The sequence below is a fragment of the Sulfurisphaera sp. genome, from assembly GCF_059755235.1.
Window position 1 is genome coordinate 1 of the sequence record NZ_DBPRYF010000028.1, and the last position, 54,983, is coordinate 54,983.

A 54,983-nucleotide genomic window follows, 5' to 3' on the forward strand; every position below is an offset into this window, starting at 1 on the left:
TCTTTAGTTAAATTAAATCAGCAAGCTATGTTTTTAAATTTAACTAGTAAAGAAATTTATTATAATCAACTAGAGAGCAATTATGTTCCAGTACTTCAAGCTTATTTATCCTCTTATCCCCAAAAGGATGATTTCAAAGCAATGGAGTTAATGACCAGAAACACCCCAGTGGCTTATGAAATCTCAGGAGTAATTGGAGTAATAGCTTTGGCTGATGGCATACAAGGAGTTGTTGGTGTGGCAAGCGGTTATTATAGAGATAAATTAATAGAAAGATTAGCATCGTCTCCTTTGAAGGACTACGAGTGGGTTGTTTCACTGATGATTTATGAAGTTATAATTACAATAATTTCGACAGTTGCAGTTTTAATACTAGGAATAATCTTAGGGTTTTTACCTCTTCTGACCTTATCATTTATTGGAGTTTTAGCCTTAGGAACTTTGATGTTCTCTGGACTTGGAACAATAATTTTTGGTGTGTCTCCTAAAGATAAAATAGCAATATCAAATACGGTAGCTACAGTCGTAGTATTCCCATTAATGTTCATCAGCAACGCTTTCTTTTATCCTAACGAGTTCCCTGCATTCTTTAGACCCTTTGTAGATTATCAACCAGTGTCGATAGTGAATGATATAATCAGAGATTTATTGATTTATAATGAGGTACCCAATCCGTTGTATTTTGTAACGATCATAGTTCTTACTTTAATCTTTATAGCTATAGGAGGTAGACTACTTAAACTTAGAGAATAAAATAGTTAAATTGACCAGTCTGGTTTTGTTCTTGTAAGGAAAGCAATCACACCATTCTTTGCGTCTGCAGTTTGAACTTGTTCTGATAGCCTATTGAACGCATATTTGAGTTCTTCCTCGTATTTTTTATAAATTAAACTTCTCATTTGAGTCAGTGACGATGGAGCCATCTGCTTTAGTCCTTGAATTAATCTGTTGTTAGCCTCATCGAAATTATCTGAAACTTCATAAACCAATCCTACTTCTTTAGCTTCTTCAGCTATTAATTCCTTACCAAGGAGTGCCATTTCCCTTACTGTTTTCCATCCCAAAATTTCCTTACCCACGGTAACTAGGACCGGAGGAAAGACACCTATTTTGCCGCCTGGGGCAGCAAATTTAGCTGTTTCAGATGCTATAACGAAATCACATCCCAACAAAAGTTCTAGTGATGCACCATAAGCAATTCCTTCTACGTTTGCTATAATAGGTTTCGGGAAATTAAATAGAGTCCTAAACATCTCATTCATTGTAGAGAAGAAGTTTATTGCATGCTCTCTATCTTCCGTAGCCCTTCTAAGCTCTTTGATATCTGCTCCTGCACCGAAATTTCCTTTTCCTCTTAATATGACAAACCGTATTTGTCTTTCTTTTTCCAATGCTCTGAGGGTGTCAATAAATTTGTGCATAAATTTCATGTCTACTAAATTGTATTTTCCTTCCTCTTCACTCTTTATTGTTATTTTTATTACGGACTCCTCTTCTTGAAGTAAGAGCTGAGACATTGTTAATGAATAACCTTAGAGAATTAAAAATCTTGAGCGAGAGCCATTTTCTCCATATTTCTTATTTTACTAAAAACTTTGTAAAAAAGAAACAAATATATAAACATACTTAAAGATTTCTTTTAATTAGTCATAAACATATTTATTAGATTTATAAAGATACATTTAAGTCAGATAAAGTAAAAAATGACAGATTTGGTTTAGGTGAGAAAGATGAGCGCAACAGATATTATAAGAGGATTAGGGAGAGCATTAGTATTAGGGCTTTATTTTGGTACAAATTTTGTATTAGGAAAAGTATCAAATTTACTGACCTCCTCCCCGCACTAAAGCGCGACGATTCCTTTAGTGCGTTTCATAGGTTTGGTGGTACATCTTTTTCCGTTCACCACCAGGCTGGGTCTCCAGCCTATTACCCCTATCCCCTTCCGAGGACTCGAGGTTATGGATTTTCTCAAAATGTTGAAAGCACCTACTATATCAGCATTAAATACTTTGTTTAACTTGAGACACTTGAAGAGCCCTCTAACTATTCTTTTTCCACAAGAGTCACCGTGGATTGGACAAGTTGTTGAGGTATACGCCTCATCTACTTCTTCAACTTTCATCCCATACTCTTCAGCTACCTCTGTCAATCTCTCAATCACATAGCTGTAGCTCCAAACGTTAGAGACGTTAAAGTTTCCCTTTTGCTGAGCAATATACTTAGGATAACCTACGTAGATTGTTGAAACACCGATGCTGTAGAGCCACTCAACAACCCTTCTGACTTGAGTGTCTATATAACTCTTAGCCTGTCTTCTTCCCCTTTCATACAGCAGTCTAAGTTTACGCGTTGTTTTAACACCTTGTTTGTTTATTTTGCTCTGGTATTCAGAAACCTTTTCTTTGACATAATGCATAATTGACTTTAACGTTTTACCATTTATTAATGTCGATATCCCGTTTTCAACATATACAGCCATTAGGTTATTAACACCTAGGTCTATTCCTGCCCTCAAATTACCTTTTGGTGTTTGTGGAACTTTTCTCCAAACTCCTCTAACAGCTTTTTCTTCAACTTCAAAAGAGATATAAGCATACCACGTCTTGGTATCCGAGTCATAGTGAATCTCTAACGACCCTTGCTTTCCCTTCAAATGAACTAAACCAGAATATTCTACTTCTATCCTGCCAATAGCCCCCAACCACTTAATAATGATTTTATTTTTCATTATCTCGTATTGGTCATTTCTTATCACAACCCATAGTTTCCTGCTTTTCCCTCTCTTTTTATAACCGGGAGGGTTTACTTTCTTTATGAAACTTGGTAATCCTCCTTCTTTCTTTTCCTTCAGCTCTCTGAAAAAACCACTCCAAGCTTGATTGTTCTTATTGAGGATCTGCTGAGCTGTGACAATACCTATTAGCTTCTTATACTTCTCTTGAAACTCTTTATACGTTGATTTTAGATCAACTTTCTGCTTTCCGAAAAACTGCATCCTTCTAACGTAATTAACCTCATTCCACAGTTTAGATGACAAATTACACAGAGCTTTTAACTTAGCTTCAGTATCCTTATCGGGAACTAGTTTTACAACGCTAGTCCTCTTCATTCCTCAACCACTGCTCCTCAACATATTTCTTAATTATATCAGCAGTTACATTGCCTTCTGTAGCCACAAAATAGTCTCTACTCCACAGTTTGCCATGCTTAAGTTGAGGGAACTTCTGCAGGATTTTCCTAGCGCTCTTACCCTTAAGATACTTTACTACATAGGCTGGGGCTAGCCGTGGAGGACATAGAACAAAAACATGGACATGGTCTGGCATAACGTTTACAGCTAGATTTTCGCACCCTAGTTCGGTGACGATTTCGTTTATGATTCCTTTAGTATATTCGGCAATCTCGTCAACAAGTACATCTTTGTATATTGGAATCCACACAAAATGGTAGGCACACCAGTACTTAGCATATCTTGTGCTTCTAATTCCCATCTTCGCTTGAGAGTTGCCCACCACAGTTAGTCCCTAGAATATATTATATGGTTCTGAATTTATAAGTTTTCATCCCTGCCCTAAAGGGCAAGGCTTTCTTTTTTGTAAAAGGTGCGAAAGTTCAGTGGAATGTATTGACTGGACTGACTGTGATGTCATTTGCTGTATCAGTATTTGGAGGAGTAATGGATATATCTAATTCCGTAATAGCTTTCGATGCTATTGTACACGAGTCAATGTATATAGTAGCTCACTTCCATGCATTTATATTATGGTCAATTGTTCCAGCAGGCTTCGCTGCACTCTATTTGATGTTACCAATAATGACAAAAAGGATGTGATACTCTGCAAAGATGGCATGGGTTCACTTTTGGGGATATTTGGTAGGCGTAACAATGGTTGTAATGAGTTATGACTATCTAGGTATAACTGGGCTGATAAGAAAAACAGAAATTTATCCACTAGCATCAACATTTATTACCGGACAAATTATTGCTACTGCTGGTGCAGTGATTGCAGATTTAGCGACAGTTGTATGGTTGATTAATGTAGTTTTAACACTAGTAAAAGGAAGAGTAATGGAGACAGAAGGACTAAGCTTAGGTCAATTAACTACATCTGTAGCAATGGCATTGAACGGTAATGATGACTTCGTATCTACGGGATTTATGAAGGGAATTAATTTCGTAAAGACGGAGGTATCTCACTTAGCAACTGATGTGAAAAAGAAAACATAAATATAAAAAACTCGATCCCTTCTTCTTAAGTTAAGATACTATACTCTTTTCCCCTATTTCTTTTAATATTTCATTATGTTCCGGGAATCTTTTCTCTTTATACCTAGAAAATATAAGATTGCCATCTAGGTATACATCGAATATTCCGTTTTTACCTTGTTCCAGGGTGACTTGAACATCTTCAAAATATGTTAAAATATCCCTAGTAAGGTTTAAAGCCCTATCCATATAACCACACGGCCTGCAATAAACTATTTTTACTGAATGCATGAAGATACATATTATTTGTTTCTTAAAATACTTTCTTATCTTAAGGTTTCAAAAGTTAGATAAAAGGAGTTTATAAAGTGGTTTTCCTATATTTTTTATAAAACTATATTATAAGATTGAAATGAGTGTAAGAAGTGAAATAGAATGAAAATAGTTGTAACATATGATAAAGAGTTTAATCTAAAACCACTAGATGAAGCAGAGATTATAGGATTGATAGATGAGGAAAAGAAAGAAGTTGAGCAATATGAAAACCCTGGTGTAGGAAGCAAAGAGATGACTATGGATGCAATATTTAGCTTAAGTCCAGACGCGATAGTTGTAAGTAAAGGCTTCTTATGCCCAGGCTCATACATGATGTCTTATGGTAGAATAAAGTATATACCAACTCAATATACAAATTTGAATGACGTATTAAATCATTTAGAAGATTTAAAAAAGAATATTAAAGACGAATTAGAAGAAGATATGTACGCAGAAGAGCACATGCATCATCATATGCATTTCTAACTCTGTAGCTCTTCTAACCATTTTTCCCATATTTTGCCATTCTCATCCATACCGCTGGTTACTTCATAGTTCATACCAAGCCACCCAGCCATTCCTCCTACCATATAATACACTTTTTTACCTTTCCATAAATCTGGCATTCCGTAAGTTGCATATCTAGCTCTATTTCCATGTTCACAAATTACTGCTACTTCTTTATGTGGTATTTTACTTAATAAAACGTCTAAATAATCTAATGGGACTAATAAGGCACCCGGTATGTGATGGTCCTCATACTCCATAGGTGTCCTTATGTCTAATAAAAGTACTTGGTTCCTTCTCCAGAGTTTTCTTACTACTGAGGGAAATGCATCAACTATATGTGGGTAATAAGGAGATGTGTACTGTTCAATTACTTCCATTTCTAATCTATCTTTAACTCTGTTAATGAAGCTTAAATTTTTTTCTTCCGAAAGAATATAACTCAATAAATTTGTTTTCTACAAAAGTAACATATATTAAACTATATTATGTTTTTTAAGAATTATCATTATATACTTTATAGTTTAATTATTATTTTTATTAAATTATATACATAACCACTAAATATTAAAGTAATTGCATATAGTGTAATATTTAAATATTTCATAATCCATGAATATATTAAGGGATATCCTATGAGTCAACTCAAGATATATAAAGAACTAGATTTAACAAGTTCTTCTTGTGCAGGTCCGATAGGAGAACTATCCAGTGTACTAGAAGAGATAAGGCAGGGGGAAGCAATAAAGAGAAAAGGAAAAATCTTATACAGTAGCAAATAACGATACAATACAGATAGTTGACCCATTAGATAATCCCGGATCACAAGTTCAAGTAGATGTAGTAATTTCTAACTCACTAAATGACTTATTCACAAAAGGCGCTTTTCAAGATTTAACTATAATACTGGTTGCTGATGCTCCAAATGAGGAGCTAAAAGCAAAGATCTTATCAAATTATGAAAATTACGCCAGGAAATATAACATGGAACTAAAGAGCGAGATACAACTATCAGTAGGCACTTTAATGATGGGAGCTACAGTTATAGGCAAGAGCGATCACGAATTACCAACTTTCTACGATAAAGTAGACGAGGATATGGTAATAGTCACAAGCAGATTCTTTGGGGAGTTAACCCCAATAAATGTGCATCTTTGGGCTCTCGCTGTGCCCGAACTTGTTGAGACGTTAGAAAGCAGAGGAATAAAGTTTTCTAAAGTTGAAGAAGTTAAAAGCAAGGCATTAGAAATCATGAGAAGACCAAATATCCATGTAGCTAAGGTCATCTATTCATACTCGCCGGAGTTTGGAAAGCCATTTGATAAGGACTCCCATATTGTGATTGCTACCGATGTCACAGGACCAGGAATCTTTGTCATAAAAGAGTTTGCAGAAAAAGCGGACGTAGATGTAGAACTTACTAACATCCCTGTAATTGATAGAGATCTTTGTGAGTTTGCTGCAGAGAATTTCATTATACCAAATTCGACTATTGGTACTAACGGAGCTATTGTAATGTTTGTGAGCAAAAAGATTGCAGATGACCTTATCGATGATTTAAGGAAAGCAGGAGAAACGCCAGAAGTTGTCGGTTACGTTAAGGGTAAGGGAAACGGAACAATACATGCACCTAAGGAGGTGATGAAATTAATTAGAAGAGATAATGTAGTTAAACAATTTAAGATCAAGAACTGATTTTTTTGCAGTATATTAGAGTTAATAAATCTTAGTTTGACGGCAAACTTTATTTTCTCTCCCACTAAATACGATTTATGCGTATCGGATTAGCTGGTTTAGGAGTAATGGGTTATAGGATAGGGGCAAACTTAGCAAAGGCAGGAAAGCTAGATCTTGTTTATAATAGAACTACATCAAAGGCAGAACAGTTCAGCAAAGAGTACAATGTAAAGTACACTACAGATCCTAAAGAATTACTTAATTCGGTTGACTTGCTGATAACTATGTTAGCTGATGATAACGCAGTATCATCATTTCTTATGCCACTTACTCAATATTCTAAAGGGAAAATTATCGTAGATATGTCAACGATCTCCCCATCAACATCTATCACCATAGCAAATGAAGTTATGAAATATGGAGGAATAATGTATGATGCTCCTGTTATTGGCACTTCAATTTTTGTTGAGCAAAAGAAAATCACTGTACTACTAGGTGGTCCAGAGTCTCACGTAAACACTGTTAGCGATATTTTAAAGGAGACAGCCTCAACAATACTTTACATGGGCCCAAATGGGAAGGGTCTATATGCTAAGTTGGTTAATAATCTAATGGTAGGAGTTTATGTGGCTGCTTTGGCTGAGGCTTATAATTTCGGAGTTTCGGCAGGATTAAAGCCCGAAGACGTAAATAAGGTGCTAGCACTTTACGGTAGTGCTAAATCCCCAACTGCTGAGCTAAAAGTCCCAAAGATGATAAATTCTGACTATTCTACCCAATTTGCAACAAAGCTCATGAGGAAGGACCTTGAAATTATAACAAAAGAAACACAAAATATGCATGTAATTAATCCATTATCATCTCTAGCGTTACAGTTCTACCGCTTTGCAGAAAGCTTAGGTTACTCAGAATCTGATTATGCTTCTGTGCTTGAGGTTTATAAGAAAGCTTCCTCTTCAAGTAAAAGATAAAATATCTTCTTTCCCAGTAAGTTTTTTCCTCCCTCTAAATCCTTCTTCAGTATAATGCCAATACTGAATATCTTTTTCATCCATTTTCCAGCAAAAATACGCTGGTCTATTGTTTATAACTGCAGGAAAATCTACTAGTCCCATGTCTGGATCTCTAAGTATTATCCCTTTTTCAGTTATTTCTTTTACTATTCTGTCTATTTGTAAAGTATACTGAATCAGTGCTTCCTTGTCTCCTTTCATTAGAGCTTCTTCTGTAAGGTACTTTATTTTTTTCATTGCCATTAATCGGTTTTTGAGCCAAGGTATCAGTTGTCTTGCTGTATTAAGATCAAAGTATGAGTATTCCATTGTTTTATATTTCGTTATTGTAAGTAAAAAACTTAGCATAGACAGATGTCTAACCCCCTCTATGGCCAAGGTATTTAAAATTGGCGGTCAATATATGACATGACCCAAAATGATATACAGAGAAATAGACTTAGATGAATATTTAACCTTGATGGCCATAGGATTTTATTAATGAGGTTAGCTGAGCAATATATCAAAAACGCTTTATCCCTAGAGATATTGCAAACTAACGATTCAAGCAAAGTTGCAAAAGTATGGGAAAATACAATAAAGGCTATGTTTGTTTTAGCGATAAAAATAAATACTTCTAATTACTAATGCAAACTTGGCGAATAACGTAGAAAAAGCTGTATGAAACTCCTCATGATGATGCGCAATGCGTGGAGGGAGGAGTTGACAGCTACAAATGGGAGGCTCATGGCGTTGGGCTCGACTGAGCCCCATGCGGTGTGGTTAAAGCTAATGATATCACACCTAGGGCTAACCCAGACCACGGATCTAAAAGTGTGCAAAAGTAATTAGAAATGACATAGTCTGGGAAACGCTATTGTTGCTTATGCACAAGAAAAAAGTGGCAAGGATGTTTTGGCATATGCTTTAGCATTTTCTTCCTCAATTCAAGATTTTAAATCAAGCAATTATTTGCCGATTATTAAAGAGACTCTCAAAGTAGCTGAAAAAGTTGGTATTGAAGACCCAGAAGTCAAGGAATTATATGAAAGAGTTAAAGCTCAGATAATTTAAATCTCTTCATAACTCCGTGGGTTCTGACTTCATCACCACTGACCTTTTTCATTAGTTAAAATGATTGTTTTACTCTTTGTCTCACTAATCCACTTTTTAACTAAATTCTTTTCTTCTTCATTTAAGTGGACTTCCGGCTCTTCTATTATTATTAACTCTTTTTCAGTACCCCTCGTTAAAAATATCTTCAATGCCAACAAGCTAAGGATGTTGGATGTAGCGTTATACAGTGTGCCGTCATCTACATAAACACTGTTACTTTCATTATTTATCCATATTTTGTGTCCTTCTATTTCTTCTGAAAAACCTTGAGGCAGTAACATTGAATTTATGAACTCCGCTGCAATGCCGAAAGCTTTTGGTATTCCGGGGGCTCCTTCGTATTGGTAAACAAGAAACTTTGAAAAGGCAAATAAAAGCCCTGACCTAGATGAAGGCACTATATATGGTTTTATCCTATCCGTCCTAGAATAGTAAAAAGAGTCAACTAGGAAGTTACCTTGAATACCCGAAGGTACTTGATCAGGTTTTTCCTTAACTATAACGTTTGCTGAAAGTTGCATGTTGTTTAGACTTCCAGAGAGCTGAATGGCACCAAGATCTAGTTCAAACTTTCCTTTAAAGTAAGTTGTTGAAATCTCTAAATCTGATTTAAGCAACTGGAGAAACGTCCTCTCATAAGTCTGTCTCCAACTTTCAAGGGGATCTCCTCCCTTTATATAGCCATATAACCTTGGTACATTATGACTGCTTTTCAATACGTAATAGAGTATCCTACCGACGTAATATTTCTCTTCTCCTTGGTCATCTAATACTATCTTTTTTTCCGTTAGATTGAGTATTTTTTCTTTGCCGTTAACAGTTATTTTTGCAATCATTACTAAGGGGTAGCTTTATAGGTATATATGTTTCATATTGAATATGGCTTCAGTAGATAGGTACGAAGTATTCCTCGATTTTGATTTTAAGAACTTGAAATATAAGGGCAACGAGAAGATAACTGTAACTACCGAAGATGAGTTGACACTAGATAATGTTGGTTTATCTATTATCTCAGTGAAGGCAAATGGGAAAACTTTGCCTTTTGAATCATTAGAAAATCAAGTTAAGATAAAGACTGGAAAATTTGAGGGAGTAGTAGAGGTAGAATTCGAAGGAAAGGTTAAGGAAAGAGGACTAGTTGGCATTTATAAGGCGCCTTATGACGGAGGTTATATAATTACAACTCAATTTGAGTCTGTTCACGCTAGAGAGTTTATACCTTGCATAGACCACCCAGCTTATAAAGCAAAATTCAAGATTTCTGTTAGAGTAGATAAAGACCTTGATGTAATATCTAATATGCCAATAGAGGAGGTTAGAGATGAAGGAGAAAAGAAGGTTGTTGTATTCCAAGAAACGCCTAAAATGTCGACTTATCTCCTTTACTTAGGTATTGGAAAGTTTGAAGAAATAAAAGATAAACTCGGTAACACCGAGATTATTGTTGCAACAGTCCCTGGTAAAATAAGTAAAGGTAAATTTGCATTAGAAGTAGCGAAAAAGAGCATTGAGTTTTATGAGAACTATTTTGGGATTAAATATCAGTTACCAAAGGAACATTTAATCGCTGTGCCAGAGTTTGCTTTTGGTGCTATGGAAAATTGGGGTGCTATTACATTTAGGGAAACCGCTTTATTGGCTGATGAGTCTTCGTCTGTTTCCCAAAAAATGCGTGTCGCATCAGTTATTGCTCACGAGTTAGCTCATCAGTGGTTTGGAGATCTAGTAACTATGAAATGGTGGGACGACCTATGGTTAAATGAGAGCTTTGCAACTTTCATGAGCCATAAAGCTATCGCAGAACTTTACAAGGAATGGGATTTCTGGGGATCTTTCGTTAATAGTGAGACCTCTGGTGCAATGTTCAGAGATTCACTAACTACGACTCACCCAATAGAAGCTCATGTAACTTCTCCAGATGAAATTGAACAACTCTTTGATGATATTAGCTATGGCAAAGGAGCAAGCATTTTGAGGATGATAGAGGCATATTTAGGTCAAGAAGAATTCAGAAGAGGAATTCAACTTTACCTTAATACATACAAGTTCGGAAATGCCTCTGGTAATGATTTTTGGGAAAACCTTGAGAAAGGATCTGGCAAACCTGTTGCTGATCTAGTTAAAGATTGGATCACAAAAGACGGTTATCCAGAAGTCTATGTTTCAGTAAATGGAAGTAAAATAAACTTGAGGCAAGAAAGGTTCCACTTAAAAGGAAAGGAAAAGAAGACCTTATATAAAATACCAATGACAATTGAGGTTAATGGTAGAAAGTTTTCTTACTTGATGGATAAGGAAAGCGACACAATAGAAACTGGTAGTGATATCAAAACCTTGAAGGTCAATATAGATAGAACTGGCTTTTACAGGGTTCATTACGACAATTTGTCTTACGTATTTTCAGCAAACCTTTCACACTTAGACAAATGGGGGTTATTAAATGATTATTTCAACTTCTTTATATCTAGCAGGATAAGTTATTCTGAGTACGAGAGTGTGGTAAAACATTTCATGCACGATAATAACTACTTGGTTGTAAATGAGATAACTGGTGAGCTCTACTACTTGTGGAGAGTAAATAAGGACAAGTATAAGTTGGTCTATGATTTACTAAACTATCAGGTGAAGAACTTTGCAAAAAGAACGGATGAACTCTCACGTATGACATATGGATACTTACTGAGTACCTACGCGTTTGTGGATGACAAATTTGCCTCTGGCCTTTCAGTAGCTTTCGATAAGTATGACTCCTTGGATCCAAACATAAAAGAGGCAGTAGCAATTGCTTATGCAGTAACCTATAACGAGAAAGCCTACGATGATTTGATTGCAAAGTATAGGAAAGAGAAGTTCGATGAGGAAAAGACTAGGTTACTTTACGCTTTACTAAGCTTTAGAGAGCCCTATCTAGTTGTAAATACTATGAGCCTAGCTCTTACTGGGGAAATAAAGAGGCAAGATATAGCAAGAATACTACCATTTGCTTCATATAACCCATATAGTCGTTTTGCTTTGTGGAAATGGATAAAGACCCACATGGAATTCCTAAGAAGTATCTACTCTGGTACAGCAATATTAGCTAGATCTTTAAGAAGTGCAATACCATTCCTAGCTTTAAGTAACCCAGAAGTAGAAGAATACTTCAAAACTAACAAGTTCCCAGAGATGGATTTAGAGGTAAAGAGCGCATTAGAGATATTAGAAGCTTTAAGAAGAATCGCCTAAAGTTTTAAAAATTTCTTTTATTTTTTCTTCATTCAACTCGTCAAAGAAAGTAACTTCTTCTAAGTTTTCTTTCTTACACAATCTTAGTGGTGTAACTATTCCTTTACCGTCTACTATAACTGCTGTGAAGCCTACCTTCTTATCAACCTTTACATAAAGATTTTTCTCTATTTCTTTTCTTATACCCTCAAGCTCAGTCTCTCTTTGTCTCACTAGCGTTTTAAGCACATTTGACTGATTGACAAAGTTGTGTACGCTCTTTCCCATAAAATATATCAGAATCCCAGAAATTAACACTGCGGGAATTAAGGGGACCCAAAACATATTTTTTAAGAAAAATGCGCCAACACCTAAGGTTCCCCCAATTATTGCCACTGGAATTATTATTTCAAGATATTTATACATTCTTTCCTTTCTTTCATTATTTTCAATTTCTTTAAAATAATTTTTCATCTCGTCGAGTCCGTATGAGTTTTTCTTGCTCTCTAACCAGTCAGCCCAGTTTGTATCCTTCGTTATTACGTTGACTTTTATACCTTTAGAAGCCTTACCTAAAAGTAATTCAGCTATCTCATCGCTTAACTCTTTCGTTATAACAGTTATCACTCTTTCACCAGAATTAATTACCTCCTTAATCTTGTTAAAGAGTTCCTCAGCCTTGATTAATTGCATTTTTCCACCTTATAGTATTGCAATACCCGGGCTAAATGGCAAGGCAATGTCTTTCTTCCCCATTATGTTAGGAGCACTTTCATCATCAGATGAATAAACTACTATTTCAGCAACATTCAACTTGTTCATTAGAAATCTAATGTTTTGTATTATTATTTCTTTTTCGTCTATATCATAATTAATCAGCAGATCTTTAATAGAGGGTGGTAAAGTGTTAGCAATTTCATAAACTTTCTTGGCTATTCTTTCTTCAACTCCGTTATCTGTCATAAATTCTCTCAAACTTTTTCTTTCCTTTACCGACGATATAGCTTTCTTAAGCAGTTTCTTTAGGTCTTCATCATCATTAACATAGATTACGAGCTTTTCAGCTTCTTTTCCTACTTCAGAAGAAAGTTTATTTACAACTTCAATTATATTTCTTAAATATTCAATTTTTAAGAGTGCTTCTCCATTATATTCTACTTCATCCACACTTGGGAACTTCTCATTCACTATTAATGTGAGATTGAATTTATGCCACAGATCTTCAGCTAAATGCGGTACAATTGGTGATATCAGTCTAAGCCAAATAGATAAAATCTTCCTTATCACATCACTATTTATCTTGGAGTTTGTCAATTCTATATAGTCACGTAATGTTTCATAAATGGTGTAAAATCCTACTAAATAAACAGTATGAAAATCTAGCCTGTTGTAAGCATTATCTATCTCCTCTATATATCTTCTAAACAGAGACATCAGCCATAGGTCAGCATCTCTTTTCTCTTTAACTCCTTCGACTTCTAACAGCTTTGAAGATAAATCATATATTTTTCTTAACTGCTCTATTATACTTTTTGCAACATTAGAATTAAACTCAATGTCTTCTGAAATTGAGGAAGTTGAAGTTAATGCGACTCTTACAGTCTCTACTCCATATTCATTTATCGCCTTATTCAATGGATAAATGTTTCCAAAGCTTTTACTCATCTTCTTTCCTCCAACTCTTATGAAGCCATTAGTAACAATCTGTTTCGGAAGCATTTTCTCTCCAAAGATGGCGACATGATGGAAAATGTAATATGCTAAGTGGTTCTGAATTAGATCCCTACCACTATGCCTAGAATCAACTGGATACCAATATGTGAATTCATTTCTTATATCCTCTAATTGTTCTTTTGGAATACTTAATTCTTTAGATACTTCTTCAGAAGTACCTCTACCCAGTAAAACATAGTCCCAGAACTTATCATTAAGAAGAGAGATAGGATACTTATTTAACTTATGTATAATTGTGTAAAACGCCGTATAAATTGTAGAATCACTTAAGCTATCAATAATCTCTTTCTCGTCCCAAGGTAACCTAACACCTAAACCCCTTGACCTACTAAATGCCCTAGGCTGTAAGTTAAATGAGACTTTTTCTATTTCTTTTTTAGCATCTTGAGGAACGAAATTAATTTTACCTAATGACCTAAGTACTGACGTTTTCCATAGCGGATTTGAATAGTCAATAAACCATTGCCCTTTAACCATTTTGACAACAATTTCAGCACCACATCTGCAATAGACGGGACCGTTACTTATATCATAAATCGTTATCCTTGAGTTTAACATATTAAGTAATTCCCTTGTTCTTTCACGTGCCTCTTTAACACTCTTTCCAGCTATTTTATCTCTTACAAATTCTTTCATGAAAGTAGGAACTAAGTCAACAATGTCTTCCCTCATTTCACCTCTATGATATTCTATTCTGTAAACAGTGTCTATGTAGTCTTTTAATTCAGCAGGATTCTTAGTCTGAGCTATTTCAACTGCATGCACACCAGGTAAATCTCCTAGTTCTTCGTCATCAGTAGCGATAACTGGGATTAGCTCAAATTCCTCATTTAATTCAGTGAGTGCAAGGTAGTGTAAAGGTTCATGAGATGGGACAGCCATTACTACTCCAGTTCCTATTTTAGGTTCAACATATTTACTTCCTAGCACTTTCATCTCTTTTTCTGTAATAGGGTTCTTAGCTGTTAAAGTTGTAAACTCCTTACCTTTTCTTTCCTCCTCTTTTTCAATTTCAAGTTGATACTTTAATTTTTCAAAGGCTATCTTAGATATGACAATTCTCCTTCCTACCTTGTCTTTAGCTATTACATAATCTGCGTCTGGATTCAAAAGAATTGCAACTGCTCCAAATATTGTCTCTGGTCTAGGAGTAGCAGCTACAAAGTAAAGATCCTTAGAAGGGAAGTAAATTGCATCTAAGTCAGTTATTTCTGGCTCTACATCGCCTTTAGTGTCATGCATTCCTACTGGGAATTCATCTCTAGGACAATAAGGCACTGGAGAGTCCTCTCGTTTTATATAACCTAAATCCATAAGCCTTTTGTATTGCCATTGGACAAACTTCTCAAAAATTGGATCAACTGTGGTGAATTCCCTTCTCCAGTCCACACTTAAGCCAAGCCTTTTTACTGTAACTTTCATATCATTTTTGAAATATTCAGCTAAATATGTAGGATCAGAGAACTTTTCTACTTCTTCTTGTGGTATTCCGTAAACGTTAACAAATGTAGATATTATATCTTCATCTTTTCTCTTGATTGATTCTGAAATAGAGAGTATTGGTGTTCCAGTAAACTGGAAGGCAAATGGAAACAATACGTTATATCCTTTCATTCTTAGATATCTTGCGTAAATATCTGCAGTTATGTAAGTTCTTCCATGACCTATATGCAATGGACTATTTGTGTAGGGAAAAGCTACAGTTATCATTCTTTTTTCTTTTTGTTGATCTGGGTTTGCTTCGAAAACTTTGGCTTTCTCCCATTCTTTTTGCCATTTCTCAGCAATTTCGTTAATGAAACTAAAGAAACTCACATTTACTATTAATAAAAACTGATATATTAAGGTATTACTTCAGTAGAATCATCTGTAGGATCATAATACAAATCACTAAGTTTAATTATGCCTTGTTGTATTAACTCCTTAACTTCTGGTACAATTGAGAGAACATTTCTTAGATACTCCTTTGTGACATCATCTACAGCTTTGAATCCTTCTTCCCCCCAGTATTTTTCTTTAATTGTATAAAGACATCTTCCTCCACAATAGTCCTTATATTCACAACTTCTGCACTCTTCTGGTAGAGGTTCATCCAAAAGTCTGAATGAATCTAAAGTTCCTAGTTCTGCCCATTTTTCTCTAACAGCAATAGGGCAAGAGAGAACTCTGCCATCTGGAGTTACTGAAATACTGTCATAACCAGCGCCACAAGCAACTCCCCTATATTTCTTAAAGAAGTGTGCACTTAAAACACCTAGTATTGGGACTATCTTGACTACTTTACCTTGTCTGAGCTGTGACATAAAATAGTCTATAAGCTTCTTAACTCCGGGTAAATAAGAGCGGTAAGCCCAATCCTCAAAGTTCCATCTTTCGCTCCATATTACATTTAACTGCCAGTGAACCTTATCAAAAACCCCTAGGGAAAGCAAATGCATTACCTCTTCATATATGTCTGAGTCCTCCGTTACAGCCATCCTTGCAATAGTTTCAACTCCAATTTCTTTTAAGTACTTTGCATTTTTTACAACAACCTTGTATATTCCTCTCCCGCGGTGCTTATCAGTTATTTCTTCTCTTCCATCAATAGAAAGAAGAGCTACGTTCATCCTCTTCCAATATCTTTCTGGCAAAAGCCTGACACCAGTAGCATTAGTCTGTACCCCCCATCTCTTTGCTTTTACATTATCCATTACCTCCATTATGAATTTAGGGTTTAGAAGTGGTTCTCCTCCATAAAAGATAACTGTAGCATTAGGATCTCTTTCTATTGCATTTTTTAGCTTTTTTACATCGTAATTCACTTTCCATGGCACAATTTCTTTCGGAAAAGATCCTCCGCAGTAATCGCATGTTAGATTGCATTTACCAGTAGTAAGGACTAGCCAAAGCATTCTATATCACTTTCAAGAATTCTTTCATCCATTTAATCCCGTAATAGTAATCTTCTGCTATGATGTTTTCGTTAAACGAGTGTATGTTGGACCCGTAATAATCTACTCCAACACCATCAGCTATTTGATTCAACTTTAGGTATCTAGCTACCATTTCCATAGGTCCAGTACCCGGGCTATTAGGTAAGACTACTGGGTCTTGGTTATACACGGTTTTTGCAGACTTAATTAACGCTTGCCCAATTTCACTGTTTATTGAAGTCCTATAGGGCTTAACTCTTCCGTAGACGACTACCTCCACGTCATAAGGCGATATATACTCCTTGAGGAGCTTCAGCACTTCGTCAGGGTCCTGATCTGGCACTAATCTGAAGTCTATCTTAACAAATGCATAAGAGGGAATTACTGTTTTTGACCCTTCTCCGGTATAACCTGCGTTGATGCCGTCAATGTTACATGTTGGTTCGGAAACAAGCTTGACCAATGCATCTTCTACGTTTATTTTTTGTCCTATAGCTTCTTCAAGATACTTTTTGTCAATGTTAAGATATTTCTTTTCTTCCTCAGTTAACCATTTTACCTTATCATAGAAACCTGGTAAAAGGACTTTTCCATCTTCTGTCCTTAGGGAACGTAAAATATAAACTAAATCCCAAGTGGGATTTTTAGCTATTGGAGCATACATTGAATGCAAATCTTTAGAAGTTCTTTTTCTTAGTTCAACATATAAGAGACCTTTCACTCCTAGGACAATTTGGGGAGCATTGTTGGGAGCTCTCCCAGACCCTTCCCACAACACATACTCTGCCTTAAATTTTCCTGCATAGTCTTTCAGAAATTCTTCCATGTTAGGGCTTCCAATCTCCTCCTCTCCCTCATATAGGAATTTTATATTAACGTGAAGTTTGTCTTCTTTCATATATTCAATAATTGCTTGCAATCTAGCCATCAGCGTACCTTTGTCGTCACCAACACCTCTTGCATAGATTTTGTTGTCCTTTACTGTTGGCGTAAACGGGTCAGTATTCCATTTATCTAAAGGTTCTACCGGCTGTACATCATAGTGGTTGTAGACTAGCAATGTCTTGCTTGCTCCAACGTTTATTTCTCCATAAACATAAGGGTTTTTTGATTTATGTCTTATCAACTCTGCATTTATTCCGTGATCTTTCATGTAATCAACTAAGTACTTTGCCCCTTCTTCTCCTCTCCCTTTTGCAGAGGTTGTGTCAATCTTTAAAAATTCAAAAAGGTCTTGTAAGTAATCCATAAGGGTTTTTAATGAATACTAGTAAATTAATTTATGCTTAAGTATGTCGAGTATACAAGGCATTCAATGGCAGAGCCATTGCTTAGCGTTAACATATACAAAAAGGTGGAGGATGGGAAAGTAATCTCTGTCTTCAAGATCTTGGTGTATAAAAATATGAGTATTACTGTTTTTGAGACAGATAAACTAGATGGTGGAGAAGTTATAGAGATGACGTCAGAAAAACTAGATTCTGTAGTTAAGATTATTAACAAGTACTATGATGAAAGAGTAGATGATATAACGATTTTCGGAGAGCAAAAGTTTGTAGATGAATTGGTAGATAAATTAAATAATGAAGAATAAAATGAGATGAAGATAAAAAGGAACTGATTGATGAGGAACCATTCATGCACTGATTCTATCCAAAAATGAATTTTCCCCATTTTCCTTGGAGTATCACACCTATTATAAGGAATATTATTGCTAAAGGCACTGCAATATAAGGTATTAGTTGCCATCCAGGTAAAGTAGCTAATTGCTCTGAAAACCATATCGTTATTACTAAGAATAATGTCAAAGATCCTACTGTTATAAGCCACGTACCTATTCCCCATTTCTTGGATTCCATAAACAGATATATCTTTGCTTAAAATTTAAGTTTGTTTATTTAAAACCTTAGATATTAACACATACATTTCTTTGTCTTTTTCTTCTATTCTTTTTAGGCTCCACGGTAAAAGTCCTTTGCTCTTTACACCTCTAACAACTGACTTTAACCATGAGTCGTAAACTTTTCCACCACCTTTTTTACTATAGAATTCTTCTAATCTTTTTACTGCTTCATCTTCAGATACTCCTTTAACATTTACCAAATATCGGCTTCCCACATATAAGATGAACCTTTTCCTAGCATCATCTAGTCCTTCATCTAAGACTTTCTCAACCCAATCATAATTTAGTTTCCTAGGCTTTGGTGGGAAAAACCCCTCTACCTCAAAGAGGAATTCTCCTTTCTCGTTATATACTTTAGAGGTCTTACCGTCAAACTCAACATATCCTGCTGGAGTGTCATCTGGATAGTGTAAAATTATTCTCATCTAATTTTTAATGGTTCTCCAGTAATTTTTAACCTTACTGCACAGAAAGAGCATATATCTCTACCTTTGCTCGTAGGTCTTCCACATATTTTGCAGTGACCTATCTCTTCTTCTTTAATATATTTGTCTTTTAGTGCTGGCTGTATTTTGTTTACAAAATTCTCTACTAACATTAACATATATCCGGGTATCGATTCTTCTAGTTCTTCTAACTTTCTTCTTATTGTATCTTGTGTTACCCCTCCTACTCTTGAAGTGTGTGGACATGAATCATAGAGAAAAGGAATTCCTTTTACAATTGCGTAAGTTAGTATTTCTTTCTCATAAATTAAGAATAGGGGTTTGACTTTCTTTACCTTATATCCCTTTTCCGGTAAAGAGACGACATCTAACCTTGATAGGTCATTAACATCCCCACTGAAATATCCCGACATTATGAACTGAGCCATATCATTTAGATTGTGACCAGTAACTATAGTATCTGCTCCTTCTTCTTCTGCTACCTGCGTTAAAGTATATCTTTTTACTAAGCCACATGTACTGCAAACTGGTCTCCTTACTTTAACCTTGGCTTCATCAATTGTAAAACCGTATCTTTCGTTAATTTTAACAACGCGATAATTAACACCTAGCATTTCGAAGTTTTTTACAGCAAACTCTGTGCTCTTGCTAGAGTAAGACTTACCCATATCTATGCCTAGGTCTATGTTAATTCCTATAAGTTCTAATCCATATTTATCTGCATACCTTTTCATTAAATGTAACAGACTAGTACTGTCTTTTCCACCAGACACAGCAACAGCAACTTTTCTTGACCCTTCAAACATCTTATACTTCTCTACTACTCTTTCAAATCTGTTTTCAAACCATTCTATAAAATGATCTTTACAGAGCGAGATGTTAGCATAAGGTATTTTAATAACAGCCTTATTATCACACTTCTTACATTTCATATAATTTAATAATACTTTGCTCCTCTTAAATAAGTGATGGAGATTTTAGCAGAATTACATCCGAAGACAAAGATAGATAAAATTGAGAAAGAGATTAAAGAACTAGAACCTTTTGATGGCTTTGATTTACCCGATTCACCTCTAGGTTATCCTTCAGTATTACCTTCATCAGTTGCAGTAATTATTAAAAATGTATATGCTGGGAAAAGAGTGATAGCAAATCAAAGGCTGTTAGACGTTAATGAACTTTATGTAGCCTCTTTGTCTTTAACGTCCAAATTGATAGGTTTTGATATAGCATTTACTATAGGCGATAAGCCAAGATTAGGTAAAGAAATTGGATACTTAACGTCTGAGCAGGCAATTCTCCTTTCTAAGAGTTATAACAAAAACCTTAAGGCAGGTCTCTTTGTAAGTATGAAGAAAAGTAGAGAGGACATAGTCAAGAGGTTGAACTTTGAGCCTGCAGACTTCTTTCTTTTATTAAGGCTAGAAAGTGAAGATCAGCTAGAAGGATTACAAACACATAAGTTGATTCCTTATGTGATCGTGAGAACGGAGAAGAACAAAGAGATAGCTTCTACGTTGTCTCAGCCGGTTTTTGATGAAAATAAGGTTATTGATTTTATTTATAAGCTGGAGGATAAAGGAGTTCAAGGTGTGCTTTTGTCATCTCTGGGGGACACAGAAGCTTTAGTAAGGATAATAAGAAAATATTGACAGATGATGAAATAAAAAAGAAAACGGATCTATGAAGAACGGTGTAGGGTCTGATTCATTTCTCTTTTAATTGGTTATTTATATATTCAACAACACAAGGTAAGAACTCTTCTACCTTGTCTCTTACAACTAGATCAGCCATTTCGTCAAGCGGTGTTTCCTCAGCGTTTATGATAATCAACTTTCCCCCGTGTTCCTTAACGGTCAATGGGATCATGTTTGCTGGGTAAACTGTTAAGGAACTACCTATTGCTAAAACCATATCGCTTTCCTTTGCTATACTCAACGCTTCAGAAATGTTGTAAACTGGCTCACCAAAAAGGACTACATCGGGTCTTATAATTCCACCGCACTCGCATCTAGGTGGTAGTTCTCCATTATCTATTTTTTCTAGGACTATTTTGCTCTCATAAGTCCTTAAGCACTTCACACAGTAACTTTTTCTCATAGTTCCGTGGAGTTCTATCACATTTTTAGACCCGGCTAGCTGATGAAGTCCATCAATATTTTGTGTTATAACAAACTTGAGCAAACCCATTTTCTCAAGTTCAGCTAAAGCATAATGCGCTTTGTTTGGCAGAGCAGTAAAAAGTCCTCTCATTCTCACAGAGTAAAACTCCCAAAAACCTTTAGGATCTTTATTAAAATACTCAATTGAAGCTAATTCTGGTGAGTACTTCTTCCATAATCCATTAGGTCCTCTAAAGTCTGGGATACCAGAAGCAGTACTTATTCCTGCACCGGTAAAAGCTATTGGAAGAGTTGAGGTTAATAACATATCACCAACTTTATCACATTCCATGTATAAAGTATATTGAGAACAAAAATAAAAATGATGAATTTGCCGAGTCCTGAACGATGAGGACTAAAAATTAGCTGACATAACAAATTGTTGTTCCTTCATGTTCAATTTTATCACAATCAATTTTACTTATTCCAACAAACTTACTAAGCTCCTTCTTAAGGTCTGGAGTGATATAAGTAACTCTATAAGCAGTTAACATATACCAGAAGTCTCTTTGTGAAACTATTATCAGGTTAGGTTTTAATTCCTTTAACGAGTTTAGTTCTTCCTCTACATTCTTGTTCGAACCTACTATTCTATATTCTTTCGTTACAACTTCTCCGTCAACTTCACGGACTGTTAACCATCTACGTAAATTGTAAGCAAAGCATTGTTTTCTAACAAGACCCTTGTGTCTTGCCCTTCTAACTCAATATTGTACTTTTTTAAATATGTTTCCCATCTATCTAACTTTCGTCCTCTTAATTTATTATTTATTATTGAATGCAAACTAAAAGACTGAAGAACGTCTAGTGATGTGATTAAGATAAAATCGGGGTCTCTGAAGATCATAGACCCTTTGCATTGGGTTTGTCTAAGCTCTCCTTCACATATATAAGAATATTCTGGTAAAGGAGGGACTACAATCTCTTCAATTTTTCTTGTAATTAATTTTGCCACATGATTAATTCAGTCTCATACTTATTATGCTTTTATAGAACTTTACAATTACTAACTTATTTGAATATTTTTCACAAATCTTTCCTCTTTATAAAGAAATATAAATTTATCAATTGCAATAGCTACAATGCAGACTAATCAGATAGAACGTTATACATTATAAAAGTATAAAGCTTTTAAACAGTTTAAGTGTTTTTATTTTTGAGCTAACTATGAATAAGTATTACTTAGCAATATTTTTAGCACTAGTAGTAGATATAATTCTATATTCAGTATTCCCAATATTTAACAAAGCGGAGCCTACACTAGATGGATTGCCATTTTTCTACGTATACCAAACAATAATGCTAGCAGTTACCACGTTAATTTATCTTGTTGTGGCTTTTATAAAAGGGTGAGGGGGAAATGGCAACTGGATTAAATATTGACGGAGTAACAGTAGCAGTTTTCCTAGTGTTATTTGCTATTTTCGCTTTCTTAGGATTTTATGGAAGTAAATGGAGAAAGGGAGATCTAAGTAAGCTAGATGAATGGGGTCTCGGCGGTAGGAGATTAGGCTGGGTTCTGATATGGTTCTTACTAGGGGCTGATCTATTTACTGCTTACACTTTCATTGCAGTACCTTCAGCCTACCTTGCTAAAGGCTCTCTCTTCTTCTATGCGGTACCCTATGTAGCATGGGGTTTTGGACTAGCAATGCTTACAATGCCTAGGTTGTGGACTGTAGCAAAAAACAAAGGGTATATAACTGCTGCTGACTATGTAAAAGACAGATTCAACAGTAGGCCATTATCAATAGCAGTTGCATTAACTGGAGCAGTAGCAGAATTACCATATATTGCTTTACAGATAGTTGGAATGCAGGCAGTTTTAGGAGTGTTATTGCTTGGTCTTGGAGTGTCAAGCAAGACAGATAGTGAGATTGCTCTAATACTTGCATTTATTGTATTAGCGGCTTTCACATTTACTTCTGGTCTTAGAGGAGCTGCATTAAGTGGTGTATATAAAGACATACTGGTATGGATTACAGTCATAGCAACTATAGCAGTAGTTCTAACACACTATGGAAACTTCGCTACAGCTTTAGCCAACGCTCACGCTGTAAAGCCTAAGGTGGACTATTTAACCTTGCCACCTCAACTTTACTTAGCATATTGGAGCTATGCTTTAGGAAGCACATTTGCTCTATATCTATATCCTCACGCAATAAATGGGTCTTTATCGTCTCAAGATAGAGAAAAACTGAAACTTGGTACAGCTTTGTTGCCAGTTTACGGTATTGGTCTAGCCTTAATTACCTTATTTGGCTTACTTATCTTTAATGTTAAAAGTGCATTAAATGTAGTATTATCTACCGGTAACGGTGCATTTACAGTTCCAGCCTTAGTTGCAGCTACTACTCCAGATTGGTTTGTTGGTCTTGCATTTTTAGCAATATTTATTGGTGGTCTAGTTCCAGCAGCAATAATGTCCATAGGAGTAGCAAACTTATTTACTAGAAACGTAATTGAAGAATTCACTAAGCTCTCTCCCACGAATGAGGCTAGGTTAGCCAAGATTTTGTCAATGTTATTCAAGTTTATTGCGTTGGCTTTTGTCTTTATAGTCCCAGCTACATATGCTATACAGTTACAGCTATTAGGAGGCATAATAATTACTCAAACTCTTCCAGCAGTTTTCTTGTCATTATTCACCAACAAGCTGGAGAAAAACTCAACATTAGCAGGATGGGTTGCTGGTATAATAAGCGGTGTAGGTCTAGTTGTTTATGTTAACTTCTATGTAAATCACTCCACATCGTTAACAACATCACTATTTGCAACACCATTTGGTTCCATCTATATAAACTTGATAGCTCTAGGGATCAATTTGCTCGTAACAGTAATTGGTTCTTTAGTTGCATATTTGGCTGGCTGGAGACCATATACCACACTTAATGCGAAAGATTTTGAAGAAGTTAAACCTCCAGAGATAAGCAAACAAGAAAAGTAACTTTTTTTTTAAAAAAACTTCTTTTTATATATTATCAAGAATATCAAATAACATTATATCTTGTATCATCGCTGTTTCTATCATTGAGAGTGTAAGCATTAAGGGTAACAAATCGGCGTACTCTTGTGGTATCTCTCCTCCTTGTAATATGTATTGTAGTTGGTTTGCTTTTTCTTTTAATCTCTCATATGCCTCTGAAGCTTTTTCTAAGCCAGTTGGTGTTAATTCGTAAACTGTTTTTTTGAAAATCAACCCTTTTTGAGCTCTCTTAACTAACTTCTCATTTTCAAGCACTCTAAGTGTTGCTTGAACGTAATCTTGTTCCTCTTGTATTGCGTTAGCAATCTCTTCTACAGTAGCGCTTCTTTTATCATAAAGGTATGATAATACTTTATCTCTTAAATTCATATGAATTCTTTCTTCTTTAAACTTAAAAAGATTATTTCAAAACAGTGAATAATCTGTCAGAGACCTAAAATTGGTATCAGTAAAACAACTTACCACACTAATTATCTTAGTGTCTTTTCGTTCTTTGTTACATGTAAAGAAAAAATTATTTTTGCAAAACCACATAGTTTGACTCTTCCTTCACTACTTTCAAGTCTTTCAATATTTCTGGTACTCTAGGTTTTTTGCCGTCTTCACCAAGTAACACTACATTTTCAAAATTGTCCCTCACTTGCGAAAGTATCTTATTTACAAATTCTTCATTGTAAATTGCTCTTATCGCCTCAAACTTGTAATAGTTTCCTTCATCAAAGTAGTTTTTATAGTACTCCTTCCACAAATCTACGATCTTTCCATCTCTCTTAGCTAAAGAGGTAAATAGAGGAATTACAGCCACTTCACCCTTTAAGCTGTTAGTGAACGTCAGCCCTTTAAAATAGGAATCAACGACTTCAAAGAACTTATTCATGTAATAAGTTGCTACCTCTTCAACGTAAACTTTATCTTTATCATATTTTGCATGGAATTCTGAATAGACATAATTATATGCATCAATTATTTCTTTTCTTCTATCTCTTACAATGTCAAAATATTTGGCATTGTTAATTCTTACTGCCATCCCTACAACCGTTACATCCTTTTCTTCTAACTTTAGTCCTGGCTTTAGGTCAGCTAAAGGTTGTGCTCCAATTCCATAAATTACTCCCTCCTCAGTGGTTGCAGAGTGAAACACTATTCTATAGTGATCTAAAAACTCAACGTTAGGATACCATTGCTTGTACTGATTATATCCTTCCTGTTTTATCTGCTCTATAGTCTCGTAAATTTTCTCAAAAGCATCTTCATAACTATCAAACTTTCCGTTTAGTTCGCCATAGGGAATAAAAATGGGTTCTCCAAAACGTGGTGTTAAATATTTTAATCCATAATACTTTGCAACATCAGGCAAATTTACGTCCATGACAGTCTTTAACGCAAGTTTCATTTTCTCTGGTAAATGATCTATATGATATATTTTTTCTTTTGATTTTCCAAATAAAGGCATCAACTTTATATTAAACTGCTTAAAAATAAAATTGCTTGTGTTATGTCTTCTAGCGCTCCCGATATAATTTACCTCACGTTACTGGAACTATCCATTTTATTAACTGCTGCCGAAGCAGTTAGAGTCCTCATAGAGAGGTATTACTTACCGGCACTAATCGGCGAACTTTTAGTTGGGATAATTCTTAGTCCTTATGCCTTAGGTGGAATTATAAACTCTTTATTTGATGTAGACCTCTTTCAAACAAACTCTTACTTATATCTCTTTTCGGAGTTCTCTGTCATTCTCCTTATTTTCGCCTCCGGTCTCTCACATGGTTTCAAAAGCCTAAAATCTGCTGGTCCGTTAGGCTTTTTGGCAGCAACATTCGGTGCTCTTATTCCAGTCATTATAGTTTATTTCACTTTTCTAATAGTTTATCCTTCACAAATTGCTATGCTAATGGGTGCTGCTAGTGCTGCAACTAGTTTAGCTGCAAGCGCATCAATAGTTGAGGAATTTAAACTCTATAAGAAGAATTTCGCTAGGATAATGATTTCTGCTGCAGCCCTAGATGACGTTGTATCTTTGATCATTCTTTCAACTATACTGCAAATAGAAAGCGTAAAAGTCATTTCATTTTTAGAAGTAACATATAATGTTGCTATAATGATTATCTCTTGGGTGATAATTCTCTTCCTTTCTGTCTTTATAATTCCAAGAGTTATATCTCATGTTAGAGATGAGTTGGTAAATCAATTCTCCTTGTTTATCCTTTTCCTCCTTGTCTTTCTTATGCTTTTAATTGGTTTTTCCCCGATAATAGCTTCCTTCATTGCGGGTCTGGCTATAGCAGAAAGTGTTAAGTCCTCTAAGATTTCTTCCTTTACTTCTGCACTTTTAGCAGTATTTGGCCCGATTTTTTTCATTTATGTAGGCTTAGAGACTCCTATTTCAACATTTACTAATATAAATGACTTACTCTTAGGCTTACTCTTGACGTTTTTAAGTTCAATAGGTAAAATTGCAGGGATTTTCCCCTTTGTATTCATTTATACAAAAAGCGTTAAAGAGTCATTTTTAGCCTCAATTGGAATGATTCCTAGAGGAGAATTGGGACTAGTTATTGCAACTCTAGGATTATCGTCTTCAATCTTTACGGTTCATGAATTCTCCCAAGTTGTAATAATGGCACTCGTTACTACTATAGTTGGCGGTATTTTATTTACTTATCTTGTTAAAAAATGGATCATTGGAGTCGAGAAACAGTAGTCTTTTTGGTGTTTTAAGTTAAAATACTACGAGATAAGACGAACCATGCAACGAAGTGAACTATGCTATAAGTGCATGATTAAGTAGATGTATTCCCACTAGTGTTGGGGATGAAAGCTAATGACTCACAGTCATTGAGAAGAAGTTATGGGCAATATAGAAGCCCATAAAGGATATCTTATATCATATCGAACTGCGAAAACACATCTTCTATCGACAAACAGAATCATCAGCTTAAAGGAATCTCCTCATCAATCAGACACGGTCGCACACATCACATAAACTTTATTATCACGTACGGGTATTAAAGCGTAATGATTGCATGCACTAGAGATTGTTATGATACTTGTATATTTGATGAAAAATATAAACCGTTGAATGTCTTCCCTGTAAATGGCTTTACTTGTTCAAGAGGTCTCGCAGATCTTAAAAGAAATGATAAAAACAGAGTGAACTCAGCTTACATAGAGGGAAAAGAGGTTTCTGGCGAAGAGGCCATTCGTCTTACTGTGAAAAAACTGAAAGAAGTAAAGAAAGAAGAAGTAATTCACATAGACTATGACGGAAATCAAGGTCTTTTAACTTGGTATTATCCTTCAAGGTTTTGGAACGCTATAAACTCTGCTTCTACTGATTACTCTATTTGTTCTGCAGAAGGGCATGAAGCCATTAAACTTCATTACGGTAGTTCATTTGGTGCTCTTCCAGAGGACTTTTCAAAATACAGTGCAGTTGTATTTTGGGGATCTGAAGCTGCGTTTTCTTTCATACATGGATGGAAGCTGTTAGCAAACAAGTACAAGATAACGATCGACGTTAGGCTGAGTGAGACAGCAAAAAGAAGTGAGAAAGCGTATGTGGTGAATCCAGGTTCAGATGCTTTTTTAGCAATTGGAATAATTAAAACTCTCCTTTATGAAGGACTTTATGAAACTTCTCTGATAGACGACATAGAAGCCTTAAGAGAATATGTAAACAAATATGATATGTCTTTGATAGAGAGTGTTACTGGGCTTAAGGAAGATGAAATAGAGGAGTTAGCTGAGCTCTATTACTATTACAAACCTCTTACTATCATAGGTTTTGCCCTAGGTAGAACAATAAACGGCGGTGACGGTATCTCACTTATCTCTCTGATCCCTGCTCTTCTAGGGATTAAAAGGGGTTTCTATTATTCTAACAGTCAAGGATGGGGTATCGACTTTTCATATCTTCGCGGTCTCCATATTTCAAAGCCTAGTAGAATTGTGGGAATGGCAGAGGTAGGAAAAGAGGTTGAAGAAGGGAAAATCAAGTTTATCTTTAGCTGGAACGCCAACCCTATTCACTCATTACCTGGTGCTGATAAAATCAAGGATGCTGTCGAAGAAGGAAGAGTATTCCTAGTCTCTCACACACCTTTTTGGGACGAAACAAGCAAAATAGCAAGTGTTGTAATACCAGCTCCTACATTCCTAGAGAAATATGACGTAGTATATGGTTATTGGCACAACTATCTTGTTTACAATGAACCTATAGCAAAGAAGAGAGGGGTTAGTGAGGTAGAATTAGTAAAAATGCTAGGGAAAGAATACGGCATTTCTTCTCATCCTTTAATTGAGGAAGACGAATGGCATGCTGTAGACGTTGCTCTAAGAGGTACTGGGGTTTCTTTATCGGAGTTAAAGGAAAAGAAAATTGTAAAGATTAACAAAGTTGTAAACACGGAAAAAGTAAAAGTGAAACCCTTACCAGATATCAAAGTTCCTCCAAAGGGGAAATACCTTGTTTTTTCATCCCATCCGAATCATACTAACTCTCAATTTAAGGAGATTTATCCGCAACTCCCTATCGCTTATACCAAGGATCTTGAGGGGATCGGGTACATCGAAAATAAAAACGGTAAAGTTAAGGTGATTTTTAAGAAGGACGAGAGACTAAAGGACAACATAGTCTTTATGTTCAAGAGTTCTCTTATAGATCTTGATGGTAAACCCATAAATGCGTTAATTGGGAGTGAGAAAGGGAAGTATGGTGGCACTCCTTTACTTAACGGGAATACAGTTAAAATCTATTTATTGAAATAAATGTTATACTCATGCTAATTATTATTATGTAATACCAAAAATAAAAGGAAAATCTTAATTAACTAGATATAGCAGAACATTACTTGACCAGAAATGGTAACAGTAAAGTTCAAGTACAAAGGAGAAGAGAAACAAGTAGATGTTTCAAAGATAAAGAAAGTATGGAAAGTTGGAAAAATGATATCATTCACATATGACGACAATGGCAAGACTGGTAGAGGAGCAGTAAGCGAAAAAGATGCTCCAAAAGAATTAATACAAATGTTAGAAAAATCAGGAAAGAAATAAGATAAACTAGCTAGTTTTATATCTTAAGTTATTTTTTCTTCCCCTATTGCTTCTCCTTTTTCGCTTTTCATTAAACATCTAAATAGTTCTCCCTCTCCTCTCAACATCACTGTGTGACCTGGGTTTTCCCCAGCTTTGAGCTTTACCTCAAATAGTCTTCCTTCTCTAGATAACGTCAGGTTTACCTCATCTTTTACCGAGAGCGATTGTCTTTTTATTCCGTCAATGGCTACTATCTCATCACCAATGTTCAATCCAGCTTTGTCTGCTGGAGAATCATCTTCTACAAATGTTATTATATTTCCATCAACTCTTATTCCGTAATATGGTTTTCCTTTATCTACAAAGTCTACTTTTAGGTATTTATTTAGGAGGTCGAAAATGGGTGGATTTCTTTTGAAGATTAAATCATCTAAAAAGGCCACGCCTAAGTCTTCAGCAATTCTCTTAACATCGTCATATGTGTATCCCTTAATTTTGTATAATTCTTTAAAGAAGTCCACAATATTCTTCTTACACTTACTCATCTCTCTTATCCTAAAGTCCATTAACAGACCTACTACAAATCCAGCATCATAATAAGATATTCCAATGTTAGGGAAGTTCTCATCTCTTTTGTATAACTTCACCCATGTTAATTTAGAGGATTCAGCTAAACTCATCCTTCTTATTCCGGGGAAAGTTAGGTTTCTTAAGATATTTGCAATCGATTTAAGACCTTCATTGACTGATATTGTACCACTTTCTATCAAAGAGAGAAACGCCATATAGTCTGTTAGACCTTCAGCAACCCACAATAACTCGGTATAGCTTTCATGCTCATAATCTATCCTCAAATCCTTTGGTTTAATCCTCTTAATATTCCACCTATGAAAATACTCATGTGCAAATAACCAGAGTAAATCTTTTCGTTCCCAGTTAACTACTATGGCAGATGAATCTTTATGTTCAATCCCTCCAAAGTTCTTATCACTTCTTCTGAAAAAGAAAATATAATTAGGTAAAGTGTCACCTAGAAAAGAATCAACAGTAAGTAGGACTTTTCTCAGCTTGTCTACTTCAGTAAAATCGTCTATGGTGGAAATTGAGTGGAAATCATCTATCTTGATCATCTTTAAATTGGGAGAGGATTGAATAGGTGAATCTGCAAACTCATCATAATTATCTGCGCAGAACCATTCTCCTTCCTTTCTAAGAGTTGTGTGGACTTCCCATGAGGTATTTATCTTTACACAGTATTTTTCTTCTAGATCTTGAAAGGGGAATAGAGATACTGGGTTGATAAATAGATAGTTGGAAAGGGAAATTATCTCTCTTTGGTCTTTTGAATTAGCGTAATAGAGGTAACGAAACCTTTCTTTTACCCAGAACTTGTTTTTTGAAATCGGATAACCACCTTCATAAAAAATAACGTTCTTTTCCGGCTCTCTTATAAAATACGAGCCTGGAACCCATGTAGGAAATGTGATCACTCCCTCTTTTCCTTCTCCCTCAACATCTATGTATCTGTGTCTCGGAGTTACAATAAACCTCATAACTTTCATTATTTAGTTAATAGTTTTAAGCTATATATGAGATAGTACTACTTTTACTAAGAATGTTAAAATGAGATAAAGTATGATTTAGAAGAGTTACTAACAAAGTGTCTTATTAAGCAAGAGAATAGTAGCTGAGAATATAAGGAACTGCTTTTTAAGCTTAAATATATATACTATTTTAGGAGAAAAATGCCACAATATTTAATCGAAGGAGCTGATTTACAGTATTTGAAAGTTACTTTAGGCCCCGGAGAGATGATCTATGCTGACGCAGGGCATATGATTTCTAAACATGCAACGGTTCAAATGCAAACTAAAATGAGAGGAGGACTTTTTGGGGCTATAAAAAGAGCATTAACTGGAGGTTCATTTTTTGTAACGGAATTTTATGGTCCCGGGGAAGTTTATCTCTCTGGAATATTTCCAGGTAAGATAGTACAAGTTCCTCTACAAGGAAATGGAATTTTAGCAGAAGCTCATTCGTTTTTGGCTGCAGATGTTGGTGTAAACTATGACGCACAATTAGCTAAACTGACTGCAGGATGGTTAGGAGGAGAAGGACTCTTTTTAGCCAGATTTCACGGATTCGGCAATCTCTTTTTGCATTCTTACGGTGAGGTAATAGTTAAAGACTTAGCTCCCGGGGAAATACTTCAAGTCGAAGCGTCTCACTTGATGGCTTTTCAAGAAGGCATGCAATATGATGTTCAGCTAGTTGGAGGATTAAGATCAATATTTTTCTCCCACGAGGGACTTTTCTTCGTAACTATACAAGGCCCTGGTAGAGTTTGGTTACACACATTAACTGCAGAACAGCTAGCCTCTGCTCTAATACCATATTTGCCCCAAGGACAGCAAGGTGGAATACAACTACCGTTTTGATTTATATGATATAAAATGATAGTAAGGTAGCTTAAAGGTTTTAATCGTCATTCTAGCTAGATTTTTAACTATTAAAATGTAGAAAATATGACAAACTAGGCTTTTAATTCTTCTCTTTCTATCTTTATCTAGCAATGAAAATTGCAATTATCGGCGTAGGGAAAATAGGTTATGCTATCTTAAGGGGAGTGAAAAGCCTTAACGTTGAAGTTATAGGAACTGGGAGGAGTGAAACAACGTTGGAAAAGATAAAGAAAGAGGGGACAGAGGCAACTAATGATAATGATTACGCTGTGAGGAAAAGTGACATTGTAATACTAGCGGTAAAACCTCAACATTTTCATTCAGTCTTAAGGGAGGTTAGTAAAAATGCATGGGACGGGAAAAAAAGTCGTTTCTGTAATGGCTGGAGTGAGGATTTCCACCTTGAGAAGATTAGCAAATACCAAAGTCTATAGAGCAATGCCCAATATAAATGCAATAGTAGGAAAAGCTACAACTGCTCTATCTGAAGAAAAGGATGAAGAAATAGAAAAAATCTTCAAAACCATTGGAAATGTGTATTGGGTCTCTGAAGAGCTATTAGACGCTTGGACTGCAATTATTGGTAGTGGACCCGCGTTTATAGCAGAGATAATTGATGCTTTTGCATTAGGTGCAGTGGCTTGCGGAATGCCAAGGGATTTAGCTTATGAATCTATCCTTGATATGGTCGAAGGCACTGTAGCTACACTTAGAAAGGAGAAGACACACCCAGTCCTTTTAAGAGACCAAGTAACCACTCCTGCAGGGACAACAATAAGGGGGCTCATGGTTATGGAGAGCGAAGGAATAAAGTCTGCGATAATAAAGACTGTTGAAGCTGCATATCAGCGTTCTTCGTCAATAGGGAAGGAAATTGATAAGACTTTTGACTCCTCATGACTTATTTTATGTGACGCATGGATTGGAAAATCTGCTCTTTAGGTGTCTTATAAAAATTTATTAGTTAATAAAACAAGTATTACCTTATGATATTTATCACGTCACTTTTGGATAAAAGAATGAGTGATCATGGTGTTAATGCAAGAGATGTATTAGATGAGATACTTCCCAAGCTTCTTGATTCTGCTCACATGTTTAGGAGCAAGGGAAGGATATACTCCACAGTAGTAACAAACAAGTATATATGGACTATGAAGGTTAACCTTGAAATATTCTCGGTAGAGCTCTGTAAATATAAATATAAGTACTGGGAACTTCCTGAGCTCAGCCTTGAAAAGGTTGAGTGTTATAAGCTTCTGGGAGAAGTCCTTGAGTACGTGAAGGAGAAGATATACTCAGTTATCGCTCCTAGCTACATCTCTTAACCTTTCATCCCCTTTGATTTTTTTAATAAACGAATAAACACTCTTAGGAACTAACTCACTCCATCCTTCATTACCTTCTAACATTAGTTTTCTTATTTTAGTTGCACTATACATATCTCTGTTAAACATTGGTGGGAGGTCAACTAAATAACCTGCCTCTTTGGCTGTAGTGACTACTAGAGGATTTCCGCTTACCACTACATCGAACTTAGGGGAATATTGCTCTACACTCCTTATCCAGATTTTCCCAGTAAAGGAGTCTAAAATAGGGAAAATGATCAATCTCCTGAAGTCAGCGTTAAACTCTTTTAAACCGTTTTTCAGCATTTCAATCCTTTCTCCAGCGGTAAATGGATTATAAATACTGTGACTGTCTTTTCCGCTACCTACGATAACAATAACCTCATCATATTTTGAAAGTAATAATTCGATAACTGCCAAGTGACCTAAATGGAATGGTTGAAATCTCCCAGGGAATACCGCTCTCATTTCTTTTCCCACGTCTTATAAGCTAATTCTACGTACTTATTAGGATTCATTATATCGTAAGGGTCAATTAAGTCCTTAATACCTTTCATTATTTTCAGCACGTCTTCCCCATTGTGCTTTACTATTTGTTCACCTAGCAGTTTCGCTTTTTGGACCCCTATTCCATGCTCACCGGATATTGATCCACCTAAATCTATCGCGATCCTAGCAACTTCCTCAAATATGGTTTCAGCGATAGAAGGATCATCTATCATAATGTTTGGGTGTAAATTCCCATCTCCTATATGAGAAATTACCGGCATCCTTATATTATATTTTCTTTCAACTTCTTTTAATCTCTTTATAGCGTCAACAAGCTTTGAGACCGGTACTACAATATCTTCTACGAACATGTACTTACTTTCAGCCCTTAATGCTATTGCACTCTGTGCCCTTATAGAGTAGATCTTTTCTGCTTCTTCTCCTTCTGTAATTTTATATTCCCTTCCCTCCAAGACTGACTTCAGATCCTCAAGGTAATCTTCCTCGATAGAGATTATTAGAGTCCCTCCTTCACTTTCTTTTAGATCAGCATTTAGGTTCTTGTTTAAAGCCTTTATTACATCTAAGTCAATATACTCAGCAATCTCTGGCAGTATTTTTCTCTTTCTCAATTCTCTTATAACTTCCGCAGTATCTTCTAGGCTATTCATATATGCAAGAAATGTGTATATCTTTCTTTTTGGCAAAGGTGTTATTCTTAGCCAAATTTCTGTTATTATTCCGAGGGTTCCTTCACTACCTACAAATAAATGTACTAGATCATATCCTCCTCGGTTTTTTCTAAAGGGTTCCCCTATTTGTACCGATTTTCCGTTAGGCAACACAACTTTTAGTGATAGTACCCAATCTCTGAAAGTACCATATTTTACTCCTCTCATCCCACCAGAAGAGTTTGCTGTTGCTCCTCCTACAGTGCAGAGGAAGAAGCTTGCAGGGTCTGGTGGGAAGAAAAATCCTTTCTCCTCTAGCTTCTCGTTGAGGAATTCAAGGTTAACCCCCGGCTGAACTCTAGCATACCAATCGATATCATTTATTTCAAGAATCTTGTTCATGTACTTGCTCATATCAACTAGGATACATCCATCACACATTAAATGCCCGGATAAACTTGTTCCTGCTCCCCAAGTTACTATTGGTGTTTTAGTTTCTCTAGCGTAATTAACAATTTTGATTACTTCCTCTTCATCTTTTGGAAAGGCAATGATTTTTGGTTTTATTTTAAATCCTACGAAATCTTCTCTTTCCCCCTCAGAAATTTCAATACCTTCTAGCACAATTAACTATTACTGCGAGATGTAATAACTCTTTTTATGTTTTTTACGAAACTCTCTAATTCAACCTTATCAGGTTTTCTTTCATAAAAATTAAGTGCTGATGAAAGAATTGTAGAAAGACCTACTTTTTCTGCTACTCTTTCTGTATACGTCGGTGTCCATCCCTTATTTTCGGCATTTTTAGCTTCCTCAAGATTTTTTGAAAGAGCTATAGTTCTCACTAGTAATTCAGTAGCTTTATAGATTTTGTTTACGGCTTCATCATATTCTCCTTTTTCTATTAGCTCACAAGACCTACTTAAAAGAATTTCAACTAGCTCACGGTAAACTTTTGGTTTTAATGAGCTGTCAAGGTTAAAATAGTCAAAGAGCAATTCAACAATATCAGCCTCGTCTATATTCTTCCTAAGCAACTCGTTTACAATTAAGGGAGGCAATTTCATAAAAATAGAGTGAAAAAGTGAAAATAAAAGAATTATCCAAAAATTACCAATGAAAGCTTCGTCCTTTAGAGCAGAAAGAAGACAGAGAGTACTAATAGGTCAAAAACTATGTTTTAGCTGTTCCGAGTGAAAACCAGTGCTTTAAGTTTTTCAAATTCTTAGTGAAGCATGGTAAGGTACATTAAACGCGGAATTGACTAAGAGTTTACTGTATATTTTCTTCAATAAGATGTATTGTTTTCCGAAAGATAATGTCACTTTTACACCTTCTCTTCCCTTATCAAATCTAAGTAATCCACCATCATCTCCTCCTTCCATTACACATAAAACTCCTTGTGAGTAGTAATCTCTGTCTAGATGGAGAAAATCTGTTACTGCATTTTCCGCAGAGATCATTGCACTCCTTGCAGTTTTAGCTTGGATCATGCCCTTTGCTAAGTCTCCTAGAGCATAAATTCTCTCGTCATATTTGAAACTTGGTAACTTCACTGGAACAAAACCTGAGTCATCGGTCATTCCAGCTTTCTTTACTACCTCTGGAGCGGAAAGTGTGGGTAAAACTGATATAATATCTGCTTCAACTTCTTCATTATTACTTAAAATTACTTTGCTTTTTCTTATCTCTTTAACAGAAACACCTTTTATTAGTTTGATCCCTCTCTTTTTCTCAAAATATTCATTTGCTTTCTGAGGAACATAATCTACTGGTAAAATTCCAAACACTCCCTTGGGGCTTTGAGTAGCCAAATAAACTTCTCCTTTCTTACTCCTCAATAGGTATTCTGCAATCAATGCAACTTGATATGAAGGCCCTTCTATCGGACTATTTTTAGCATTTCCCACAAACACTTTTGCTCCTTCCTTAGCTTCTTCTAGAGCTTTCTTCAAGCCTCTTTTAGTTTTTAATGAACTTTTATTAATTTCACTTACTCTCAATCACTTTCCTCAATAACAATCACTTTAACTTTCTTTCCGTGAAGCTTTTGCAACTTCTCTTGGTACTCTTTTGGTGGATATACTATGTACCTTTTCATCGCTCTTACCACTCTCCCTTCAAATACATATATAGTTCTCATAATCTATTATTTATACAAAAGTTTATAAGTTTGTATGCTAAATAAAAGATTGTGGAAACCACACAACCGATGAACCCGTTTATCCCCTCAAATGAGGGGATGGGTGAGAAGTATAGATTAGCGTTAAGAGCTGAAGCAGAGACGAAAGACAGAGAGGAGTTGCTGTGGGAACTAGTGGAGTATCGCTACAATATGCAAAAGATGGTAGATGAGTTATGGAGCTTAAAAGATGTGCCCGGAAAGAGCCAATTACACGCAATGTTTTATGACAGATTGACGGAAGAGAAAGGTTATAGAGCTCATGTAACAAAGAGCATGTACCTCAGAGCAGGAAAAATTGTGAAGGAGGCAATAAAGAATGGAACTTCACATGTTCCGATAATGAAAAGGCTAACTGCTGAGTTCGATAATCAAGACGCTAGAGTCGATCTGAAAAGAGGAGAAGTCAGAGTAATTTTTAAGAGCAAAAGTAAGTGGTTCACTCTCAGATTAAAGCATAGAAAGGAGTACATTAATAAGTTTCAGATACAGATGTTAGAAAGAAAATACAAGTGGAAAGAGGTGTATGTCTCATACCGCAACGGAAAATTCTACGTTAGCATTATTTTTGAAGTTGAATATAAACCTTATACCCCATTAGGTGTAATAGGGCTTGATGTTAACTTGAGAAAGCTAGTGTTTTATGACGGTAAAAAAGTGAGGAGAGAAGATACACCGTTCGTTAAAGCCCTATCCTTAAGGGCTAAAGCTGAAGAGATGCAGAGAAAGTATTCAAAGAGGTGGAGATACAACAACAGAATATTGAAAAGGATAAGAGAACTTCACAGAAAAGCTAAGAATGTTGTTGTAGACGGATCTAGAAAGTTTGCCAAAAGGCTTGTCTTATTTGCGTTAAAAAAGAAAAATGCTATCACATTAGAAGAACTAACTGGTTTAATAGAAGAGTTGAGGAGCATGAACAAACAGAATAGATGGAAGACATCACGTCTTGACTACCGCGCACTTCAGAATGCTATAATAACTAAAGCAATAGAATATAACGTCCCGATATACTTCATAAACCCTAGAGGTACGTCAAAATTGTGTTATAGGTGTGGTACTGAGTTAGTGTTTCACGGTAGACTCGCTGTTTGCCCAAAATGCGGATTTATTGCTGACAGAGACAAAAACGCATCCTTAAACATTCACAAGAGGATGTGGGAGAGCCTTGGGTCTCTCCTGAAGGCCCCTGCAGTGAAGGATGAAACCCGACAGAGCAGGGGAAGAAGAATGAGGGGATGAGGGGGATACGATGAGGCTACTGCATGTAATTAGAAATAACTAGAAATATCTAAAAATCAGCTCCCAACCCGAACCTTAGCACAAGAATCAATGTTATTAGTTCCTATTGCCCTTGCTAACTTCATAAATGAATAAACTTCTTCTAATGTATTTTGACATCCTCCATAAAAACCTATTGTCTGTTCTCCGTATTTTTTCTTTATTTCGAGAAGTTTCTCTGAGATCTCCTTAATTGCTTCATCCCAACTAATCCTTACAAAGACTCCTTTCTTTTTTTTCAAGGGGTAAAGCAGTCTATCCCAGCTATAAATGGGTTCATGTGCAGTACTTCCTTTTCCACATACGTGACCCCTACTGACAATGTGAGAAGGATCTGGCTCTACTCTAACTAAGATGTTGTTAATTACTTCTAACTTTAATCCACATCCTACCCCGCAATAAGGGCATATACTTCTAACTTCACTCATATGCTCTTCACTCATGTATTTTCCCCTTCCTATGTTTTATATTTAATATTACTACAAAGAAATATATTTAATTAGAAAGTAAATGTAAAATCTTTTTCCTATGTTCAAGAATTTTACTACTTATGTCAATGAAATCTGCTATTTCATCGTTTTTCAAGTTAAGTAAATGTGAAACTTCATTTGCAGTTTCTTTCAGATATATTTTTGTATGCTCACAATCTAAAGACCTGACAACCTCTACTCCTTCTCTAAAATTATCTACGTCACTCCACAGTTTAAACCTAGTTACAGGTTTGTTTACAATTTCTATTACGTAGTATAGCGGTTTCCAGGTTGATAAAGTATGTCCATGGTCAATAATATATGCATTATCTTCCTCGTCTATCATCACATGCTCTTCTTTTAGATCAATATTAAGTAACCATTCCTCAAATGGTAAAGCTCTTTTTATTTTTTCTAAGTTTCTAATTCCTTTTCTATCTCCTCTTCTCTTTAACATCTTCATCGCAATTCCTTCTTCTGTCGGTTTTAACTCAAGAATAGGTATGTCAAGCAGTTTTCCTATCCTTGAGGAAAAGAGCTCTGCAATAACTTCGTATTTTGTATTAATATCATTCTCCTGCTTATATCTCTTAATGAATAATTGCACTTGTAACCAGATTTTACCAATCTTAAAAAACTTCCTAAAAGAAAAATATTTAAGCAAACAATCTTTCTCCTTCTCTATGTACTTCCTCCTCATATTTCTTTTACTTTATGTCGTTTCTGTCGCACTAGGAAGATTTATTAAGATACCTTCAATTGCCTCAGACATTATTGTAATTCTCTTAATATTTACTATATCCTTCTGGGGAGGAAGTGAGATAACTGGGAGTGAGATTTTTTATGTAATATCCACATCACTTCTTGCTTCAGCCTTAGTTGTTATAGTCACATATTTGCTGGGATTATTTTTCGTAGTGAAAGGGAAAAGTGAATGGAAAAAAATAGACTGGCAAACACAGCTAAAATACGTTTTGCCCTTAGTCCTTGGTCTAGGTTTAGGAGTTTTTCTTAAGGTAATTCCGTCAAACGTTTTCTCATTGGTGATTGACTGTGAATTATATGCTTTAGTTGTAATAATTGGTTTACAAATTGGAAAGGATTTGAAGTTAGAAGTTTTGAAGAGAGTCTCTGGTCTTGCCATATTGACAATCTTCATAGACGTTGTTGGTGCTGTGATTACTGCATTTCTTCTAACTCCCTTTTACCCTTTTAAGGAGATCTTGCTTGTTACTTTAGGCTCTGGTTGGTACTCCTATACTGGGCCTTTTGTCGCTAAGTACTATGGTCCGGTTGTTGGTGTGTTCGCATTTCTAGTCAACTTCTTAAGAGAGCAACTAACATTCTTATTGATACCTCTCTTCTTTCGTGTTAAAGCTTCTCCAATAGGGGCAATAGCTGTTGGTGGGGCAACGAGTATGGATGTAACTCTTCCCCTTTATGTTGATTTATTAGGAAATGAGTATGCTGTTGGTGCGTTAATAAACGGATTGTTTTTAACTCTCCTCGTTCCAGTAATATTACCATTAGTGGTGCTCCTATGAACAGATGGGTAGTTGTTTTTCTTTCTTCAGCTTCTTTCTTTCTTAGCTATTTCTCTAGGATAGCTTGGGGGATCGTCTCCGTTACTCCTCTTTAAAGCCCACTGTAGTTGAGGATGGGATAATCTTTTCATTATTCTTTGTTGGATATATACTAGTTCAACTCCCAGCAGGAGTTCTTTCTGACATGATAACCCCAAGGAATATTATTGTGGTAAGTGTGATAGGAATTTCAGCTTCGTCATTTCTATCTGGTTTTAGCAGTTCTATCTTGGAGGAGTATATAGCTAGTTTTCTAATGGGATTGTCTGCAGGATGGGTCTATCCTGTCACTATTAAGATACTTTCGTTATACTTTCAGAAAATGGAACTGCCGGTTGCTATAGGCTATTACAGTTTAGCGTGGCCATTGTCTATAGTGCTTGCTGGGATAATCTTACCTTGGTTTAGTATAAACCTTGGGTGGAGGACTTCTTACTACTTCATTTCCTTACTCTCCTTAATTGTTGCTCTTTTGTTCTTTTTTGTAGATAAAAAGAAAAGGTGAAAGGACAAAAAGTGAGCTTCTAGTGAGGGAATTGATCACGGACAGAAACGTAATTACCGTAAGTATTTCAGGTTTCCTTTTCTTTCTCTCTTACTGGATAATCACTCTTTATGCATATAAGTACTTTATTCATATTGGACTTAACGACTATATAGCTGGCTTTGCTTACTCTCTTCTTGCATTAGCTGGGATTCCTTCAACAATAATAGCTGGCTATGTAATCAGAAGGGTTGGTGTTAGAGTGACTCTCTCTTTGTTCGAGTTTCTATATGGTTTTCTTACATCAACTTTCTCCTTTGTGACTTTTTCTCTGGGAATAATGATTGTTTCAACACTTATGGGTTTTATAAGGTTTATAATAACTCCAGCAAATTCAACCGCAGTTTCCTTGATAGGAGGTAAAAAAGCTGGCAGTGTTGCTGGATTTACTAACCTTTTCTGGCAGAGCAGTGGCATTATAGCTCCTATTATTGCTTCCTTTATAATAATTCTAGTAAGTTACTTCTATCTCTGGATTTTCTGTGGCATAACAATTATTGTCTCTTCACTTTTGTATTTCAAGCTTCTCAAGGTCTCTTAAAGTTTTAATGCCTTCTTTATAAAAACCAAAACGGTTTAGCAACACAGCGTTTATCCCTGCATTCCTTGCCCCTACTACGTCCATTTCGTAAATATCTCCTACGTGTACTAAGGGTTTTCCTATTTGTCTTGTAACTAAAGAAAAGATCCTTGGATTTGGTTTAACTAGCCCAACTTCAAAAGAGAAAACTGTTAGGTCAAAGTACTTTCTTAAACCAAATTTTTCAAAAACCTCTTTGCCTCTCGGTGTTGCATTCGATACGAGCACTACTGAATATCCTTCTTTTTTAACATATTCAAGAAATTCTATTGTATCGTCAAATAAGTCCACTTCTTCACCCCTTCCTGCTTTGCTAATTTCCTTGACAAGTTTTTCGTCTGTAGGGTTTAAACCCAATTCATAGAGGAACTCTCTTACATCAAAAGGATTAACTCCGTGAGGATCTGGGAAGTGATGCTTAGCCATAGTTTTGATGTATTTTCTGTAAACTTGCTCTAGGGAGAAAGAGTAGCCGTGGTCTTTAAGAGTTTCATGAATTAATTCATATCTTCTAGGTGTAAATGCTATTAATGTGTCTCCCATATCTAATGATATGATTTTCTTCATTGCGTTCTCTCTCTTTTTCACTCCTATAAGTTTGATCTTTGGCAAAATTTTTAAATTTTTATTCAAAAGTTTATAGTTGCCTCAATTTTTTGATAAAGCTTAAAGGGTATAAAAGAGAAGATATAGTAGGTTGCTAGAATTAATAGAACTGCTGATAATCTTCTTGTTTCTAGCACTTTCAGCAGAACTAATCTCCAGAGGCACTGAAAAACTTGAAAAGTTCATGGGTCAGGGGATGGCTGGAGGAATTATAATGGGGCTTTTGACAGCTTTACCAGAGACAATATTTGTTATAGTTGCTGTTTTGAGAAATGAACCCTATGTAGCTTTAGGTTCAGCTATAGGAGGTAACGTTTTGCTCTTCACTTTTGGGGTTGGGTTTTTAGGTCTTTACTTTTATTCAAAGTGGAGGAAGAACCTTGTAATACAAGAGGATTACTCAGTAGAACACAAGTTCCTAATAATAACTACGATAGCGTTATTCCTTATCATCTTGTATAGGAGAATAAACGTGTTTACAGCAATCCCCCTCTTAGCGATCTACTTGTATTACGCTACTTACAGAGTAAGGAAATTTGCTAAAGAAGATAGAGACGTTGATGAAAAGGAAGCGTTAAAAGCTACTATTTATTTGGTTGTTGGTGCATTCCTTCTAGTTATTTTTTCTGAACCTTTCATTGCACAAATAGTTAAATTATCGGAACAGATCGGCATTCCAGTAATATGGTTAGCACTTATTATTACTCCTTTTGCAGGGGAACTTGAAGAGACCATATCGGCAGTAAGACTTACCCACACGTCTACTGACGGAGGCTCTTTAGCCATCTTCGATTTTGTAGGAAGTAAAATAGAAAACGCAACGGTTCTGCTAGCTATAATAGGTCTCTTTTCAGACATTTCTGTAATGCCTGGGATTAATGAGTTGATTGCAACAGTCATAGCAAATATAATAGCAATACTTATACTAATGGACAAGAAGCTAGGAGTCAAGGAAAGCGTTGTTCTACTTTTCCTTTACTTTTTGATAGCCTTTTTGTCCTTGTATTTGTGACACGTTTAAACTCGCAAAGATAGTAACTTATACTTGAGAATGTAGTTATTCATATGAATGCAAGAGATCACTTAGCAAACAAAAGGACATTTTTAGCTTGGGTAAGAACTTCAATAGCATTAATGGGATTTGGATTTGTCATAGCTAAATTCCAAATTTTTCTTCATCTTCTAGTCCATGAAAAGTTAACATCTTCCTCGCTTTTAGGTGGAGTAGTAATGATTTTGATGGGAATTGCCACATTGCTTTACGGTTTTTATGAGTTTTTAGAGCAAGAAAGAGAGCTTGAAAAAGGGAAATTTGAGGCTAAGATTACTCCAATAGTTATTTACACAGGAATTCTAATCGTGCTAGCAATAATGTTAGTGGTAAGTTTGTACATTGCAGTATGAAGTTAATGGCTTTTAGTGTTTTAGGTCTTCTTGTCTTAATCTAGATATCTTTTTCTCGCTTCAATAGTTTTTACAACAGTCTTATCTTAGCTCCTGATTATTAGCAAAAACCGTATAGGGACTAGAAGCTTATGAGACTTAAAGAATACTGGTTAGATGAGAAAAAGTAGTAGGTAGAGATAATTATTTATCCGGTATATAAGTCGAATTCATTTTTTAGTTAAAATTTCAAGAATTTTATCGATTCTTTCGTTTATTGCTCTAACATCATCTTTTATCTCTTTAATGTCTGACTTTATATCCTCAAATCCTTTATCAACATATACCTTCATGTCATCAAACCTTTTGTTTACGTCACTTTTTAGATCATCAAACCTTTTGTCCACATCACTCTTCATGTCATCAATCCTCTTGGTGAAGTCGTTTTTCAAGCCATCTATTTTCTTATTGGTATCATCAAACCTCTTGTCCACATCACTCTTCATGTCATCAATCCTCTTGTTTGTACTTTCAAACCCTTTATCCACATACACCTTCATATCATCAAACCTCTTGTCCACATCACCCTTTAGATCTTCAATCCTTCTGTTAACGTCATCAAACCTCTTATCCACATCACCCCTCAAGTCATCAATTCTTATGTTCGTATCGTCATGTCTATTGTCTACATAATCTTTTATCTCTTCCCTTGTCTTATCGATTTTCAAATCAAGCCTCTCAACTTCTTTTTCAATTCTTTTATCTATTAACTCTAGTTCCCTAGATAAGTAGTAAAGGGTAAGAAAGAGGTAATCTTCAGAGGAAAGCTTCTCTCCTTGTTTAATTTTTTCAACTAATGTCTCAGCGAACTTCCCTATTGCCTCAGTAACTGTTGTAAGTTCTACCATAAGTATAAATTTGTTCCTTAATATAAAAACATAACTTTCAGTTGAGTCTTCTTACTTACTTATTTACGTATTTTAGAATATTGAAACGAAATTATATTTTAAACTTAAGGGAATCAAAGAAGTTTTAACCCTTTGCCTCATTAGTAATATTAAGCATTAATTTTTACGAGACTGATGCTTAAAGTGTATCTCTTACGTAGCAAGTGATAAAAAGTATCTATAGTCCCTAGAGAACAAAAAGAATTATCATGAAATAACGTAAGGCTTCCTCTAGGAGTTTATTCTAAATAGCTATAACCAAACACTTTAGGAGTTTTAGGCTTTGCATTCATGTTTAGTATTATACCTCTTTTTACAGTTTCTGGTATCTCGCCATTTAGGACTATCTCATCTCCGCTTACGGTAGCTAGCATCTTGAATCCTCCTGCAACAACATGAACATTTTGAGCCTCAGAAGCCCATTTAAACTTCTTAAATTTAACCTTGTTTGTCAGCTTTACTCCGGGTTTAATCATTGCAGTTATTCCTTCAATGTCTTCAAGCTTTACATTTCTTAATGCAAAACCAATTCTTGTACCGGGCAAAACACTCTCTTGATCTTCATCAAGGACTTGAATGCTTTTTATCTCAGCTTCTTTTTTCATTGGCAATGCAATTAACTTATCATGTGCATTTACTTGGGTCATTGCGAAACCTAAAACTACAACTCCAACCCCTTTTACGTTAAACGCCCTATCTATGTAAACATATCCTTTATCTTGAACCTCAACATCTAACTCTTTAAATTCGCTTATCATTTTTGATATCAAAAGTTCTTTAAAGTACTTCTGAAAAGTATCTGGGTCATCAGTCAGAACGATGCCTTCTATTCCAGAAGCTTCAGCCATGAGTGCCAGTTCTGCCTCTAGGGCATTAAACTTTGAAACTCTAAGATAAAATGAGGTGGAGATAGAAAGGGATTCAGCTTGGTCAAGCAACTTTTGAGGAGAAGGCAATAAAACAGATCTGACTAATTCCCCAATTTTTTTATAATATATTTGGTTTTCAGTCTTTTTTCCTAGTCTCTCGGCTATTGAAGTAACTTCACTTTCCTCAGAAGCAAGGACTGTAATTATTGACCCTTTAAGCATAATTGTAAAGGTGTGAGGAAAAATAAATAGTTGACTAGTATTTGACTTGGTTATGATCTTCTTTTACCAAACACTGTAGTTTGCATAAAGCAATCCCCAATTTGCGTAAGCCCCACCAGTGTTTCCTCCTATTCCAAATACATAGCTACCAGATGGTGGCGGGGTGAAATTATTACCTAGTGATTGAGAGACCGTGGCTGATTGACCGGTGTTTAAATCATAGGCGACTCCATAAACAGTGTTGATAGTTGGGTTGTAGGTTACACAGATAAGTATGTAATCACCAGGGTTTGGTTTAAAAACGCCATTACCAACGCCATTATAAGCTGTTACTTTAAGACTATTTTGGTTGTCATTTTTGTTAGTTACTATCCAAACATTCCATTGACCTCCAGAACCTCCTGAAGAACCAATTTGCCAATATGGATCCCATTGAACCATTAGATATTGTGTCCTAGATTGCGGTAAAGCAATATCGCCTTGGACTTGAGAATATTGAGTGCCACGGGAAGGATCTGAGAATAGTGTAGGAAATGATGCGGAATTGTTCCAAGTTGAGCTTACACTCCATTTAGTAGGATTTAAGAACAAATAGATCTCATATCCATCTGCTGGGTTAGAAGACCCGCTGGTATAAACTCCAATGAGTGTTATTGTAACGTTTTTTCCATTAGTATACTGTTCGTTCCAGAACATAAGACCTTGAGAGTCTGGTGTATCATAGATTAAACGTAACACGGGCTGAGTAATTGAGTAGCTTCCCCAGTAAGCCAAAGGAGCATTAAAGTAACTATAATAGGTTACGGTATTTGGAGCAACATAAGAGCCACTGACCCCTTCATATATATGGGGGACGTAAAAGTTTGAATATCCGTTTAGGAGGTTCATAACATTTCCGGTTAATGGGTTTATTGTTTCATAAAAGTTATACATGAAAGTAACTCCTTGAACAGTGTAGTTGTATCTGCCTGATAGGGTAAATGATGAGGTAATTGGCGAAATGAAAGTCGAGTTGAAATACGCGTAATAACTCCCTGGGCTGAGAGAGAAATAACCCTCTGAAGGATATATAGCTTGGGTTGTAGTCAAAGTTAACTTAGCAGTGGAAATGTAGGAGTTTTGATTAACAATCATTCCAAGGTTTCCAGCATTGTTTACATTAACGTAAAACATTGGTTCGTTGACGTGGATTACATAGCCACTAGTTGTGTTTATAGTGATTGGCGTTAGTGAGCCGTAAAAACCTTGAGGAGAAGAAGTCCATTGAGAAATTGGGAAATTACAAATTTTGTAATTACCTGAGATAACTTGGAATGGTGGAGTAGTAACTCCTACGTTTAAAGCTCCCTTATCTATAAAAATTACATCTGAGTTAGCTAGAAGGGGAAATAATAAAGCTAAAAAGAGAAGAACCATTAGTTTAGTCAATTTCATAATCCTCAACCTCCTTTACTTCATTGGTAGCAATGTGAGAGAATAAGTAGGGGAAGTAGTTCCTAAATCCCTCTTCCTTGTTCTTATACTCAAAAACTTCGTTATTTGGAGTAACAAAAACTACTTTATCGCCAAATTCCCTTATCTTTAACCCATTTACGTCAATCTCATTCCCAATCTTAGTATAAGGAATATCGAGTTTGTTAAGTATCATTTCTATAACTGGAAGTATGCCGTTGCTAAGGTCAATGTAAATTCCCTTCCTCTTTTGCGGGATTAACCATCTTGCCCTCGTTGAAGCACTAACTACGCTCAGTATCACTGAGGAAAAAAGCAAATAAGCTGGAAAGCCTAAACTCCAACTTTTAGGAAGAAAAACATAAGTAACCCCGTCTGGTGTTGGCGACGCAATATAACCATTTATCACTATATATCTCCAGAGATAAAGGATAGTGGAAAGAAACATTGCTAATGACAATCCCGCTAAAATTGCAGAAACATAAAGAGAGTATCTAGTCTTTTTCCATACTAGGGGGACTATTATAGAGGCTATTGCATAAACGGGTACTAAATAAACCACTAATGGAATTACTGTGTAATTAAAATTTAACACATGAATGTCAAAACCTAGAGGAGTGAGTTGGATTAGCAAATTAGGCCCAAAAACCACGTAGATAGGAACAAAGTACCATGAAATTAGGAAAGCTGTTGTTACTAAAACAAAAATAAGAATTTCATATCTCATAAACCTCACCACTGTAATATAATACGTCTAAAGTTGTAACATTCTCGCTAGGATATAAATACTTAACGTAAAGAGGGAAGTAAAGAGTGTAAGTTAAATTATAGTTTATTTCCTTTTGATAAATTAATACGAATTTATTACCAGAGATAAAGGGTGTCAAAGTTGTGGTTAAGTTAACAAGATGATTTCCAGCAAATATATAAGTACTATTGAAAAGAAAAACGTTTTGAGTATTAAATACGTAATAACGTTCATGCGAAAGGCTTATGTTAACAGCATGAACTAACTCTATTGGAACTATGCTAGATACGTTTAAAGTAACTATTAACAGTGAGGAGTTTTTATTGCTCAAGTAATACACTTTTACAATTTTTATTGAGTTTTCAATGTAAATATTGCCAAAGTTAAAAAACGATATATAGGTTGGAGAGCCATTTATTTCACCCTTTATTAACCCTTTAATCCCAACAGACTGATTAGGGTATAAAAGGGGCTTTAGAGGTAGTTTGACAAAAACAAAAGTTGAGTTAATTATTGTTATATTACCACCCTCGCCCAGATCTGGAACAACAATATACCCGGATTGAGGTACAAAGGGGTAGCCGTTGTTATATATGTTAATAAAAAAGTAAAAACCTGAGGAGTTAGCTACAATTTTATTTACATAAGCATAAGGCAAATTAGTTGGTTTGCTTAACGTAAAATACTCTCTTGATGTTAAAAGAGTAAATAATAAAGAAATAATTAGAAGAAGAGCAAGAGAAAAATAAAAAACCTTATGCCTTAATTCCATTTTACTCACTCATTTATGGTGGTACTATCGCAGATCCACTAACTAAATTGTATCCAAAATTTACTGTTATGGTCTCTATGGATCCAGTTGAAGGTTGAGGTAATGGGGTATTTGGAACCACGTATATGCTAATATAATATGCTCCTGTACTTAATGAAATTGCTGATGATGGAGTAGTTGCAGGTTGACCGTTGTTTATAACTGTGAATGAAGCTACAGTTGCTCCAGTGTTCATATCCTGAATATAGATTGTCATGCTGTTTACTAAATTAGTGCTTCCACTTGGAGTTATACTAGTTACATAAATATAGCCTGCAGTATTTACTGTAAGATATCCTGCTCGATAGAAATAAGCTGCACTAGAGTTAGTTATGTTTAAGTTTACTGTAAACCCTGTGTTACTTCCTTGGAACAAAATATATCCTGGAACATTGCCATTAGGCCCCGTAGTTTGACCATTATAAGTAAAAGTTATTGGTTGTGTTTTAGCTAATCCTACGTTTATTTGACCAGTATAGATGTAAATTACATCGGCAAACGCAAGTGTTGCCACTGGTATTATTAGTAGCAGAGAGAATATCAGAATTTTCCTTTTGTTTAGTGGCTTCATATCTGTTTTTTTTTTGAAGCTCTATTTAAAGTTTACTCTTCACTTTCTTAGTTTACTTTGATGTCAGATTAAGATAAAAAGGGATTGTTCAAAATAAATATCTTTTTAAAATAATTTAATGACTTTATTACAATCATTTATATAATATAAAGACTGTATTACAAAACAAAATAATAGGTAAGCTAAAAAATTAACTGTTTAATATTCATTTTTTACAAGTAACCCTTGAATTCTTTATAGTTAAAAAGCTTAGTATAAGTAAAGAGTGTTAATGATTATTTTATAATATCTTAAACTCTTAAAAAACCTATAATCATCTATTCTATGTCACTATTTCGACTATACTAATATATTGTTTACTTTAAATACAAAGATAATATAATTCTTATTATTGTCCATGAATAAAGCAGTATATGCTAACAAAAGTTGTATCAGGTATATTTCAAGTTATATCTCTGTCTAAGTTTATTTCTCCACTACTTAAAATAAATTGTTGAAACTCTTCTAAATAATAAAATGCTGTTAAATTTAAAGTTGGCTTTAATAGACATCATTTGTCCCATGTCTATCAATATTTTTAGACTCTTTAGGCTACGTGTGTTACAGTAGAGCAGAAATTCCGCTCCCCTCATTATAATAACAAGTTATCCTTCACAAATTAGGAGATAAGAAAAAGTTATACATCTTAAAGGCCTGCTACTATTCTTCGCTATTGTCCTCATCTCCTTTTTAGAATATTCCACCACATCTGAGATATGACCATGCCAGCTTAACCTTTAAGCGGTAACTTTGGCTTTATTACATCTCATAATAAGTTTCTAGTTATTTTGGAAGTATCTATAATAAGTATATGAGAAAAAATCTCATTTACCAAGACATTTAGTTACTTTATCTACAACGTCAGATACTATTTGATTTACTCTGAATCCTTTAATTTCATTCAGTCTTTGAATTGGACTTTCTTTTGTTAATTTTCCTTCACTTTTCTCATATTCCTCACATAAAGCTTCTAAAGTTACTATTAATGAAAGACAATTGGAGCACTCATAGTATAGTTTTCCGTCTGTCCCCTTATACAGTCTGAACCATCTGTCATTGTCTAATTTAAACTCACCGATTTTGTCTCCTTTTATTCTTATGTTTTTTCTATATATTTTTTCCATTAAAAAATCCGATACATTTTCCCTTTTTCTGTTTGGTGCACAACAAGGATCGAAGTTCATAGTATTTAGGATAACCCTAAAAGTAAAAAATTTTTCTTTCTAAAATGTCTTGTTTAGTTAATATTTAACTAATTAAACACAGTTAAGGTGATCAATGATGTTAGGGGATAAAAACTCAAAATCCTTAACAAGGGTTTACATTTAATTCAAAACGTTTTATCTTGAAATCACATTAGTAAATATATTATCACAGCTACATAAATTACACTACCTACTATTACCCAAAGCTTAATGTTATCCATTAACTTTGTCTTTTTGGCAATAGCAGAGTCAATTGAAAATTTATCACCACCGTAAGCTATTAGGTAAGCATCTATTATCATCATTAACAAGTTCAGTCCGTACTCTTCAGCACCAGTCCAACTAGCAGAAAGGAAATATATTAAGTTTAGATAAAATGCGACAGTGCTAGCTAAACGGGTCATTAATCCCAGTAAAGTTAAAATTCCAATGCTAATCTCTCCAATTATAACTAATACTCCAACCAAAGTAGGGTGAGAGACGGAAATAGCGTACAAGAACCCTTTTATTATTGACCCCTCAGCTAAATATTGTATTGTCAATCCTACGTAATCCGTTGATGCTGGGTTCAGAAATCCTGGGTTAAGTAATTTCTCTAGGACTCCTGCATATAGCCATATTGATGCTACAGCAATCCTAAAAATTAGGGATAAATTGACTGTGGTTATGCTCTTAGCCATAATCCCTCCCTCAACTTTCTACTAACCTTAGATAGTGAATAGACTGATATTGAAAGAAGGGCTATCCCTACTAACACTGGCGATGAAAGGAGGATTATTTGAGATATCGCTGTAATTATAGAAGCACTTGTGAAAAGGGTGCTTTTCCAAACAATATTTTTCCCCAACAGCGGAAAAGAAGCTGATGCTAAATACATTAGCGAATTTATCCCAGCTGGTGTTAGGCAACATATCCCTGCAATGGTGCCTATAGAAGGTACTGATGCTGTCAAAAACCCTCCAGCCATGTTTATAGCAGTTAGTCTAAAACTTTTTGGTACCTCCCATCTCATTACGTTGTAAGATACGTAAATAAGAGAAACTAGGTAATAGGATAAGATAAAACCTAAGGACAAAATGACTGTATTTATTACGCCTAGTAACAGGAAGGGCAGATTAAAGACAAAAAATCCAAAGTACACCGGGATTCCGTACCCCTCATAAGATATTATCGTTAGAGGAAGGAAATAGGGACTAATATTTATATTAGGTATTAAGATTATACTGCTGACAATGAGGTATGAGATAAAATATGCCAGAGCATAACTTGCAAATATCGATCCGATTACTCTGTCCTTAAGAATGTTCTTTATCACATTTTTAATCGTAAAATCTCCTCTAACCAACACAAATCTGTTTTTCTTATATTTGAAGAGAAAATATCCCATGACTGACGATATAATGACGTAAGTAAAGATAAATTCTAAAAAAGGATAGAGGAAAGTTTGGTTCCCGCTGTCAGAAAGTGGTGCATACCAAAGGTTATTGATTCTAAAACCGTTAATAACTATAGGAAGAAAAACTGTTGAATTAAAAAAGATATACGCATAAAAATAAGGGTGTATTACTTTCATTCAGCTCACCTCAACAATGCAGTCCAGTAACTGGTGGTAACAGTACATTATCTACCAAATAACTTGCTTGGTTACTTTGTATAGGAATAACCACTGCTGGTGCAGTTGTTAGTGGTACATAGCTTGATACAGTCAAACTGCTCAATGAGATAAGAACGATAAGACCTCCTTGTTGTATATTACCATGCACTACGACGTATGCATATTGTCCACCAGGTAAAACTTCAATGTCTCCTAGCCCTTGAACCTTAAATGAAGGTAAAGAGATGGTCTTCACAACTTGGAATGTTGAAGTGGACATAACCACGATCTGATTTGAATTGGATGGAGCCTCTAAGTAATATTGTCCGTTTGGCGTGAAAACGCCTCTCTGCGGAACTGTTCCATTAGGCATTTGTACCATGCCTAAATATGATAGTGAAGGTAAAGAGTAGAAGCCAACAGAGTTGTTCCCAACAAATTCTACAGCCACTATTGTTCCTTCCTTATTTGGACTCACCATGTAAGGCTGAGACCCAGTAGACGTTGGAAGAACTTTTAATACGCTACCATTTATCCCTAAAATGTCAACACTGTTGTTAAACCTCATAGGAATAATTAGATATGTTCCGTCTGGGCTCCATCTTACGTCACATGGGTAGTATGTCCTGCCAGTAGAGGATACAAACTGTTTTTCCCAGACAACGTTTAACGTTGATATGTTTATTAAAGCAACATCACCGCTAGGTCCATCAGCAACTGCTAGCAGTTGTTGATTGGGAGAATATGCAACTCCAATAAATCCTATGCTATTGCCAAAAGTAAACTCTTTTACTACTTTTAACGTTGAGGGGTCTACTGCATAAACAGTTCCATTATTTAAGGGAACAAAGAGATACTTTGCATTAAAGTAACCTTGATCCGGCAACTCCACCCACCAGTACACTTGTTGTGGAACGCTATTAGAAATGTTAACGACGTGAAGGAAACCTTGTAGAGGAGTAGTAGCGGTTGGGTTCATAACCTCTGTAATTCCCTTCTGAGTAAGGACTAGTAAGTTCATCTGTGGAGGAGATTGGGAAGAAACTGAAGAAGAGGTAGTTGCTTGTTGTATAGGTGTCGGAGAACTCTGAGAGGAAGATGGTTTAAGCATTATTACAGCTGCTCCTACTCCTATTAATATTATCACTACAAGACCTACAATAAGCCAAAACTGATAAGTTGACATTGCCTTTATTACCTTACTTTTCTCCACTTCCTATGTCACCTAAAATATTATGTATTTTACTTTACTTATAAAAGTTGTGATATTATAAACCCTTAGTAAAGTTACTATAATTATATTGTAATTATCAAATCAACATTGTTTAACACTTTTTCATAAAAGTTTGGAAAACACCCTATTGCAGCCTCTTCTATTAGTTTGTCCGCAAGATTTCTCATGTAAGTGCATTGGTCACAAGCCTGTATATAAATCCCTTTTTCTCTGCTCAACCTAGCTAATCTCTCTGCTAACGGATTTCCCTTCATCAGTAAGTATACGTTGTTATCTATAAAGAACATCCCCACAACTTTAGCATAATGTCTGTCTTCCTCCAACTGAGGGACAATCATTTGTCCTAGTATGTAAGAACCTAGCCCAGATTCCACTATATAAGCTATCCTTTTGGTCAACAAATACACCCCGTTAGTTTATCAATAATGTTTTTAACTAAGTCATTTACCGTAAGTCCCTTAACTTCCCTCAACTTTTCTATTGCATCTTCCTTTGTTAACTTCCCTCCATTTTCCTCATATCTTTCGCATAATGCTTCAAGAGTTATCACTACGATTGGGCATTCTGAACTTTCATAGTATAGCTTTCCATCTGTCCCCTTATACAATCTAAACCATCTGCTGTTGTCTAACTTAAACTCACCTATCCTATCCTTTACCTTTCCGTTTTTCGTGTAGAGTCTTTTCATTAAAAAATCAGACGCATATTTTCTGTTAATTACGCATCCACATTCATCTTTTACTTCCATAGTATTTAGTCACCCCCTAAAGTTAAAAAATTTTTCTTTCTAAAAAATTGCTTAGTATGATAAATAAATAACATTCGATTCTCCAGATAGTTTCCTTAAGTAGCTTAATGCCTCTTCATCGAAGAATACTTGGTTACCCATATCAATTCTGCAACATACAACCTTGTTTCCTTTGACTATACCGGTGAAAAGCCAACCTCTACCTAAAGGGGCTGAACTGACTAGGCAGATACCATTATCACAAGTAAAATTGTAAGTAATGAAATTAGACACGTTATCAGTTTTTACTATTTTCGTAAAGACTGTATATAAAAATGATGTAAACTGTTTATCTCTTATTAACTCTTTAATTTTCTCCTCATTGAATTGATGAATTATATCCAAGTACTCTTCTTTTCCTATAGTGTTACTTAAAACCAAAATCCTAAAACTTACATAGTCCTCGTGTTTGATTACCTCATACCTACAGTTAAATAGTCTGATAATTTCCGGGATTGTATAAAGTATGGCTGCCGGGTGGTCTAAGAGGATTTCTATTACCTCTCCTTTCTTTGCTTTAATCAACTCTCTTTTTAACGTAATTTCTGGTACGGGACATTCTTCCCCCCTCAAGTCAATAGATTTGTCTGGGTAAAAGGTAGAGAGATTAATACTTATTACCCCACTTTGGTTAGCGTTTTTAGAAACAACGTACTTTGCATACTCTTCCAAATTTTTCACTATCGTCCTAGCAATATTCCCTAAAATCTTTTCCAGAGACCCTTTATAAATTATTTTAGCTTCAACGTCTTTTTCTTTCTTCTCATAATTTATATCTATCGTGAATTTCCCGTTTTTCTCTATAATTTCTAATCCATCCTTTTTGGGCTTACATAAACAATCAATCTTAAACTTTAAGAAAGAAATCTGACAAGCGTAACCGAAATCTAATTTTTTAACATTAATCATCTTGTACAATCTGTAAGATTTTTCTACTTCAAGTAATGGTCTGAAGTCTTCTATGTTGATTTTTACAGTTTCCTCTATCATTATATTAAAGTATGAAATACTATTTAAAAATCTTATTTACATTACACATCACATTATGTAATTTAATAATTTTGATAAGAAGTAGATAATAGCTTTATAAATGGTAAATACTTAAAAATGTGAAATCGTAAGTATATTTTAGGTGGTTTAATGGAAGACCTATCAGTAAGAAATCCAAATAAAACTCTTGACGTAAGAGGAGAAGAATGTCCCGTACCGGAAATGAAAGCTGGGAAAGAGTTAAAGAAAATGAAGGTAGGTGAAGTATTGGAAGTACTTACTGATCACGAACCTGCAGTCCATGTAACACTACCATCATTATGCAAGTCATTAGGATACCCGTATGTTGTAATGAAAGGAGACGGAATGTACAAGGTGAGGATACTAAAGGTGAAATAGCAAATGCCCACTATGGTTTTACAGCCTATATATCAAGAGAGTTGGGCCTTAGTTTTTGGCCTTTTTGGACTTTCTGGTTTTATTTTGGGTTGGGCAGCCCAAAGGGGTAACTATTGCTTTGTAAATGCAATGACATCGGTTTTTACAGCAAAGAGCTATGATAGGTTTGGCGCACTTCTAATACTCTTTGGATTATCTGCTTTAGGAGCTGGTCTCCTAGTCGCATTTGGTGTTATACCTGCAGTGGATCAGTACTATTTCAATTACTTTGCAGGATGGTATATCCTGGTTGGTTCAATAATCTTTGGGTT

Annotated in this window: 66 protein-coding genes and 4 pseudogenes (1 of these 70 running past the window's edge); 29 read left to right on the forward strand and 41 right to left on the reverse strand. The window is 35.3% G+C overall.

What is annotated here, in order from left to right:
- Positions 1 to 753, forward strand: a 753-nt coding sequence (locus AC3OCB_RS03800; RefSeq protein WP_498340885.1) for an ABC transporter permease, incomplete at its 5' end; no start/stop codon positions are given.
- 5 nt (positions 754 to 758) lie between these two features.
- Here the strand turns inward: AC3OCB_RS03800 and AC3OCB_RS03805 are convergent.
- From AC3OCB_RS03805 to tnpA, 3 genes are all read right to left on the reverse strand, one after another.
- A complete protein-coding gene (locus tag AC3OCB_RS03805) occupies positions 759 to 1,517 on the reverse strand; it encodes an enoyl-CoA hydratase/isomerase family protein (RefSeq protein WP_498340886.1) in 759 nt (252 codons plus the stop codon).
- 326 nt (positions 1,518 to 1,843) lie between these two features.
- Entirely contained in the window at positions 1,844 to 3,112 is a 1,269-nt protein-coding gene (locus tag AC3OCB_RS03810; RefSeq protein WP_498340887.1) for an RNA-guided endonuclease InsQ/TnpB family protein, read from the reverse strand.
- A complete protein-coding gene (gene tnpA / locus AC3OCB_RS03815; protein WP_498340968.1) occupies positions 3,099 to 3,494 on the reverse strand; it encodes an IS200/IS605 family transposase in 396 nt (131 codons plus the stop codon). The genes AC3OCB_RS03810 and tnpA overlap by 14 nt, the downstream gene beginning before the upstream one ends.
- Before the next feature lie 71 nt (positions 3,495 to 3,565).
- On the opposite strand from tnpA, the gene AC3OCB_RS03820 reads away from it, so the two are divergent.
- On the forward strand, positions 3,566 to 3,835 hold the full coding sequence (locus AC3OCB_RS03820; protein WP_498340969.1) for a cbb3-type cytochrome c oxidase subunit I: 270 nt from the start codon (positions 3,566 to 3,568) through the stop codon (positions 3,833 to 3,835).
- A gap of 12 nt (positions 3,836 to 3,847) precedes the next feature.
- Positions 3,848 to 4,231 (forward strand): hypothetical protein, encoded by a 384-nt coding sequence (locus AC3OCB_RS03825; RefSeq protein ID WP_498340888.1) that lies wholly within the window; start codon positions 3,848 to 3,850, stop codon positions 4,229 to 4,231.
- Positions 4,232 to 4,261: 30 nt separating this feature from the next.
- Here AC3OCB_RS03825 and AC3OCB_RS03830 read toward each other — a convergent pair whose 3' ends face one another.
- Entirely contained in the window at positions 4,262 to 4,501 is a 240-nt protein-coding gene (locus tag AC3OCB_RS03830) for an Rdx family protein (protein WP_498340890.1), read from the reverse strand.
- Positions 4,502 to 4,645: 144 nt separating this feature from the next.
- Between AC3OCB_RS03830 and AC3OCB_RS03835 the strand changes: the two genes are divergently transcribed.
- Positions 4,646 to 5,011 (forward strand): hypothetical protein, encoded by a 366-nt coding sequence (locus AC3OCB_RS03835; RefSeq protein ID WP_498340891.1) that lies wholly within the window; start codon positions 4,646 to 4,648, stop codon positions 5,009 to 5,011.
- Here the strand turns inward: AC3OCB_RS03835 and AC3OCB_RS03840 are convergent.
- The gene (locus AC3OCB_RS03840) at positions 5,008 to 5,412 is read right to left on the reverse strand and encodes a rhodanese-like domain-containing protein (protein WP_498340892.1); all 405 of its coding nucleotides are present in this window, start codon (positions 5,410 to 5,412) and stop codon (positions 5,008 to 5,010) included. The two genes, AC3OCB_RS03835 and AC3OCB_RS03840, sit on opposite strands and share 4 nt — an antisense overlap.
- A gap of 255 nt (positions 5,413 to 5,667) precedes the next feature.
- Between AC3OCB_RS03840 and AC3OCB_RS03845 the strand changes: the two are divergent.
- From AC3OCB_RS03845 to AC3OCB_RS03855, 3 genes and pseudogenes are all read left to right on the forward strand, one after another.
- Positions 5,668 to 5,781, forward strand: a pseudogene (locus AC3OCB_RS03845) (sulfurtransferase TusA family protein); the annotation flags it as partial.
- Between the two features lie 4 nt (positions 5,782 to 5,785).
- Positions 5,786 to 6,727: pseudogene (locus tag AC3OCB_RS03850) on the forward strand (SelD-related putative sulfur metabolism protein); the annotation flags it as partial.
- Positions 6,728 to 6,804: 77 nt separating this feature from the next.
- Entirely contained in the window at positions 6,805 to 7,680 is an 876-nt protein-coding gene (locus AC3OCB_RS03855; RefSeq protein ID WP_498340893.1) for an NAD(P)-dependent oxidoreductase, read from the forward strand.
- Here the strand turns inward: AC3OCB_RS03855 and AC3OCB_RS03860 are convergent.
- The gene (locus AC3OCB_RS03860; protein WP_498340894.1) at positions 7,666 to 8,031 is read right to left on the reverse strand and encodes a DUF2203 domain-containing protein; all 366 of its coding nucleotides are present in this window, start codon (positions 8,029 to 8,031) and stop codon (positions 7,666 to 7,668) included. The genes AC3OCB_RS03855 and AC3OCB_RS03860 overlap by 15 nt on opposite strands.
- Before the next feature lie 171 nt (positions 8,032 to 8,202).
- On the opposite strand from AC3OCB_RS03860, the gene AC3OCB_RS03865 reads away from it, so the two are divergent.
- The 3 genes from AC3OCB_RS03865 to AC3OCB_RS03875 all read left to right on the forward strand — a co-directional run bounded on the left by AC3OCB_RS03865 (position 8,203) and on the right by AC3OCB_RS03875 (position 8,775).
- Entirely contained in the window at positions 8,203 to 8,349 is a 147-nt protein-coding gene (locus AC3OCB_RS03865) for a hypothetical protein (protein WP_498340895.1), read from the forward strand.
- A gap of 45 nt (positions 8,350 to 8,394) precedes the next feature.
- Positions 8,395 to 8,553 (forward strand): hypothetical protein, encoded by a 159-nt coding sequence (locus AC3OCB_RS03870; protein ID WP_498340896.1) that lies wholly within the window; start codon positions 8,395 to 8,397, stop codon positions 8,551 to 8,553.
- A gap of 63 nt (positions 8,554 to 8,616) precedes the next feature.
- Positions 8,617 to 8,775 carry a hypothetical protein gene (locus AC3OCB_RS03875; protein WP_498340897.1) on the forward strand — a complete coding sequence of 53 codons (159 nt, stop codon included), beginning with the start codon at positions 8,617 to 8,619 and terminating at the stop codon, positions 8,773 to 8,775.
- Between the two features lie 32 nt (positions 8,776 to 8,807).
- Here the strand turns inward: AC3OCB_RS03875 and AC3OCB_RS03880 are convergent, their stop codons facing one another.
- On the reverse strand, positions 8,808 to 9,653 hold the full coding sequence (locus AC3OCB_RS03880) for a hypothetical protein (protein WP_498340898.1): 846 nt from the start codon (positions 9,651 to 9,653) through the stop codon (positions 8,808 to 8,810).
- 43 nt (positions 9,654 to 9,696) lie between these two features.
- Here AC3OCB_RS03880 and AC3OCB_RS03885 point away from each other — a divergent pair, with 43 nt between their 5' ends.
- Entirely contained in the window at positions 9,697 to 12,042 is a 2,346-nt protein-coding gene (locus tag AC3OCB_RS03885; protein ID WP_498340899.1) for a M1 family metallopeptidase, read from the forward strand.
- Here AC3OCB_RS03885 and AC3OCB_RS03890 read toward each other — a convergent pair.
- The 4 genes from AC3OCB_RS03890 to AC3OCB_RS03905 are packed head-to-tail and all read right to left on the reverse strand — an operon-like array spanning position 12,025 to position 17,919.
- Complete coding sequence (locus AC3OCB_RS03890; RefSeq protein WP_498340900.1) at positions 12,025 to 12,714, reverse strand: hypothetical protein; 690 nt, start codon at positions 12,712 to 12,714, stop codon at positions 12,025 to 12,027. The two genes, AC3OCB_RS03885 and AC3OCB_RS03890, sit on opposite strands and share 18 nt — an antisense overlap.
- Before the next feature lie 9 nt (positions 12,715 to 12,723).
- On the reverse strand, positions 12,724 to 15,570 hold the full coding sequence (gene leuS, locus AC3OCB_RS03895; protein ID WP_498340901.1) for a leucine--tRNA ligase: 2,847 nt from the start codon (positions 15,568 to 15,570) through the stop codon (positions 12,724 to 12,726).
- 26 nt (positions 15,571 to 15,596) lie between these two features.
- Positions 15,597 to 16,649: a radical SAM/SPASM domain-containing protein gene (locus tag AC3OCB_RS03900; protein ID WP_498340902.1), complete on the reverse strand. Its 1,053-nt coding sequence runs from the start codon at positions 16,647 to 16,649 to the stop codon at positions 15,597 to 15,599.
- A 1-nt stretch (position 16,650) separates the two neighbouring features.
- Positions 16,651 to 17,919 (reverse strand): M20/M25/M40 family metallo-hydrolase, encoded by a 1,269-nt coding sequence (locus AC3OCB_RS03905; protein WP_498340903.1) that lies wholly within the window; start codon positions 17,917 to 17,919, stop codon positions 16,651 to 16,653.
- Between the two features lie 33 nt (positions 17,920 to 17,952).
- Between AC3OCB_RS03905 and AC3OCB_RS03910 the strand changes: the two genes are divergently transcribed.
- Positions 17,953 to 18,264 (forward strand): hypothetical protein, encoded by a 312-nt coding sequence (locus AC3OCB_RS03910; protein ID WP_498340904.1) that lies wholly within the window; start codon positions 17,953 to 17,955, stop codon positions 18,262 to 18,264.
- 55 nt (positions 18,265 to 18,319) lie between these two features.
- Here AC3OCB_RS03910 and AC3OCB_RS03915 read toward each other — a convergent pair whose 3' ends face one another.
- Genes AC3OCB_RS03915 through AC3OCB_RS03925 form a run of 3 tightly spaced genes read right to left on the reverse strand, consistent with a single transcriptional unit; the run spans position 18,320 to position 19,951 of the window.
- Positions 18,320 to 18,529, reverse strand: coding sequence for a hypothetical protein (locus tag AC3OCB_RS03915; protein WP_498340905.1), 210 nt, complete (start codon positions 18,527 to 18,529; stop codon positions 18,320 to 18,322).
- 25 nt (positions 18,530 to 18,554) lie between these two features.
- Complete coding sequence (priX, locus tag AC3OCB_RS03920) at positions 18,555 to 18,998, reverse strand: DNA primase noncatalytic subunit PriX (RefSeq protein ID WP_498340906.1); 444 nt, start codon at positions 18,996 to 18,998, stop codon at positions 18,555 to 18,557.
- A complete protein-coding gene (locus AC3OCB_RS03925; protein ID WP_498340907.1) occupies positions 18,995 to 19,951 on the reverse strand; it encodes a PP-loop family protein in 957 nt (318 codons plus the stop codon). Before AC3OCB_RS03925 ends, priX begins: the two co-directional genes overlap by 4 nt.
- A gap of 36 nt (positions 19,952 to 19,987) precedes the next feature.
- Here AC3OCB_RS03925 and AC3OCB_RS03930 point away from each other — a divergent pair, with 36 nt between their 5' ends.
- Positions 19,988 to 20,671 carry a hypothetical protein gene (locus AC3OCB_RS03930; protein WP_498340908.1) on the forward strand — a complete coding sequence of 228 codons (684 nt, stop codon included), beginning with the start codon at positions 19,988 to 19,990 and terminating at the stop codon, positions 20,669 to 20,671.
- A gap of 55 nt (positions 20,672 to 20,726) precedes the next feature.
- Here AC3OCB_RS03930 and cobB read toward each other — a convergent pair whose 3' ends face one another.
- The 3 genes from cobB to AC3OCB_RS03945 all read right to left on the reverse strand — a co-directional run bounded on the left by cobB (position 20,727) and on the right by AC3OCB_RS03945 (position 22,136).
- Positions 20,727 to 21,473, reverse strand: coding sequence for an NAD-dependent protein deacetylase (gene cobB, locus AC3OCB_RS03935; protein WP_498340909.1), 747 nt, complete (start codon positions 21,471 to 21,473; stop codon positions 20,727 to 20,729).
- A gap of 70 nt (positions 21,474 to 21,543) precedes the next feature.
- On the reverse strand, positions 21,544 to 21,675 hold the full coding sequence (locus AC3OCB_RS03940; RefSeq protein ID WP_498340910.1) for a hypothetical protein: 132 nt from the start codon (positions 21,673 to 21,675) through the stop codon (positions 21,544 to 21,546).
- A gap of 140 nt (positions 21,676 to 21,815) precedes the next feature.
- Entirely contained in the window at positions 21,816 to 22,136 is a 321-nt protein-coding gene (locus tag AC3OCB_RS03945) for a hypothetical protein (protein WP_498340911.1), read from the reverse strand.
- A gap of 212 nt (positions 22,137 to 22,348) precedes the next feature.
- Between AC3OCB_RS03945 and AC3OCB_RS03950 the strand changes: the two genes are divergently transcribed.
- Both AC3OCB_RS03950 and AC3OCB_RS03955 read left to right on the forward strand, forming a co-directional pair.
- Positions 22,349 to 22,534: a hypothetical protein gene (locus AC3OCB_RS03950; RefSeq protein WP_498340912.1), complete on the forward strand. Its 186-nt coding sequence runs from the start codon at positions 22,349 to 22,351 to the stop codon at positions 22,532 to 22,534.
- Positions 22,535 to 22,541: 7 nt separating this feature from the next.
- Positions 22,542 to 24,128, forward strand: coding sequence for a sodium:solute symporter family protein (locus AC3OCB_RS03955; RefSeq protein WP_498340913.1), 1,587 nt, complete (start codon positions 22,542 to 22,544; stop codon positions 24,126 to 24,128).
- Between the two features lie 24 nt (positions 24,129 to 24,152).
- Here AC3OCB_RS03955 and AC3OCB_RS03960 read toward each other — a convergent pair whose 3' ends face one another.
- Together AC3OCB_RS03960 and AC3OCB_RS03965 are read right to left on the reverse strand one after the other, a co-directional pair.
- Positions 24,153 to 24,536: a replication-relaxation family protein gene (locus AC3OCB_RS03960; protein WP_498340914.1), complete on the reverse strand. Its 384-nt coding sequence runs from the start codon at positions 24,534 to 24,536 to the stop codon at positions 24,153 to 24,155.
- A gap of 145 nt (positions 24,537 to 24,681) precedes the next feature.
- On the reverse strand, positions 24,682 to 25,620 hold the full coding sequence (locus AC3OCB_RS03965; protein ID WP_498340915.1) for a hypothetical protein: 939 nt from the start codon (positions 25,618 to 25,620) through the stop codon (positions 24,682 to 24,684).
- Between the two features lie 42 nt (positions 25,621 to 25,662).
- Between AC3OCB_RS03965 and AC3OCB_RS03970 the strand changes: the two genes are divergently transcribed.
- The 3 genes from AC3OCB_RS03970 to sul7d all read left to right on the forward strand — a co-directional run bounded on the left by AC3OCB_RS03970 (position 25,663) and on the right by sul7d (position 29,225).
- Positions 25,663 to 26,871, forward strand: a complete 1,209-nt coding sequence (locus AC3OCB_RS03970) for a cation:proton antiporter (RefSeq protein WP_498340916.1) — start codon at positions 25,663 to 25,665, stop codon at positions 26,869 to 26,871.
- A 314-nt stretch (positions 26,872 to 27,185) separates the two neighbouring features.
- Positions 27,186 to 28,937, forward strand: a complete 1,752-nt coding sequence (locus AC3OCB_RS03975; RefSeq protein WP_498340917.1) for a molybdopterin-dependent oxidoreductase — start codon at positions 27,186 to 27,188, stop codon at positions 28,935 to 28,937.
- Between the two features lie 93 nt (positions 28,938 to 29,030).
- Positions 29,031 to 29,225 (forward strand): Sul7d family chromatin protein, encoded by a 195-nt coding sequence (sul7d, locus tag AC3OCB_RS03980; RefSeq protein WP_498340918.1) that lies wholly within the window; start codon positions 29,031 to 29,033, stop codon positions 29,223 to 29,225.
- A 23-nt stretch (positions 29,226 to 29,248) separates the two neighbouring features.
- Here the strand turns inward: sul7d and AC3OCB_RS03985 are convergent, their stop codons facing one another.
- Positions 29,249 to 30,760, reverse strand: a complete 1,512-nt coding sequence (locus AC3OCB_RS03985; RefSeq protein ID WP_498340919.1) for a M61 family metallopeptidase — start codon at positions 30,758 to 30,760, stop codon at positions 29,249 to 29,251.
- A 192-nt stretch (positions 30,761 to 30,952) separates the two neighbouring features.
- Here AC3OCB_RS03985 and AC3OCB_RS03990 point away from each other — a divergent pair, with 192 nt between their 5' ends.
- The 3 genes and pseudogenes from AC3OCB_RS03990 to AC3OCB_RS04000 all read left to right on the forward strand — a co-directional run bounded on the left by AC3OCB_RS03990 (position 30,953) and on the right by AC3OCB_RS04000 (position 32,994).
- On the forward strand, positions 30,953 to 31,645 hold the full coding sequence (locus AC3OCB_RS03990) for a TIGR00266 family protein (protein ID WP_498340920.1): 693 nt from the start codon (positions 30,953 to 30,955) through the stop codon (positions 31,643 to 31,645).
- A 134-nt stretch (positions 31,646 to 31,779) separates the two neighbouring features.
- Positions 31,780 to 32,569, forward strand: a pseudogene (proC, locus tag AC3OCB_RS03995) (pyrroline-5-carboxylate reductase).
- A gap of 86 nt (positions 32,570 to 32,655) precedes the next feature.
- Positions 32,656 to 32,994: a hypothetical protein gene (locus AC3OCB_RS04000; protein WP_498340921.1), complete on the forward strand. Its 339-nt coding sequence runs from the start codon at positions 32,656 to 32,658 to the stop codon at positions 32,992 to 32,994.
- Here the strand turns inward: AC3OCB_RS04000 and AC3OCB_RS04005 are convergent.
- The 5 genes from AC3OCB_RS04005 to AC3OCB_RS04025 form a co-directional block, all read right to left on the reverse strand.
- Entirely contained in the window at positions 32,965 to 33,483 is a 519-nt protein-coding gene (locus tag AC3OCB_RS04005) for a nicotinamide-nucleotide adenylyltransferase (protein WP_498340923.1), read from the reverse strand. The two genes, AC3OCB_RS04000 and AC3OCB_RS04005, sit on opposite strands and share 30 nt — an antisense overlap.
- Positions 33,480 to 34,799: an FAD-binding oxidoreductase gene (locus tag AC3OCB_RS04010; RefSeq protein ID WP_498340924.1), complete on the reverse strand. Its 1,320-nt coding sequence runs from the start codon at positions 34,797 to 34,799 to the stop codon at positions 33,480 to 33,482. The genes AC3OCB_RS04005 and AC3OCB_RS04010 overlap by 4 nt, the downstream gene beginning before the upstream one ends.
- A gap of 2 nt (positions 34,800 to 34,801) precedes the next feature.
- A complete protein-coding gene (locus tag AC3OCB_RS04015; protein ID WP_498340925.1) occupies positions 34,802 to 35,242 on the reverse strand; it encodes a PaREP1 family protein in 441 nt (146 codons plus the stop codon).
- Positions 35,243 to 35,392: 150 nt separating this feature from the next.
- A complete protein-coding gene (locus tag AC3OCB_RS04020) occupies positions 35,393 to 36,130 on the reverse strand; it encodes an NAD(P)/FAD-dependent oxidoreductase (RefSeq protein WP_498340927.1) in 738 nt (245 codons plus the stop codon).
- A 44-nt stretch (positions 36,131 to 36,174) separates the two neighbouring features.
- Complete coding sequence (locus AC3OCB_RS04025) at positions 36,175 to 36,318, reverse strand: hypothetical protein (protein WP_498340928.1); 144 nt, start codon at positions 36,316 to 36,318, stop codon at positions 36,175 to 36,177.
- Positions 36,319 to 36,369: 51 nt separating this feature from the next.
- Between AC3OCB_RS04025 and AC3OCB_RS04030 the strand changes: the two genes are divergently transcribed.
- A complete protein-coding gene (locus AC3OCB_RS04030) occupies positions 36,370 to 37,599 on the forward strand; it encodes an RNA-guided endonuclease TnpB family protein (RefSeq protein ID WP_498340929.1) in 1,230 nt (409 codons plus the stop codon).
- Positions 37,600 to 37,670: 71 nt separating this feature from the next.
- On the opposite strand, the pseudogene AC3OCB_RS04035 reads toward AC3OCB_RS04030, so the two are convergent.
- Positions 37,671 to 38,066 (reverse strand): annotated as a pseudogene (locus AC3OCB_RS04035) (molybdopterin-dependent oxidoreductase); the annotation flags it as partial.
- Between the two features lie 67 nt (positions 38,067 to 38,133).
- The gene (locus AC3OCB_RS04040; protein WP_498340930.1) at positions 38,134 to 38,715 is read right to left on the reverse strand and encodes a hypothetical protein; all 582 of its coding nucleotides are present in this window, start codon (positions 38,713 to 38,715) and stop codon (positions 38,134 to 38,136) included.
- Positions 38,716 to 38,791: 76 nt separating this feature from the next.
- On the opposite strand from AC3OCB_RS04040, the gene AC3OCB_RS04045 reads away from it, so the two are divergent.
- The 3 genes from AC3OCB_RS04045 (at position 38,792) to AC3OCB_RS04055 (ending at position 40,776) form a co-directional block, all read left to right on the forward strand.
- Positions 38,792 to 39,652 carry a LysO family transporter gene (locus AC3OCB_RS04045; protein ID WP_498340931.1) on the forward strand — a complete coding sequence of 287 codons (861 nt, stop codon included), beginning with the start codon at positions 38,792 to 38,794 and terminating at the stop codon, positions 39,650 to 39,652.
- Positions 39,653 to 39,716: 64 nt separating this feature from the next.
- Positions 39,717 to 40,196: an MFS transporter gene (locus tag AC3OCB_RS04050; RefSeq protein ID WP_498340933.1), complete on the forward strand. Its 480-nt coding sequence runs from the start codon at positions 39,717 to 39,719 to the stop codon at positions 40,194 to 40,196.
- Positions 40,197 to 40,227: 31 nt separating this feature from the next.
- Positions 40,228 to 40,776: an MFS transporter gene (locus tag AC3OCB_RS04055; RefSeq protein WP_498340934.1), complete on the forward strand. Its 549-nt coding sequence runs from the start codon at positions 40,228 to 40,230 to the stop codon at positions 40,774 to 40,776.
- Here AC3OCB_RS04055 and AC3OCB_RS04060 read toward each other — a convergent pair.
- On the reverse strand, positions 40,741 to 41,448 hold the full coding sequence (locus AC3OCB_RS04060; protein ID WP_498340936.1) for an HAD family hydrolase: 708 nt from the start codon (positions 41,446 to 41,448) through the stop codon (positions 40,741 to 40,743). The genes AC3OCB_RS04055 and AC3OCB_RS04060 overlap by 36 nt on opposite strands.
- Positions 41,449 to 41,512: 64 nt before the next feature.
- Between AC3OCB_RS04060 and AC3OCB_RS04065 the strand changes: the two genes are divergently transcribed.
- Entirely contained in the window at positions 41,513 to 42,433 is a 921-nt protein-coding gene (locus tag AC3OCB_RS04065) for a sodium:calcium antiporter (RefSeq protein ID WP_498340938.1), read from the forward strand.
- A gap of 53 nt (positions 42,434 to 42,486) precedes the next feature.
- Complete coding sequence (locus tag AC3OCB_RS04070) at positions 42,487 to 42,825, forward strand: YidH family protein (protein WP_498340939.1); 339 nt, start codon at positions 42,487 to 42,489, stop codon at positions 42,823 to 42,825.
- Positions 42,826 to 43,034: 209 nt separating this feature from the next.
- Here AC3OCB_RS04070 and AC3OCB_RS04075 read toward each other — a convergent pair whose 3' ends face one another.
- From AC3OCB_RS04075 to AC3OCB_RS04135, 13 genes are all read right to left on the reverse strand, one after another.
- Positions 43,035 to 43,712, reverse strand: coding sequence for a hypothetical protein (locus tag AC3OCB_RS04075; RefSeq protein WP_498340940.1), 678 nt, complete (start codon positions 43,710 to 43,712; stop codon positions 43,035 to 43,037).
- A gap of 278 nt (positions 43,713 to 43,990) precedes the next feature.
- Positions 43,991 to 44,842, reverse strand: coding sequence for a translation elongation factor (locus AC3OCB_RS04080; RefSeq protein WP_498340941.1), 852 nt, complete (start codon positions 44,840 to 44,842; stop codon positions 43,991 to 43,993).
- 63 nt (positions 44,843 to 44,905) lie between these two features.
- The gene (locus AC3OCB_RS04085) at positions 44,906 to 46,276 is read right to left on the reverse strand and encodes a hypothetical protein (protein WP_498340942.1); all 1,371 of its coding nucleotides are present in this window, start codon (positions 46,274 to 46,276) and stop codon (positions 44,906 to 44,908) included.
- Complete coding sequence (locus tag AC3OCB_RS04090) at positions 46,263 to 47,021, reverse strand: hypothetical protein (protein ID WP_498340943.1); 759 nt, start codon at positions 47,019 to 47,021, stop codon at positions 46,263 to 46,265. Before AC3OCB_RS04090 ends, AC3OCB_RS04085 begins: the two co-directional genes overlap by 14 nt.
- Complete coding sequence (locus AC3OCB_RS04095) at positions 47,011 to 47,814, reverse strand: hypothetical protein (protein ID WP_498340944.1); 804 nt, start codon at positions 47,812 to 47,814, stop codon at positions 47,011 to 47,013. Before AC3OCB_RS04095 ends, AC3OCB_RS04090 begins: the two co-directional genes overlap by 11 nt.
- Positions 47,815 to 47,827: 13 nt before the next feature.
- Positions 47,828 to 48,424, reverse strand: a complete 597-nt coding sequence (locus AC3OCB_RS04100; RefSeq protein ID WP_498340945.1) for a hypothetical protein — start codon at positions 48,422 to 48,424, stop codon at positions 47,828 to 47,830.
- A gap of 863 nt (positions 48,425 to 49,287) precedes the next feature.
- Positions 49,288 to 49,647 carry a hypothetical protein gene (locus tag AC3OCB_RS04105; protein ID WP_498340947.1) on the reverse strand — a complete coding sequence of 120 codons (360 nt, stop codon included), beginning with the start codon at positions 49,645 to 49,647 and terminating at the stop codon, positions 49,288 to 49,290.
- Between the two features lie 167 nt (positions 49,648 to 49,814).
- Positions 49,815 to 50,348, reverse strand: coding sequence for a TQO small subunit DoxD (locus AC3OCB_RS04110; RefSeq protein WP_498340948.1), 534 nt, complete (start codon positions 50,346 to 50,348; stop codon positions 49,815 to 49,817).
- Positions 50,333 to 51,241, reverse strand: a complete 909-nt coding sequence (locus AC3OCB_RS04115) for a hypothetical protein (RefSeq protein ID WP_498340950.1) — start codon at positions 51,239 to 51,241, stop codon at positions 50,333 to 50,335. The genes AC3OCB_RS04110 and AC3OCB_RS04115 overlap by 16 nt, the downstream gene beginning before the upstream one ends.
- A 10-nt stretch (positions 51,242 to 51,251) precedes the next feature.
- A complete protein-coding gene (locus AC3OCB_RS04120) occupies positions 51,252 to 52,448 on the reverse strand; it encodes a YncE family protein (RefSeq protein ID WP_498340970.1) in 1,197 nt (398 codons plus the stop codon).
- A 110-nt stretch (positions 52,449 to 52,558) separates the two neighbouring features.
- Positions 52,559 to 52,834, reverse strand: coding sequence for a sulfur reduction protein DsrE (locus AC3OCB_RS04125; protein ID WP_498340971.1), 276 nt, complete (start codon positions 52,832 to 52,834; stop codon positions 52,559 to 52,561).
- 56 nt (positions 52,835 to 52,890) lie between these two features.
- Positions 52,891 to 53,244, reverse strand: coding sequence for a hypothetical protein (locus tag AC3OCB_RS04130; RefSeq protein ID WP_498340952.1), 354 nt, complete (start codon positions 53,242 to 53,244; stop codon positions 52,891 to 52,893).
- A gap of 51 nt (positions 53,245 to 53,295) precedes the next feature.
- Positions 53,296 to 54,273, reverse strand: a complete 978-nt coding sequence (locus AC3OCB_RS04135; RefSeq protein ID WP_498340953.1) for a sulfurtransferase TusA family protein — start codon at positions 54,271 to 54,273, stop codon at positions 53,296 to 53,298.
- A gap of 150 nt (positions 54,274 to 54,423) precedes the next feature.
- On the opposite strand from AC3OCB_RS04135, the gene AC3OCB_RS04140 reads away from it, so the two are divergent.
- Entirely contained in the window at positions 54,424 to 54,672 is a 249-nt protein-coding gene (locus tag AC3OCB_RS04140; protein ID WP_498340955.1) for a sulfurtransferase TusA family protein, read from the forward strand.
- Positions 54,673 to 54,675: 3 nt separating this feature from the next.
- Positions 54,676 to 54,983, forward strand: the beginning of a protein-coding gene (locus AC3OCB_RS04145) for a YeeE/YedE family protein (RefSeq protein WP_498340956.1). 940 nt of this gene lie beyond the right edge of the window; 308 of the gene's 1,248 nt are visible here — the first part of the coding sequence; the start codon lies at positions 54,676 to 54,678; its stop codon lies off the right edge, out of view.

What these genes read in the sequence shown, in the direction of transcription:
- priX (WP_498340906.1), bottom strand. Translation starts at nt 18,998, where the DNA reads ATGAGAATAATTTTACACTATCCAGATGACACTCCAGCAGGATATGTT.
- AC3OCB_RS04070 (WP_498340939.1), top strand. Translation starts at nt 42,487, where the DNA reads ATGAATGCAAGAGATCACTTAGCAAACAAAAGGACATTTTTAGCTTGG.
- AC3OCB_RS04090 (WP_498340943.1), bottom strand. Translation starts at nt 47,021, where the DNA reads ATGAGATATGAAATTCTTATTTTTGTTTTAGTAACAACAGCTTTCCTA.
- AC3OCB_RS04130 (WP_498340952.1), bottom strand. Translation starts at nt 53,244, where the DNA reads ATGGAAGTAAAAGATGAATGTGGATGCGTAATTAACAGAAAATATGCG.
- AC3OCB_RS03900 (WP_498340902.1), bottom strand. Translation starts at nt 16,649, where the DNA reads ATGCTTTGGCTAGTCCTTACTACTGGTAAATGCAATCTAACATGCGAT.
- AC3OCB_RS04015 (WP_498340925.1), bottom strand. Translation starts at nt 35,242, where the DNA reads ATGAAATTGCCTCCCTTAATTGTAAACGAGTTGCTTAGGAAGAATATA.
- AC3OCB_RS04100 (WP_498340945.1), bottom strand. Translation starts at nt 48,424, where the DNA reads ATGAAGCCACTAAACAAAAGGAAAATTCTGATATTCTCTCTGCTACTA.
- AC3OCB_RS03865 (WP_498340895.1), top strand. Translation starts at nt 8,203, where the DNA reads ATGAGGTTAGCTGAGCAATATATCAAAAACGCTTTATCCCTAGAGATA.
- AC3OCB_RS04075 (WP_498340940.1), bottom strand. Translation starts at nt 43,712, where the DNA reads ATGGTAGAACTTACAACAGTTACTGAGGCAATAGGGAAGTTCGCTGAG.
- AC3OCB_RS03860 (WP_498340894.1), bottom strand. Translation starts at nt 8,031, where the DNA reads ATGGAATACTCATACTTTGATCTTAATACAGCAAGACAACTGATACCT.
- AC3OCB_RS03930 (WP_498340908.1), top strand. Translation starts at nt 19,988, where the DNA reads ATGGAGATTTTAGCAGAATTACATCCGAAGACAAAGATAGATAAAATT.
- AC3OCB_RS04005 (WP_498340923.1), bottom strand. Translation starts at nt 33,483, where the DNA reads ATGAGAGCGGTATTCCCTGGGAGATTTCAACCATTCCATTTAGGTCAC.
- AC3OCB_RS04120 (WP_498340970.1), bottom strand. Translation starts at nt 52,448, where the DNA reads ATGTCAACTTATCAGTTTTGGCTTATTGTAGGTCTTGTAGTGATAATA.
- AC3OCB_RS04125 (WP_498340971.1), bottom strand. Translation starts at nt 52,834, where the DNA reads ATGATTGTCCCTCAGTTGGAGGAAGACAGACATTATGCTAAAGTTGTG.
- AC3OCB_RS03890 (WP_498340900.1), bottom strand. Translation starts at nt 12,714, where the DNA reads ATGCAATTAATCAAGGCTGAGGAACTCTTTAACAAGATTAAGGAGGTA.
- AC3OCB_RS03925 (WP_498340907.1), bottom strand. Translation starts at nt 19,951, where the DNA reads ATGAAATGTAAGAAGTGTGATAATAAGGCTGTTATTAAAATACCTTAT.
- tnpA (WP_498340968.1), bottom strand. Translation starts at nt 3,494, where the DNA reads ATGGGAATTAGAAGCACAAGATATGCTAAGTACTGGTGTGCCTACCAT.
- sul7d (WP_498340918.1), top strand. Translation starts at nt 29,031, where the DNA reads ATGGTAACAGTAAAGTTCAAGTACAAAGGAGAAGAGAAACAAGTAGAT.
- AC3OCB_RS03960 (WP_498340914.1), bottom strand. Translation starts at nt 24,536, where the DNA reads ATGAATTTAAGAGATAAAGTATTATCATACCTTTATGATAAAAGAAGC.
- AC3OCB_RS04000 (WP_498340921.1), top strand. Translation starts at nt 32,656, where the DNA reads ATGATATTTATCACGTCACTTTTGGATAAAAGAATGAGTGATCATGGT.
- AC3OCB_RS03910 (WP_498340904.1), top strand. Translation starts at nt 17,953, where the DNA reads ATGCTTAAGTATGTCGAGTATACAAGGCATTCAATGGCAGAGCCATTG.
- AC3OCB_RS03835 (WP_498340891.1), top strand. Translation starts at nt 4,646, where the DNA reads ATGAAAATAGTTGTAACATATGATAAAGAGTTTAATCTAAAACCACTA.
- AC3OCB_RS04110 (WP_498340948.1), bottom strand. Translation starts at nt 50,348, where the DNA reads ATGGCTAAGAGCATAACCACAGTCAATTTATCCCTAATTTTTAGGATT.
- AC3OCB_RS03975 (WP_498340917.1), top strand. Translation starts at nt 27,186, where the DNA reads ATGATTGCATGCACTAGAGATTGTTATGATACTTGTATATTTGATGAA.
- AC3OCB_RS03885 (WP_498340899.1), top strand. Translation starts at nt 9,697, where the DNA reads ATGGCTTCAGTAGATAGGTACGAAGTATTCCTCGATTTTGATTTTAAG.
- AC3OCB_RS03985 (WP_498340919.1), bottom strand. Translation starts at nt 30,760, where the DNA reads ATGAGGTTTATTGTAACTCCGAGACACAGATACATAGATGTTGAGGGA.
- AC3OCB_RS04080 (WP_498340941.1), bottom strand. Translation starts at nt 44,842, where the DNA reads ATGCTTAAAGGGTCAATAATTACAGTCCTTGCTTCTGAGGAAAGTGAA.
- AC3OCB_RS03905 (WP_498340903.1), bottom strand. Translation starts at nt 17,919, where the DNA reads ATGGATTACTTACAAGACCTTTTTGAATTTTTAAAGATTGACACAACC.
- AC3OCB_RS03915 (WP_498340905.1), bottom strand. Translation starts at nt 18,529, where the DNA reads ATGGAATCCAAGAAATGGGGAATAGGTACGTGGCTTATAACAGTAGGA.
- AC3OCB_RS04140 (WP_498340955.1), top strand. Translation starts at nt 54,424, where the DNA reads ATGGAAGACCTATCAGTAAGAAATCCAAATAAAACTCTTGACGTAAGA.
- AC3OCB_RS03825 (WP_498340888.1), top strand. Translation starts at nt 3,848, where the DNA reads ATGGCATGGGTTCACTTTTGGGGATATTTGGTAGGCGTAACAATGGTT.
- AC3OCB_RS04085 (WP_498340942.1), bottom strand. Translation starts at nt 46,276, where the DNA reads ATGAAATTGACTAAACTAATGGTTCTTCTCTTTTTAGCTTTATTATTT.
- AC3OCB_RS04045 (WP_498340931.1), top strand. Translation starts at nt 38,792, where the DNA reads ATGTACTTCCTCCTCATATTTCTTTTACTTTATGTCGTTTCTGTCGCA.
- AC3OCB_RS03965 (WP_498340915.1), bottom strand. Translation starts at nt 25,620, where the DNA reads ATGCCTTTATTTGGAAAATCAAAAGAAAAAATATATCATATAGATCAT.
- AC3OCB_RS03840 (WP_498340892.1), bottom strand. Translation starts at nt 5,412, where the DNA reads ATGGAAGTAATTGAACAGTACACATCTCCTTATTACCCACATATAGTT.
- AC3OCB_RS04115 (WP_498340950.1), bottom strand. Translation starts at nt 51,241, where the DNA reads ATGAAAGTAATACACCCTTATTTTTATGCGTATATCTTTTTTAATTCA.
- AC3OCB_RS04105 (WP_498340947.1), bottom strand. Translation starts at nt 49,647, where the DNA reads ATGAACTTCGATCCTTGTTGTGCACCAAACAGAAAAAGGGAAAATGTA.
- AC3OCB_RS03990 (WP_498340920.1), top strand. Translation starts at nt 30,953, where the DNA reads ATGCCACAATATTTAATCGAAGGAGCTGATTTACAGTATTTGAAAGTT.
- AC3OCB_RS03940 (WP_498340910.1), bottom strand. Translation starts at nt 21,675, where the DNA reads ATGTTAACTGCTTATAGAGTTACTTATATCACTCCAGACCTTAAGAAG.
- AC3OCB_RS03955 (WP_498340913.1), top strand. Translation starts at nt 22,542, where the DNA reads ATGGCAACTGGATTAAATATTGACGGAGTAACAGTAGCAGTTTTCCTA.
- AC3OCB_RS04135 (WP_498340953.1), bottom strand. Translation starts at nt 54,273, where the DNA reads ATGATAGAGGAAACTGTAAAAATCAACATAGAAGACTTCAGACCATTA.
- AC3OCB_RS03950 (WP_498340912.1), top strand. Translation starts at nt 22,349, where the DNA reads ATGAATAAGTATTACTTAGCAATATTTTTAGCACTAGTAGTAGATATA.
- AC3OCB_RS03880 (WP_498340898.1), bottom strand. Translation starts at nt 9,653, where the DNA reads ATGATTGCAAAAATAACTGTTAACGGCAAAGAAAAAATACTCAATCTA.
- AC3OCB_RS03805 (WP_498340886.1), bottom strand. Translation starts at nt 1,517, where the DNA reads ATGTCTCAGCTCTTACTTCAAGAAGAGGAGTCCGTAATAAAAATAACA.
- AC3OCB_RS04095 (WP_498340944.1), bottom strand. Translation starts at nt 47,814, where the DNA reads ATGGAATTAAGGCATAAGGTTTTTTATTTTTCTCTTGCTCTTCTTCTA.
- AC3OCB_RS03830 (WP_498340890.1), bottom strand. Translation starts at nt 4,501, where the DNA reads ATGCATTCAGTAAAAATAGTTTATTGCAGGCCGTGTGGTTATATGGAT.
- AC3OCB_RS04025 (WP_498340928.1), bottom strand. Translation starts at nt 36,318, where the DNA reads ATGAGAACTATATATGTATTTGAAGGGAGAGTGGTAAGAGCGATGAAA.
- cobB (WP_498340909.1), bottom strand. Translation starts at nt 21,473, where the DNA reads ATGGAATGTGATAAAGTTGGTGATATGTTATTAACCTCAACTCTTCCA.
- AC3OCB_RS03810 (WP_498340887.1), bottom strand. Translation starts at nt 3,112, where the DNA reads ATGAAGAGGACTAGCGTTGTAAAACTAGTTCCCGATAAGGATACTGAA.
- AC3OCB_RS03970 (WP_498340916.1), top strand. Translation starts at nt 25,663, where the DNA reads ATGTCTTCTAGCGCTCCCGATATAATTTACCTCACGTTACTGGAACTA.
- AC3OCB_RS03855 (WP_498340893.1), top strand. Translation starts at nt 6,805, where the DNA reads ATGCGTATCGGATTAGCTGGTTTAGGAGTAATGGGTTATAGGATAGGG.
- AC3OCB_RS03870 (WP_498340896.1), top strand. Translation starts at nt 8,395, where the DNA reads ATGATGATGCGCAATGCGTGGAGGGAGGAGTTGACAGCTACAAATGGG.